The sequence below is a fragment of the Vibrio sp. 10N.261.54.E10 genome, assembly GCF_002877735.2.
Taxonomy (GTDB): Bacteria; Pseudomonadota; Gammaproteobacteria; order Enterobacterales; family Vibrionaceae; genus Vibrio; species Vibrio crassostreae_C.
Window position 1 is genome coordinate 2478415 of record NZ_MCXE02000001.1, and the last position, 57291, is coordinate 2535705.

Annotated in this window: 59 protein-coding genes, 7 tRNA genes and 1 other RNA gene (2 of these 67 cut by a window edge); 39 read left to right on the forward strand and 28 right to left on the reverse strand. The window is 44.9% G+C overall.

Features of this window, described 5'->3' with window-relative positions; genetic code table 11:
• Positions 1–4 carry the 5' portion of a 23S rRNA (uracil(1939)-C(5))-methyltransferase RlmD gene (rlmD, locus tag BCU07_RS10865; protein WP_102428521.1) on the reverse strand. The gene continues 1316 nt to the left of window position 1, outside the view, so 4 of the gene's 1320 nt are visible here — the first part of the coding sequence; its start codon is at positions 2–4; its stop codon lies beyond the left edge, outside the window.
• A gap of 165 nt (positions 5–169) precedes the next feature.
• Here rlmD and barA point away from each other — a divergent pair, with 165 nt between their 5' ends.
• Positions 170–2983 carry a two-component sensor histidine kinase BarA gene (barA, locus tag BCU07_RS10870; protein WP_017067822.1) on the forward strand — a complete coding sequence of 938 codons (2814 nt, stop codon included), beginning with the start codon at positions 170–172 and terminating at the stop codon, positions 2981–2983.
• A 129-nt stretch (positions 2984–3112) separates the two neighbouring features.
• A protein-coding gene (locus BCU07_RS10875) for an IS3 family transposase (RefSeq protein WP_102319877.1) occupies positions 3113–4350 on the forward strand; the annotation gives its coding sequence in 2 pieces (ribosomal slippage) (positions 3113–3485 and positions 3485–4350; 1239 coding nt in all).
• Between the two features lie 73 nt (positions 4351–4423).
• On the opposite strand, the gene acpS is transcribed toward BCU07_RS10875, so the two are convergent.
• From acpS to rpoE, 11 genes are all read right to left on the reverse strand, one after another.
• Positions 4424–4804: a holo-ACP synthase gene (gene acpS, locus BCU07_RS10880; protein ID WP_017059039.1), complete on the reverse strand. Its 381-nt coding sequence runs from the start codon at positions 4802–4804 to the stop codon at positions 4424–4426.
• A gap of 69 nt (positions 4805–4873) precedes the next feature.
• Positions 4874–5611, reverse strand: a complete 738-nt coding sequence (pdxJ, locus tag BCU07_RS10885) for a pyridoxine 5'-phosphate synthase (RefSeq protein WP_017059040.1) — start codon at positions 5609–5611, stop codon at positions 4874–4876.
• Positions 5608–6336, reverse strand: coding sequence for a DNA repair protein RecO (recO, locus tag BCU07_RS10890; protein ID WP_019826299.1), 729 nt, complete (start codon positions 6334–6336; stop codon positions 5608–5610). The genes pdxJ and recO overlap by 4 nt, the downstream gene beginning before the upstream one ends.
• Before the next feature lie 102 nt (positions 6337–6438).
• Positions 6439–7410, reverse strand: a complete 972-nt coding sequence (gene era / locus BCU07_RS10895; RefSeq protein ID WP_017059042.1) for a GTPase Era — start codon at positions 7408–7410, stop codon at positions 6439–6441.
• Positions 7403–8080 carry a ribonuclease III gene (rnc, locus tag BCU07_RS10900; RefSeq protein WP_017066012.1) on the reverse strand — a complete coding sequence of 226 codons (678 nt, stop codon included), beginning with the start codon at positions 8078–8080 and terminating at the stop codon, positions 7403–7405. Before rnc ends, era begins: the two co-directional genes overlap by 8 nt.
• 26 nt (positions 8081–8106) lie before the next feature.
• The gene (gene lepB, locus BCU07_RS10905; protein ID WP_017066013.1) at positions 8107–9003 is read right to left on the reverse strand and encodes a signal peptidase I; all 897 of its coding nucleotides are present in this window, start codon (positions 9001–9003) and stop codon (positions 8107–8109) included.
• A gap of 245 nt (positions 9004–9248) precedes the next feature.
• A complete protein-coding gene (gene lepA, locus BCU07_RS10910; protein WP_017059045.1) occupies positions 9249–11042 on the reverse strand; it encodes a translation elongation factor 4 in 1794 nt (597 codons plus the stop codon).
• 137 nt (positions 11043–11179) lie between these two features.
• Positions 11180–11650, reverse strand: a complete 471-nt coding sequence (locus tag BCU07_RS10915) for a SoxR reducing system RseC family protein (RefSeq protein ID WP_017059046.1) — start codon at positions 11648–11650, stop codon at positions 11180–11182.
• Positions 11647–12609: a sigma-E factor regulatory protein RseB gene (rseB, locus tag BCU07_RS10920; protein ID WP_017059047.1), complete on the reverse strand. Its 963-nt coding sequence runs from the start codon at positions 12607–12609 to the stop codon at positions 11647–11649. The genes BCU07_RS10915 and rseB overlap by 4 nt, the downstream gene beginning before the upstream one ends.
• Positions 12606–13229, reverse strand: coding sequence for a sigma-E factor negative regulatory protein (locus BCU07_RS10925; protein WP_102427893.1), 624 nt, complete (start codon positions 13227–13229; stop codon positions 12606–12608). Before BCU07_RS10925 ends, rseB begins: the two co-directional genes overlap by 4 nt.
• A gap of 26 nt (positions 13230–13255) precedes the next feature.
• Positions 13256–13834 carry an RNA polymerase sigma factor RpoE gene (gene rpoE, locus BCU07_RS10930; protein ID WP_008223963.1) on the reverse strand — a complete coding sequence of 193 codons (579 nt, stop codon included), beginning with the start codon at positions 13832–13834 and terminating at the stop codon, positions 13256–13258.
• Positions 13835–14223: 389 nt separating this feature from the next.
• Here rpoE and nadB point away from each other — a divergent pair, with 389 nt between their 5' ends.
• Positions 14224–15840 (forward strand): L-aspartate oxidase, encoded by a 1617-nt coding sequence (gene nadB / locus BCU07_RS10935; protein WP_017059049.1) that lies wholly within the window; start codon positions 14224–14226, stop codon positions 15838–15840.
• Positions 15841–15975: 135 nt separating this feature from the next.
• Here the strand turns inward: nadB and BCU07_RS10940 are convergent, their stop codons facing one another.
• The gene (locus tag BCU07_RS10940) at positions 15976–16395 is read right to left on the reverse strand and encodes a protein YgfX (RefSeq protein WP_324295273.1); all 420 of its coding nucleotides are present in this window, start codon (positions 16393–16395) and stop codon (positions 15976–15978) included.
• Positions 16343–16603, reverse strand: a complete 261-nt coding sequence (locus BCU07_RS10945; protein ID WP_004735374.1) for a succinate dehydrogenase assembly factor 2 — start codon at positions 16601–16603, stop codon at positions 16343–16345. The genes BCU07_RS10940 and BCU07_RS10945 overlap by 53 nt, the downstream gene beginning before the upstream one ends.
• A 167-nt stretch (positions 16604–16770) precedes the next feature.
• Here BCU07_RS10945 and ygfZ point away from each other — a divergent pair, with 167 nt between their 5' ends.
• The 3 genes from ygfZ (at position 16771) to BCU07_RS10960 (ending at position 18972) form a co-directional block, all read left to right on the forward strand.
• Positions 16771–17742 carry a tRNA-modifying protein YgfZ gene (ygfZ, locus tag BCU07_RS10950; protein WP_017070455.1) on the forward strand — a complete coding sequence of 324 codons (972 nt, stop codon included), beginning with the start codon at positions 16771–16773 and terminating at the stop codon, positions 17740–17742.
• Between the two features lie 4 nt (positions 17743–17746).
• Positions 17747–18208 carry an aminoacyl-tRNA deacylase gene (locus tag BCU07_RS10955; RefSeq protein ID WP_029235114.1) on the forward strand — a complete coding sequence of 154 codons (462 nt, stop codon included), beginning with the start codon at positions 17747–17749 and terminating at the stop codon, positions 18206–18208.
• A 557-nt stretch (positions 18209–18765) separates the two neighbouring features.
• The gene (locus BCU07_RS10960; protein WP_009847660.1) at positions 18766–18972 is read left to right on the forward strand and encodes a DUF1107 domain-containing protein; all 207 of its coding nucleotides are present in this window, start codon (positions 18766–18768) and stop codon (positions 18970–18972) included.
• A 111-nt stretch (positions 18973–19083) separates the two neighbouring features.
• On the opposite strand, the gene BCU07_RS10965 is transcribed toward BCU07_RS10960, so the two are convergent.
• Genes BCU07_RS10965 through BCU07_RS10975 form a run of 3 tightly spaced genes read right to left on the reverse strand, consistent with a single transcriptional unit; the run spans position 19084 to position 22097 of the window.
• Positions 19084–20307 carry an FAD-dependent 2-octaprenylphenol hydroxylase gene (locus BCU07_RS10965; protein ID WP_017063203.1) on the reverse strand — a complete coding sequence of 408 codons (1224 nt, stop codon included), beginning with the start codon at positions 20305–20307 and terminating at the stop codon, positions 19084–19086.
• A gap of 11 nt (positions 20308–20318) precedes the next feature.
• On the reverse strand, positions 20319–21497 hold the full coding sequence (ubiH, locus tag BCU07_RS10970; protein WP_102427894.1) for a 2-octaprenyl-6-methoxyphenyl hydroxylase: 1179 nt from the start codon (positions 21495–21497) through the stop codon (positions 20319–20321).
• A gap of 24 nt (positions 21498–21521) precedes the next feature.
• The gene (locus BCU07_RS10975; protein WP_010435718.1) at positions 21522–22097 is read right to left on the reverse strand and encodes a YecA family protein; all 576 of its coding nucleotides are present in this window, start codon (positions 22095–22097) and stop codon (positions 21522–21524) included.
• Positions 22098–22406: 309 nt separating this feature from the next.
• On the opposite strand from BCU07_RS10975, the gene zapA reads away from it, so the two are divergent.
• The 5 genes from zapA to serA all read left to right on the forward strand — a co-directional run bounded on the left by zapA (position 22407) and on the right by serA (position 25766).
• Entirely contained in the window at positions 22407–22715 is a 309-nt protein-coding gene (gene zapA, locus BCU07_RS10980) for a cell division protein ZapA (RefSeq protein WP_004735366.1), read from the forward strand.
• A gap of 11 nt (positions 22716–22726) precedes the next feature.
• Positions 22727–22910, forward strand: a non-coding RNA gene (ssrS, locus tag BCU07_RS10985) — 6S RNA.
• Between the two features lie 6 nt (positions 22911–22916).
• Positions 22917–23516 carry a 5-formyltetrahydrofolate cyclo-ligase gene (locus BCU07_RS10990; RefSeq protein ID WP_017059056.1) on the forward strand — a complete coding sequence of 200 codons (600 nt, stop codon included), beginning with the start codon at positions 22917–22919 and terminating at the stop codon, positions 23514–23516.
• Between the two features lie 102 nt (positions 23517–23618).
• Positions 23619–24275, forward strand: coding sequence for a ribose-5-phosphate isomerase RpiA (gene rpiA, locus BCU07_RS10995; protein WP_048605825.1), 657 nt, complete (start codon positions 23619–23621; stop codon positions 24273–24275).
• Between the two features lie 261 nt (positions 24276–24536).
• The gene (gene serA / locus BCU07_RS11000; RefSeq protein WP_017059058.1) at positions 24537–25766 is read left to right on the forward strand and encodes a phosphoglycerate dehydrogenase; all 1230 of its coding nucleotides are present in this window, start codon (positions 24537–24539) and stop codon (positions 25764–25766) included.
• Positions 25767–25878: 112 nt separating this feature from the next.
• Here the strand turns inward: serA and BCU07_RS11005 are convergent, their stop codons facing one another.
• Together BCU07_RS11005 and BCU07_RS11010 are read right to left on the reverse strand one after the other, a co-directional pair.
• Positions 25879–26592, reverse strand: a complete 714-nt coding sequence (locus tag BCU07_RS11005; RefSeq protein ID WP_017059059.1) for an oxidative stress defense protein — start codon at positions 26590–26592, stop codon at positions 25879–25881.
• Between the two features lie 111 nt (positions 26593–26703).
• On the reverse strand, positions 26704–27600 hold the full coding sequence (locus BCU07_RS11010) for a LysR family transcriptional regulator ArgP (RefSeq protein ID WP_102427895.1): 897 nt from the start codon (positions 27598–27600) through the stop codon (positions 26704–26706).
• Between the two features lie 142 nt (positions 27601–27742).
• Here BCU07_RS11010 and BCU07_RS11015 point away from each other — a divergent pair, with 142 nt between their 5' ends.
• Entirely contained in the window at positions 27743–28372 is a 630-nt protein-coding gene (locus BCU07_RS11015) for a LysE/ArgO family amino acid transporter (protein ID WP_017059061.1), read from the forward strand.
• 96 nt (positions 28373–28468) lie between these two features.
• Here the strand turns inward: BCU07_RS11015 and mscS are convergent, their stop codons facing one another.
• The 5 genes from mscS to tkt form a co-directional block, all read right to left on the reverse strand.
• On the reverse strand, positions 28469–29335 hold the full coding sequence (mscS, locus tag BCU07_RS11020) for a small-conductance mechanosensitive channel MscS (protein WP_017066019.1): 867 nt from the start codon (positions 29333–29335) through the stop codon (positions 28469–28471).
• Positions 29336–29712: 377 nt separating this feature from the next.
• On the reverse strand, positions 29713–30789 hold the full coding sequence (gene fbaA, locus BCU07_RS11025) for a class II fructose-bisphosphate aldolase (protein WP_010435694.1): 1077 nt from the start codon (positions 30787–30789) through the stop codon (positions 29713–29715).
• 155 nt (positions 30790–30944) lie between these two features.
• Entirely contained in the window at positions 30945–32108 is a 1164-nt protein-coding gene (locus BCU07_RS11030; RefSeq protein ID WP_017059064.1) for a phosphoglycerate kinase, read from the reverse strand.
• Between the two features lie 166 nt (positions 32109–32274).
• Positions 32275–33324 carry an erythrose-4-phosphate dehydrogenase gene (epd, locus tag BCU07_RS11035; RefSeq protein ID WP_017066020.1) on the reverse strand — a complete coding sequence of 350 codons (1050 nt, stop codon included), beginning with the start codon at positions 33322–33324 and terminating at the stop codon, positions 32275–32277.
• A gap of 211 nt (positions 33325–33535) precedes the next feature.
• Entirely contained in the window at positions 33536–35530 is a 1995-nt protein-coding gene (tkt, locus tag BCU07_RS11040) for a transketolase (protein WP_102427896.1), read from the reverse strand.
• A gap of 357 nt (positions 35531–35887) precedes the next feature.
• Here tkt and metK point away from each other — a divergent pair, with 357 nt between their 5' ends.
• The 9 genes from metK to BCU07_RS11085 all read left to right on the forward strand — a co-directional run bounded on the left by metK (position 35888) and on the right by BCU07_RS11085 (position 42862).
• Complete coding sequence (gene metK / locus BCU07_RS11045; RefSeq protein WP_017062234.1) at positions 35888–37042, forward strand: methionine adenosyltransferase; 1155 nt, start codon at positions 35888–35890, stop codon at positions 37040–37042.
• A 368-nt stretch (positions 37043–37410) separates the two neighbouring features.
• The gene (locus tag BCU07_RS11050) at positions 37411–38208 is read left to right on the forward strand and encodes a DUF2189 domain-containing protein (protein WP_017067802.1); all 798 of its coding nucleotides are present in this window, start codon (positions 37411–37413) and stop codon (positions 38206–38208) included.
• An 80-nt stretch (positions 38209–38288) separates the two neighbouring features.
• A complete protein-coding gene (locus BCU07_RS11055) occupies positions 38289–38789 on the forward strand; it encodes a SprT family zinc-dependent metalloprotease (RefSeq protein WP_102427897.1) in 501 nt (166 codons plus the stop codon).
• 96 nt (positions 38790–38885) lie between these two features.
• Positions 38886–39617, forward strand: a complete 732-nt coding sequence (locus tag BCU07_RS11060) for an endonuclease (protein WP_102427898.1) — start codon at positions 38886–38888, stop codon at positions 39615–39617.
• A 153-nt stretch (positions 39618–39770) separates the two neighbouring features.
• Positions 39771–40502: a 16S rRNA (uracil(1498)-N(3))-methyltransferase gene (rsmE, locus tag BCU07_RS11065; RefSeq protein ID WP_017062238.1), complete on the forward strand. Its 732-nt coding sequence runs from the start codon at positions 39771–39773 to the stop codon at positions 40500–40502.
• Between the two features lie 9 nt (positions 40503–40511).
• Positions 40512–41462 (forward strand): glutathione synthase, encoded by a 951-nt coding sequence (gene gshB, locus BCU07_RS11070; protein ID WP_004735482.1) that lies wholly within the window; start codon positions 40512–40514, stop codon positions 41460–41462.
• Positions 41463–41578: 116 nt separating this feature from the next.
• Positions 41579–42142, forward strand: coding sequence for a YqgE/AlgH family protein (locus BCU07_RS11075; protein WP_017062239.1), 564 nt, complete (start codon positions 41579–41581; stop codon positions 42140–42142).
• A 60-nt stretch (positions 42143–42202) separates the two neighbouring features.
• Entirely contained in the window at positions 42203–42625 is a 423-nt protein-coding gene (gene ruvX, locus BCU07_RS11080) for a Holliday junction resolvase RuvX (protein WP_004735480.1), read from the forward strand.
• A gap of 99 nt (positions 42626–42724) precedes the next feature.
• Entirely contained in the window at positions 42725–42862 is a 138-nt protein-coding gene (locus BCU07_RS11085) for a hypothetical protein (protein WP_170791814.1), read from the forward strand.
• A gap of 74 nt (positions 42863–42936) precedes the next feature.
• Here BCU07_RS11085 and BCU07_RS11090 read toward each other — a convergent pair whose 3' ends face one another.
• Positions 42937–44046 (reverse strand): PilT/PilU family type 4a pilus ATPase, encoded by a 1110-nt coding sequence (locus BCU07_RS11090; protein WP_017062241.1) that lies wholly within the window; start codon positions 44044–44046, stop codon positions 42937–42939.
• Positions 44047–44060: 14 nt separating this feature from the next.
• Positions 44061–45098 carry a type IV pilus twitching motility protein PilT gene (locus tag BCU07_RS11095; RefSeq protein WP_017062242.1) on the reverse strand — a complete coding sequence of 346 codons (1038 nt, stop codon included), beginning with the start codon at positions 45096–45098 and terminating at the stop codon, positions 44061–44063.
• A gap of 26 nt (positions 45099–45124) precedes the next feature.
• Here BCU07_RS11095 and BCU07_RS11100 point away from each other — a divergent pair, with 26 nt between their 5' ends.
• The 7 genes from BCU07_RS11100 (at position 45125) to hemW (ending at position 49956) form a co-directional block, all read left to right on the forward strand.
• Positions 45125–45829: a YggS family pyridoxal phosphate-dependent enzyme gene (locus BCU07_RS11100; protein ID WP_017062243.1), complete on the forward strand. Its 705-nt coding sequence runs from the start codon at positions 45125–45127 to the stop codon at positions 45827–45829.
• A gap of 78 nt (positions 45830–45907) precedes the next feature.
• Positions 45908–46726: a pyrroline-5-carboxylate reductase gene (proC, locus tag BCU07_RS11105; RefSeq protein ID WP_102427899.1), complete on the forward strand. Its 819-nt coding sequence runs from the start codon at positions 45908–45910 to the stop codon at positions 46724–46726.
• Positions 46727–46783: 57 nt separating this feature from the next.
• Complete coding sequence (locus tag BCU07_RS11110; RefSeq protein WP_017067798.1) at positions 46784–47341, forward strand: YggT family protein; 558 nt, start codon at positions 46784–46786, stop codon at positions 47339–47341.
• Positions 47342–47370: 29 nt separating this feature from the next.
• Positions 47371–47661, forward strand: a complete 291-nt coding sequence (yggU, locus tag BCU07_RS11115; protein WP_102427900.1) for a DUF167 family protein YggU — start codon at positions 47371–47373, stop codon at positions 47659–47661.
• A gap of 28 nt (positions 47662–47689) precedes the next feature.
• The gene (locus BCU07_RS11120; protein ID WP_017062246.1) at positions 47690–48121 is read left to right on the forward strand and encodes a DUF4426 domain-containing protein; all 432 of its coding nucleotides are present in this window, start codon (positions 47690–47692) and stop codon (positions 48119–48121) included.
• Positions 48122–48169: 48 nt separating this feature from the next.
• Positions 48170–48769, forward strand: a complete 600-nt coding sequence (locus tag BCU07_RS11125; RefSeq protein ID WP_102427901.1) for an XTP/dITP diphosphatase — start codon at positions 48170–48172, stop codon at positions 48767–48769.
• On the forward strand, positions 48769–49956 hold the full coding sequence (hemW, locus tag BCU07_RS11130; RefSeq protein WP_017071945.1) for a radical SAM family heme chaperone HemW: 1188 nt from the start codon (positions 48769–48771) through the stop codon (positions 49954–49956). Before BCU07_RS11125 ends, hemW begins: the two co-directional genes overlap by 1 nt.
• A gap of 138 nt (positions 49957–50094) precedes the next feature.
• Here the strand turns inward: hemW and glsB are convergent, their stop codons facing one another.
• Together glsB and trmB are read right to left on the reverse strand one after the other, a co-directional pair.
• The gene (gene glsB / locus BCU07_RS11135) at positions 50095–51015 is read right to left on the reverse strand and encodes a glutaminase B (RefSeq protein ID WP_017062249.1); all 921 of its coding nucleotides are present in this window, start codon (positions 51013–51015) and stop codon (positions 50095–50097) included.
• A gap of 349 nt (positions 51016–51364) precedes the next feature.
• The gene (trmB, locus tag BCU07_RS11140) at positions 51365–52084 is read right to left on the reverse strand and encodes a tRNA (guanosine(46)-N7)-methyltransferase TrmB (RefSeq protein ID WP_017062250.1); all 720 of its coding nucleotides are present in this window, start codon (positions 52082–52084) and stop codon (positions 51365–51367) included.
• A 165-nt stretch (positions 52085–52249) separates the two neighbouring features.
• Here trmB and mutY point away from each other — a divergent pair, with 165 nt between their 5' ends.
• The 11 genes from mutY to BCU07_RS11195 form a co-directional block, all read left to right on the forward strand.
• Positions 52250–53311, forward strand: coding sequence for an A/G-specific adenine glycosylase (gene mutY, locus BCU07_RS11145; protein ID WP_065584120.1), 1062 nt, complete (start codon positions 52250–52252; stop codon positions 53309–53311).
• 28 nt (positions 53312–53339) lie between these two features.
• Positions 53340–53612 (forward strand): oxidative damage protection protein, encoded by a 273-nt coding sequence (locus BCU07_RS11150; RefSeq protein ID WP_010435637.1) that lies wholly within the window; start codon positions 53340–53342, stop codon positions 53610–53612.
• A gap of 69 nt (positions 53613–53681) precedes the next feature.
• Complete coding sequence (mltC, locus tag BCU07_RS11155; RefSeq protein ID WP_017063191.1) at positions 53682–54815, forward strand: membrane-bound lytic murein transglycosylase MltC; 1134 nt, start codon at positions 53682–53684, stop codon at positions 54813–54815.
• Positions 54816–54918: 103 nt separating this feature from the next.
• Positions 54919–54994 (forward strand) — tRNA-Phe (locus BCU07_RS11160).
• 74 nt (positions 54995–55068) lie between these two features.
• A tRNA-Thr gene (locus tag BCU07_RS11165) sits at positions 55069–55144 on the forward strand.
• 7 nt (positions 55145–55151) lie between these two features.
• A tRNA-Phe gene (locus BCU07_RS11170) sits at positions 55152–55227 on the forward strand.
• Positions 55228–55283: 56 nt separating this feature from the next.
• Positions 55284–55359: transfer RNA gene (locus tag BCU07_RS11175), tRNA-Asn, on the forward strand.
• Positions 55360–55430: 71 nt separating this feature from the next.
• Positions 55431–55506, forward strand: a tRNA-Thr gene (locus BCU07_RS11180).
• A gap of 7 nt (positions 55507–55513) precedes the next feature.
• A tRNA-Phe gene (locus BCU07_RS11185) sits at positions 55514–55589 on the forward strand.
• Between the two features lie 56 nt (positions 55590–55645).
• Positions 55646–55721: transfer RNA gene (locus tag BCU07_RS11190), tRNA-Asn, on the forward strand.
• Between the two features lie 382 nt (positions 55722–56103).
• Positions 56104–57291 carry the 5' portion of a methyl-accepting chemotaxis protein gene (locus BCU07_RS11195; RefSeq protein ID WP_017062210.1) on the forward strand. Its footprint extends 438 nt past the window's final position, so 1188 of the gene's 1626 nt are visible here — the first part of the coding sequence; the start codon lies at positions 56104–56106; its stop codon lies off the right edge, out of view.

The following is a 57291-nucleotide window of genomic DNA, read 5'->3' on the forward strand; positions in this document are numbered from 1 at the left end:
CCATTGCTTGTGCCTAATGTATCTTTTAATAAGTAATTGGTATCCAGGACTCACTATTATGTCTTGGAATCATTGTCGAACGTCACGGCTTTGATTAAGCTTACCGTTCACTTAACCGCCATTGTGTGCGTTATTTTCCCATATCCAGACCTCGATGTAATTAAAGAACATGACCAGATATGGCTTAAGAGCCCGTGTAATTACCTTAACTCTAGCTCCAACCCTGATTATTGGGTTGCTATTGAGTGCATTTTTCTCATTTAACCGCTATCAAGACCTTGAAGGTCAAGTGGTTAACACTGGTACTAGCATCATTGAGCCACTTGCGATTGCGAGTGAATCAGGCATGAAGCTCGAAAGTCGAGAGTCTGTTCGTCAGCTTATTAGCTATGCGCATCGAAAGAATTCTAAGCTAGTGCGCAGTATCGCGGTGTTTGATGAGCGTCATGAGTTGTTTGTAACCTCAAACTTCCACCCCGATTTTGAAAGCCTGACCTACCCCAAAGATAAACCGATCCCGCATTTAAGCTCATCGAACCTTCTCGATAATACGCTGATTCTGCGGACACCTATCATCGCCGAAGGCCAGTACATCAATTCAGCCAACGGTCAGTCTCAAGCTAATCAAGCGATCGGCTACATTGCGATTGAATTAGATCTTTCATCACTTCGATTGCAGCAATATCAAGAAGTGTTCTCTGCATTCTTAGTGTTGATTCTCGGGCTTGGTTTATCGGGCGTGTTTGCGTTCCGCTTAATGCACGATGTCACTCAACCGATCACACACATGAAAAACATGGTCGACCGAATTCGTCGAGGTCACCTAGATGTGCGTATCGAAGGTAAGATGCATGGTGAGCTAGACTCGCTGAAAAACGGTATCAATGCGATGGCGGTATCGCTATCAGAGTATCACGTCGAGATGCAGCACAGTATCGACCAGGCCACATCAGATTTGCGTGAAACTCTTGAACAGCTAGAGATTCAAAACGTTGAGTTAGACATCGCGAAGAAACGCGCTCAAGAAGCGGCTCGTGTTAAGTCTGAGTTCTTAGCGAATATGTCTCACGAATTGAGAACGCCGCTGAACGGTGTGATTGGCTTTACTCGTCAAATGCTCAAGACTCACCTATCGAACAGTCAAACCGATTACCTACAAACCATTGAACGCTCGGCAAACAACCTGCTTAGCATCATCAACGATATCTTGGACTTCTCGAAACTTGAAGCCGGTAAATTAGCCCTAGAGAACATCCCATTTGAATTCCAAGCCAGCCTTGAAGAGGTAGTAAACCTTCAAGCAACCAACGCTCATGAGAAAGGCCTAGAACTGACACTGAAGATCGACCCTAAAGTACCGCCAGGTGTGGTGGGCGATCCACTGCGTATTCAGCAGATCCTAACCAACCTTGTTGGTAACTCAATCAAGTTTACCGAACGCGGCAACATTGATATCAGCGTTGAGCTTCGCTCACAAAGTGAAGACAACATCGAGCTGCAATTCATGGTTCGCGATACGGGTATTGGTATTTCTGAGCGTCAACAAGCTCAGCTTTTCCAAGCTTTCAGCCAAGCCGATGCAAGTATCTCTCGTCGTTACGGCGGTACAGGCTTAGGTCTGGTTATCACCCAAAAACTGGTCAGCCAAATGGGCGGAGAGATCAGCCTAACCAGTCGTCTTCACCAAGGCTCTACCTTCTGGTTCACCTTGAGACTATCAACGACTGATATGCCGATGACAGAGCTGATTGAGACGCAGTGTCTGCAAGACAAACAACTGCTGCTTATCGAGCCAAACATGCAAGCGGCATCGATTACTCAGCAAATCCTAACCCAAGAAGGCTTAGTGGTAACGTATCGTTCGGTGATGCCAGATGAGACGACCTCGTATGACTACGTTCTGCTTAACCTAGCCGCCAACCAAGAGTATCAATTTGATACTGTGAGTGGTTGGGCGATCGGTGCGAAGAAGATTGCTCAAAACGTGATTATTGGTACACCAAGTACCGAGCTAGCGTTGGGTGAGCAACTAATGAAAGAGGTCGATGTTCAGTGCATCACCAAGCCTCTTTCTCGTAAGAAGTTGCTGCAAACTCTGGTATCGAATCAGGCACCTACCTTGATTGCACCAGCGATTGAAACGCATTCTGAAGAGAAGTTACCGCTTACTGTGATGGCAGTAGACGACAACCCAGCCAACCTTAAGTTGATTACCGCGCTGCTTAAAGAGCGTGTAGAAACCGTCATCAGTTGTACCAGTGGTCAGCAGGCGATAGACAAAGCGACAGAGACGCCATTTGATATCATCTTCATGGATATTCAAATGCCACAGATGGACGGTGTAACCGCTTGTCAGAACATCAAAAAACTGGCGAACAATGCGAATACACCTGTAATTGCCGTGACCGCACATGCAATGATTGGCGAACGAGATCGACTGCTTGAAGCGGGCATGGATGACTACCTAACCAAACCTATTGAAGAGCATGTTTTACAGCAGGTTCTGATTCATTGGAGCTCGACCTCTGAGGTTGAGCACATCGAAAAAATAGATCCAGACCACCCAGCGGTCTCTGCTGAAGTCGACAACGGTCCGGTGTCAGAAACTGAAGCCAGCGTGCACACAAACATCATCATTGATTGGCAAGCTGCGATGAAACAAGCCGCCAATAAAGAAGACCTCGCACGCGATATGCTGCAAATGCTCGTCGACTTTATTCCAGAGGTGTATGAGGCAGCAGACAAAGCGATAGAAGACAGTGACTATCCAGTTGAAGAGCTGATACACATCATTCACAAGATGCATGGCAGCAGCTCGTACAGCGGCGTACCAAGGCTAAAATCGGTATGTGCGACAATAGAGAAAGAGCTGCGTTCAGGTACTTCTGTTGAAGACATTGAACCTGAGCTTTTCGAGCTTCAGGATGAATTAGATAAGGTTCAAGCAACCGCGATTCACTACTTGAAACAGGCGAAGGCCTAGCGGGTACTTGTTACTCACTAGTATTCTTTAGAGGGTTTACCCGCCAATAAAAAAGCAGAGCTCATGAGCTCTGCTTTTTTCTGTCTAGATGTCCCGTCCTGAAATGTGTTTACACATTGAGGACGAATTATGGCTACTTCAAATAATACCTACGTTAAGCGCACTCAGCGTGATTACACACTAGGCTTTAAATTACAGGTCGTCGCCGCTGTAGAAAGAGGCGATATGACATATAAACAAGCCCAAACCATTTATGGTATCCAAGGCCGTTCAACTGTTTTAACTTGGCTTCGAAAGCACGGTAAGATGAATTGGGCGCAAACTCCAAGGATGAATACCATGCACCAATCAACTAAGCCTAAAGAGTCACCAGCACAGAAAATAAAGCGTCTTGAGAAAGAGCTGGAAGACGAAAAAATCAAGAATCTCTTTTTAAATAGAGTGGTTGATATTCTTGATGCTGAACACGGAACTAGCCTCAGAAAAAAGTATCTCACCAAGGAGCAAGAAGCCTTCAAGAACAAGAAGGAATAAGTTTAGTTCGAGTATGTAAGCTATGCGGGATAACGAGACAAAGCGTTTATCAACGAGAAAAGCGAGCTGTTCATCGCCAGTTGGAACTTAAACCCATCAAACAAATGGTGTTGGATATTAGACGTTATATGCCTCGGGTTGGCACTAGAAAGCTCTACTTTTTACTTAAGCCAAAGTTGCAAGAACAAGGTATCAAGTTAGGTCGGGATGCTCTTTTCAACTACTTACGTGATGAACGGTTATTGGTAAGACCTAAACGTAGTTTTACGAAAACGACAAACAGTAAGCATTGGATGAAAAAACATCCGAACTTATTAAAGAACTACAAACCATGCACTCCAGAGGGTGTGTTAGTAAGTGATATTACCTATATCCAATCAGATGAAGGCATTCACTATCTCTCATTGGTAACTGATGCGTTTAGTCGGAAAATTATGGGCTACGAGCTGAGCAACGAAATGAAGGCGACGGATGTTGTGAAAGCGCTAGATATGGCTATTAAGGGGCGTCAATATCATCGTTCGTGTATCCATCACTCTGATCGTGGTCTCCAGTATTGCTCCGGTGTTTATCAAGATAAGTTGAAAAGTAGCGGCATAAGCCCCTCGATGACAGACGGTTATGACTGCTATCAAAATGCATTAGCAGAGAGAGTAAATGGAATACTGAAACAAGAGTTCTTACTTAATAAGTGTAAAAACCTCGGAGAGCTTAAACAACTAGTAAAAGAGTCTATAAGTACCTATAACAATATGAGGCCGCACCTTAGTCTCAGGATGAAAACTCCAAATGAGGTGCATGAAAAAAGCCAACAGCTGATGCTGTTGGCTTAGTAGAAATACTGTCAACGTATTTTAGGACGAGACAAGAGCCAAGAGCACTAGATATAAAGTCGCGATAATCTGTTTACGATTCGAGTAACACCGTTGCCACAGCGTAGTGACGCTCATCCGAGATAGTCAGATGAATCGATGTTGTGCCATTCGCCTCTGCGATTTCACGCGCTTTCTTGTGTAAGCTCAATACTGGCTTACCATGCTCATCGTTTGAAATCTCAAAGTCGTGGAAGGTAACACCCAGCGCAATCCCCGTACCTAACGCCTTAGATGCAGCTTCTTTAGCAGCAAAACGTTTTGCAAGGTAACGGCCTTTTTGCTTCAACTGTTGGAATACTTCAAACTCAGAATCCGTCAAAATACGCTGAGCAAAAGCGTCGCCACTTCGCGACAGCGCCTTCTCGACACGTTCGATTTCTGCGATATCTGTACCTAATCCAACAACTGCCATGTTTCCTCTACTACTTAACTTCTGTCTAATGATTAACTGTACATCGCTTAGTGCCGACGACTTGCCGAACTAAGCGTTGTTACGTGCTGTTTCCATGATTGCTTTCATGTCTGCAACGGCTTTGTTTAAGCCATCAAACACTGCACGTCCCATGATCGAGTGACCGATGTTCAGCTCGTAGATCTCTGGAAGTGCCGCAATCGGTGCTACGTTGTGGTAAGTCAGACCATGACCCGCATTGACTGTGATACCTAAGTCATCTGCATAGCTTGCGCCTGCTGCGATCTTCTTAAGCTCGTCTTGTTGATCTTCTTCTGTCTTAGCATCAGCATAGTGACCCGTGTGCAGTTCAATGAACGGTGCGCCACACGCTTTTGCAGCATCGATTTGCTCACGGTCAGCATCGATAAACAGAGATACCTTGATACCTGCTGCAGACAGTTTTTGTGTCGCCGCTTTGATCTTCTCTAGTTGACCAACTACGTCCAAGCCACCTTCAGTGGTTAGCTCTTCACGTTTTTCAGGAACCAGACAAACAAACTCAGGATTAGTATCGAGTGCAATTTGAACCATCTCGTCCGTTACGGCCATCTCCAAGTTCATGCGAGTTTGAAGTGTTTCAGCCAGAATACGCACATCGCGATCAACGATGTGACGACGGTCTTCACGCAGGTGAATAGTAATGCCATCTGCACCAGCACGTTCAGCGATTTCAGCTGCGTGTACTGGATCTGGGTATTTAGTACCACGTGCATTACGTAGTGTTGCAATATGGTCGATATTAACGCCTAAAAGGATTGAGCTCATTTTCCAATACTCCGTGCTCTGGAGAGGGCTATTGTTGGCATAAATAGCTCTCTACTTTTTAATGGTTTGCCGCCAAGATACGGCTTTAAGGCTATGCGTGTAAAGCGTTTTGCCGCTTTTAACTGCTCTTTAGTGATAAACCTACGTTCGCTGATTGCAATAAGTTCATCGCCCATAAAAGTCAGGTTATCTCGACGTACTGAAGCGATGAAACCTTTCTGCTCTCGATAGCGATAAGTCATGCTCGGATCAATCGCTTCGCCAGTGCCCGCGCAGTGTAAAAAGTCGACGCCGTAACCCATAGCAGATAATAGAGCCAGCTCAAAGCGACGCAGTGCTGGCTCAGGATTATCATTATGCGCCAGCTCTGTTAAAGCATGAAGATAGTCGTGAAAAAGTGCAGGCATCGGTACTTCCGCCATCAATACCCGACCGATAAGCTCGTTCACGTACATGCCTGAATACAGATTAATACCGGCGAGAGGGAGCCCCAAGCTGATGGGTTCAGCTTGGCGTAAGGTTTTCATCGAACCATTACCAGACCACTTAAGCAATAGCGGCGTAAAAGGTTGTAATGCACCTTTCAAATTGGAACGCTTGCTGCGAGCGCCTTTAGACATCAACGTCACCCGACCGAACTCTTCGCTGAAGACGTCCAAGATCAGGCTCGACTCACTGTATGGTCGACGGTGCAACACAAAGCATCGCTGTAACCCTTCGCTCAATCACTTACCCTTATTACAGATACAAAAAGAGAGAGTTCGCACTCTCTCTTGGATTTATCTTCAGTTCAACTTTCTTAATCTCAGAAAGTGACGTTCAATATATTATAGATCGTCGATGTAGCCTAACGAGCGAAGTGCACGCTCATCATCAGCCCAGCCAGATTTAACCTTGACCCAAGTCTCTAGGTAAACCTTACGGCCGAATAGCTCTTCCATATCGATACGCGCTTCACGACCAATCGTTTTGATCTTCTCGCCCGCTTTACCAATCACCATTTTCTTCTGGCCTGTACGCTCAACAAGAATCAGTGCATTGATGTGGAAGCCATCGTTATCTGGGTTGTAATCGAAACGTTCGATTTCAACCGTTACCGAGTAAGGTAGCTCGTCACCCGTAAAGCGCATCAGCTTTTCACGGATAATTTCAGAGGCCATAAAACGTTGCGAGCGATCAGTCACGTATTCTTCAGGGAAGTGGTGTGTCGCTTTAGGTAAATGTTCACGTACGTGCTTACGCAGTACATCAATATTTTTACCTTGCTTCGCTGAGATTGGCACTACATCAATGAAGTCCATCTTCTTAGAGACTTCCATCATGTGCTGCATCACGTTAGTACGGTCTTGAACGTTATCTACTTTGTTGATGCAAAGTACAACTGGGAAGTCAGTCTTCTTCAGTTTGTTCAGAACCATCTCATCGTCGTCAGTCCAGTGAGTACCATCGACAAGGAAGAATACTAGGTTTACATCACTCAATGAGCTGTTCGCCGCACGGTTCATCAAGCGGTTGATGGCACGCTTTTCTTCAATATGAAGTCCAGGAGTATCAACAAAGATCGCTTGGTAATCACCCTCAGTTTCAACGCCCATAATACGGTGACGTGTCGTCTGTGGTTTACGTGATGTAATAGAAATCTTCTGACCCAGAATATGGTTCAGAAGCGTCGACTTACCTACATTTGGGCGACCGACAATAGCGATGAAGCCACAGTGTTGGTTTTCCGGTAGGCCTGTTTTTTTGCTATCAGATGAAAAGAATGCATCGATATCGAAATCTTGGTTGTTATCAGACATTGCTTAGTTGCTCTAATGCTGTTTCAGCAGCCGCTTGTTCTGCCTTGCGGCGGCTAGTGCCTTTACCGATAACAGGTTTATCCACACCTGCCACTTCACACTCAACCGTAAACTCTTGGTTGTGTGCTTCGCCTTTAATATTAGTCACTGTGTAGACAGGTAGAGGATTTCTTCGACCTTGCAAAAACTCTTGTAGGCGAGTTTTCGGATCTTTTTGAGATACTCCAGGCTGAATAGCATCTAGGCGAGATTGGTACCAGCTTAAAATAATGCCGCGAACCGTCTCGGTATCACTATCTAAATAGACAGCGCCGATGACCGCTTCAACCGCATCCGCTAGAATAGAATCACGACGGAAACCGCCACTCTTCAACTCACCTGGACCTAATTTTAAGTAATCTCCTAGTTCGAATTCACGACCTAGTTCTGCCAATGTATGACCACGTACTAATGTTGCGCGCATGCGGCTCATATCACCTTCGTTTACCTTAGGAAAACGGTGGTAAAGATCATCAGCGATAACAAAACTTAAAATTGAATCGCCCAGAAACTCAAGACGTTCGTTATGTTTACCTGCGGCGCTGCGGTGAGTCAGCGCCAAGTGGATAAGATCGGCATCATTAAACTGATAGCCAATCTTTCTCTCTAGTTTATCAATTGGAGAATTCATGCTCTCTCGATGTGTTATGTGATCGATTAATGAATCCCACCGATGCGATTAAAACGCACACCAGTAGGAATCCATGTTGGAAGTACACTGTCTGAACCGCGTTCGAATTCGAAGCTGATCCAAATAGCAACGGCCTTACCAACAAGGTTTGCTTCAGGGACAAAGCCCCAGTAACGGCTATCGGCACTGTTGTCACGGTTATCACCCATCACAAAGTACTGGCCTTCTGGAACGACCCATTCGTTAACACCATTGCGAGGCTGATATGCTTGCACACGATCGCGGCGCAATGGGTTAACTAAAATCTGGTGTTCTACGTCTCCAAGCTGTTCGTTCAGCTGAATCAGAGGCACACCATCTTGAATAAATTGGCTCTCTTCAACATTACTTAGTTTCACTGGTTCACAGCTACTTGTACCCTTCGCCTGAATGCAGATCTCTTTACGACTGCTGTAGCGAATCGTGTCACCTGGCATACCAACAACACGCTTAATGTAGTCGATGTTTGGCTGAGGTGGGTACTTAAATACGATTGAGTCACCGCGTTCTGGCTTGCCTGTTTCTACCAATTGAGTGCGCCATACTGGGTCTTTTAGACCGTACGCGTACTTCTCTACCAAGATGAAATCACCAACCAAAAGGGTTGGCATCATCGAGCCAGAAGGGATTTGAAACGGTTCATAGATGAATGAACGCAAGATCAAAACAAATGCAATTACCGGGAAAATGGACACACTGTTCTCAACCCACCAAGGTTGAGCCGTAACTTTTGCGCTAGTTTCAGCGTCTAGGCCATTCGATTGTGCTTCAACGTCAGCAAGCTTTTGCTGGCGCTTCTTCGCCCACACAAACTTTTCCAACGCCCATACAATGCCGGTCACTAGAGTTACGATCACTAAGATAAGCGAAAATGTATTAGCCATTGATATCCCTTAAATTTCATTTCTTTAAAAATAACGAAAGTGAAAGAGTATAACCCTTTCACTCTGCTTAATATTTCTAATCTGTATCAATCATGCTGACTAAATGCTGGGGAGATTACGCAGGAAAAATCGTTTAGTTCGAGGCGCAAAGTGCAGTGACTAGCGGGCCTAATTGCAATCTTTGCAACAAAGAAATAAACGATTTTAACCAGTAATGTTCAGCAGATAGTTAGTGCGATTGATACCTAGTCTTTGCCAACATGAAGGATTGCAAGGAAAGCTTCTTGAGGCAGTTCAACGTTACCGATCTGCTTCATACGCTTCTTACCTTCTTTTTGTTTCTTAAGAAGTTTCTTCTTACGACTGATATCACCACCGTAACATTTTGCGATTACGTTCTTACGCAGTTGTTTCACTGTAGAACGAGCAATGATGTGGTTACCAATCGCTGCTTGAATCGCGATATCGAACATCTGACGAGGGATGAATTCTTTCATCTTCTCTACCAGTAGACGACCACGAGACTGAGCAATATCTTTGTGCGTAATGATAGCTAGTGCATCAACTGTTTCGCCATTCAGCAGTACGTCTACACGTACCATGTTTGATGGCTCGTAACGTTGGAAGTTGTAATCCAATGATGCATAGCCGCGAGACGTTGACTTCAGACGGTCGAAGAAGTCTAGAACTACTTCTGCCATAGGAAGATCGTACGTCACAGCAACTTGGTTACCGTGGTAGACCATGTCTACTTGTACGCCACGCTTCTCAACACACAGTGTGATTACGTTACCTAGGTAATCCGAAGGTACCAGAATATTACAGCGTGCAATTGGCTCACGAATTTCTTCTAGGTCATTAACCGCTGGCAGTTTAGCCGGGCTATCAACGTAAAGAACCGTTTTATCTGTTTTTACAACTTCATACACTACTGTTGGAGCAGTTGTGATTAGGTCTAGGTCGTATTCACGCTCTAGACGCTCTTGGATGATCTCCATGTGAAGCATTCCTAAGAAGCCACAACGGAAACCAAAACCAAGTGCTGCTGAACTTTCTGGTTCAAAGAACAGTGATGCATCGTTCAGGCTTAATTTGCCTAACGCGTCACGGAAGTTTTCGTAGTCATCAGATGATACAGGGAATAGACCAGCGTATACCTGAGGCTTCACTTTTTGGAAACCAGGTAGACGTTCAGTGCTGCCGCCTTTTGCAAGCGTCAACGTATCACCAACCGGTGCACCTAGGATGTCTTTAATACCACAAACAACCCAACCTACTTCGCCAGTATTTAGCTCTGTAGTATCGATTTGCTTAGGCGTGAAGATACCTAGACGGTCAACACCCCATACTTGGTCTGTCGACATTACTTTGATCTTATCGTTCTTCTTCAGCTTACCGTTTTTGATACGAACCAAAGAAACTACGCCAAGGTAGTTATCGAACCAAGAGTCAATGATCAACGCTTGTAGAGGCGCTTCAGGATCACCTTCCGGTGGCGGGATTGCCGTCACGATGTTTTCTAGAACATCATCAACACCCAAACCTGTTTTCGCAGAACAGCGAGTCGCTTCCATCGCATCGATGCCAACGATCTCTTCGATTTCTTCAGCAACACGTTCTGGTTCAGCAGCTGGTAGGTCAATCTTGTTCAAGATTGGCACTACTTCCAGTTCCATTTCGATTGCTGTGTAACAGTTTGCTAGAGTTTGTGCTTCAACACCTTGGCCAGCATCCACTACAAGTAGTGCGCCTTCACAAGCCGCTAGAGAACGAGATACTTCGTAAGAGAAGTCTACGTGTCCAGGAGTGTCGATAAAGTTAAGTTGGTAAGTTTCACCATCTTTAGCTTTGTAATCTAAAGTCACACTCTGCGCTTTAATTGTAATACCACGCTCGCGTTCTATATCCATAGAATCGAGGACTTGAGCTGCCATCTCACGTTCACTTAATCCTCCACAAACTTGGATTAAGCGGTCAGAAAGGGTCGACTTACCGTGGTCGATGTGGGCGATAATCGAAAAATTACGAATGTGCTTCATAGGCTTGGTGTGACTAAACTCTTTGAATAGGGATAATAAGAAAGCCGCGACGCGTCCAATCTACAGTCAGCATTGGTGGCGGCATTTCAATCAAGTTGGCAGATTCTACCCAATTTAAGGGCAAGAAGCATCATAAATTAGACGAGAGACTCACCTAGGATTCGAATCAAGACGACTTCTTGCTTGGATTTGTCTTCCATGGGTTTGGCTAACCGCTTCGCTAAGGCAATCCCACCAGCAGTAAACAGTGCTGCACTTAAGATAACAATGCCCTCGCCCCCCTGGAGTAAGGGTTGTAACAAGAGTTGCCCAAAACCAGCACCAATCATCAACATGAAAAGTGGGATGAGATAAACAATCGCCGCCGACTGAAGTAGGCTTTTTTCTGGAAAGCCAATTTCTACGATTTGTCCAGCTTTGACTAAGCTTTTGGTTTTAAGCTGCCAAAACAAAGATTTATTGCCAACAGCCTTGGTCACAATACCCGTACCGCAGTTTTTTTGAGAAGAACAGCTGCTACAACTGGTTTGTTGTTCGCAGCTCAATTGAACAAAGTATTGCTTACCTTTTTGTTCAACCGAGCTAACGGTCGCCAGCGCGGTCATCATTGCGCTTGTACCGATTTATTAAATGTAACTGACTGAGCAATACGTTTTGCAGTTGCCGGCGGAATGTCACCAACCACAGAGATCTCTTTATCGCCAATCACTAAGCTGTGCAAGGTTCTACGCCCTTGACGCACCAGCTGCCCTTTCAATGAATGCTCATCTTTTTCCGCGATATAAACCGAAAAGTTAAACAGTCCATCACTGAAAAGCTGACTTTCAACCATTTTATCGGTCGCAGCCATTTGATAGCGGCTAAGCTCTTTTGATTTAAACCCTTCAGGAATCCACGACGCTTGCCAGTTAGTTTCACTCACTAAGCCTTCCGGTAATGATAAAACTTTCGGCAATTGAGCTTGGCTCAAGCCACCCATAGCCTCAGCAATCTTATCGTTCACCACGTAAGAGATAGTGCGGTACTGTTCAAGCACTTCGCCATCACGATCCAAAAGGTCGGCACGCAAAGGAAGATTCGTTTTTTCGTCTACCCAAACCACGTAAGAGTAGCGAAGGCCATCTTTCGGCACGACACGCAGCACTTGAGTGGTGCTACCTGCTTCACGAGAGCGACCAACTTTCACAAAGTCGTAGTACTGATTCAGAGATTCGATATCTCGATTAATCATCGGAATAACAGGCGCAACCATGCTGCCTGACTGAATCGTAAATGGCTCTGTACCCGGCTCGATGTAGCTAACTTCGTTGCCACGTCGAATGACTTCACGAACAGGGCCGCTTAGATAAACAAGGTGTGCAAGTTGTTGGTCGTCGTTAACCGCATGGCGATAAACAAGAGGCTCAATACTGCTCTTCTTTATCAAAATGTAGGAGAGTTCGTAATTTAGATGCTGACTGGCCTCGTTCATTTGATGCAACAAGGCCTTTGCAGTGGTTTCCTCTGCAAAGGCTGTTGGAGACATCAAGCTGAACAGTGTCAGTGCACTGACCAGGATTTTCTTCATTCAATGTCCGATTCTAGATGTGCATCTTGCATTGGCGATGCATCACTGTTTAATCTTAGCTGCAGCTCATAATCTTCTAACAATGCATGAACGCGTTTGCGCTGCTCTTGCAAGTTAGCTTCAGATGTTGGTTTCTCAACAGAGTCACGCGTTAAACTTACTGGTTCCGCAGAACCGGCAAATGGAATCGTCTGGAGTACAGGCAACTGCTCTGGTGCTGCAGGGTCGCTACCACCATATTGTTGAACACCTAATACAACGGCTAATGAAACACACGCTGCCACGGCAACTTGTCCAAACTGTTGTAACCACGCCGGAAGCTGACGCTTCGCTTGCTGAGGTTTAGGTTGCTCTTCAATTGGAGCAACAGTAGGTTCAACATTCACTTGGTGCAGGTTCGACATTGAACCATGTGCAGGCTCGTTCTCAAGCGCTGCCGCTACACTATTGGCAATGTTCCACTCTGGAGTTTCTGGCGAATCCCCACGCATAACATCACCAATTAAATGGTAACTCTGCCAAGTATCCATGCTTTCTTGATCAGATTCTAGATCTACAATGAGAGCTTTATCGATCGTTTCACCATCCATGAGTGCCGAAAGCTTTTCTTTATCAGCCATTATTTTCACCATAATTATTACAAGTTCTAGCGTTGCAAAAGAGGTTTGATTTTCTTTTCCACCGCTTCACGAGCTCGGAAAATACGCGAACGTACGGTTCCTACAGGGCAATCCATTACTTCTGCAATCTCTTCGTAGCTCAAACCTTCGAGCTCTCGCAACGTCATTGCAGTTTTTAAGTCTTCTGGTAGCGCTTCAATCGCTCCAAAAACAACTTGTTTCAATTCTTTAGACAGCGTTAAGTTCTCAGGGTTCGATATTTCTTTTAACGCGCTGCCTGTTTCGTAATATTCTGCATCTTCTGCATCTACATCGGTTGCTGGCGGCCTACGGCTTTGGGCAACGATATGATTTTTAGCGGTGTTCACGGCAATTCGGTATAACCATGTATAGAAGGCACTCTCGCCACGAAAGTTAGGTATCGCGCGGTAAGCTTTAATAAAAGCTTCTTGTGCTACATCAGGTACATCACCGGAATTATTCACGTATCGAGAGATAAGATTACAAACTTTGTTTTGATACTTAACCACTAGTAAGTTAAATGCCTGCTTATCTCCACTCTGAACTCGCTCAATCAACACTTGATCGGTTAGCTGCTCGTTCATTCGAGCGGGTACTCCTATTGTTATAACCCTCACCTTCACAGATATGGGGACTAATTATGCGAAATGTAGTATTGACACCACCGTCTACAAGAGCACTATTGTGACTAAGCCAAATACCGAAAGTTCCAACTTTCTTAAAATTATTTGCCATTATTGTTTCACAATGTGATGTAATAAAAATAGCTATCCCTATCAATTTGGGGAAACTTGAGCAAAAGCAATGGTATTGAGCAATTAAATATTTCTAGATAGCTGTCTATATATTGATTTTGCATAGCGTTTAAGGATGACTCTGGAGAGATTATAACAGTCTTAGCCAAACTCCTAAAACAAGACAAAGTCAATTGAGAGTGGACAACTCGACTATAGCCCGGGATTTAATAAGTTTTATGAACGCAAACCGTGAACATCAGTGTGATGTATTAGTGGTAGGAAGTGGTGCGGCAGGCTTGTCATTAGCCTTACGCGTAGCAGAACATGCAAAAGTAATTGTATTAAGCAAAGGACCACGCAGCGAAGGATCGACGTATTACGCACAAGGTGGTATCGCCGCGGTGTTCGATGAGTCGGACAGTATTGAGTCTCATGTAGAGGATACTCAAATCGCTGGGGCTGGGTTATGCGAAGAAGATACAGTTCAATTCATTGCTGAAAATGCGAAAGAGTGTGTGCAATGGCTGATTGATGGTGGTGTTCCATTTGATAAAGATGAGAACAGCACAGAAGGCCAACCAAAATATCACCTCACTCGTGAGGGTGGCCACAGTCACCGCAGAATTCTGCACGCTGCCGATGCAACTGGCATGGCGATGCAAACCTCACTACAAGATAACGTCAACAACCACCCAAATATCGAGATCTTCGAGCGCCACAATGCGCTGGATTTGATCACGGAAGATAAGATTGGTGGTTCAAAAGACAAGGTGATCGGTGCCTACATTTGGAACCGTAACCAAGAACATGTTGAAACCGTGCGCGCTAAGTTTGTTGTATTAGCAACAGGCGGCGCTTCAAAGGTTTACCAATACACCTCTAACCCAGATGTTTCTTCAGGTGATGGTATTGCTATCGCTTGGCGTGCGGGTTGTCGTGTGGCAAACCTTGAGTTCAACCAGTTCCACCCAACTTGTTTATTCCACCCAGAAGCGCGTAACTTCCTACTAACGGAAGCACTGCGTGGTGAAGGTGCTTACTTGCGTCGTCCAGATGGTTCTCGCTTTATGAAGGACTTCGATGAGCGCGGTGAACTGGCGCCACGTGATGTGGTTGCTCGTGCAATTGACTTCGAAATGAAGCGCTTGGGTGCCGACTGTATGTATGTTGATATCAGCCACAAGCCTGAAGAATTCATCACAGCGCACTTCCCGATGATCCATACTCGCTTGATGGACTTGGGCATCGATATGACCAAAGAGCCGATCCCTATCGTACCAGCCGCTCACTACACGTGTGGTGGTGTCATGGTTAATAAGCAGGGTCAAACCGACCTAACGAACTTGTATGCGATTGGCGAAGTGAGCTACACCGGCTTACACGGTGCAAACCGTATGGCTTCTAACTCACTGCTTGAGTGTGTGGTTTACGCATGGGCAGCAGCAAAAGATATCGTTGAGAACATCGACCAATCTCAACTGTGTGCAGAACTGCCAGCATGGGATGAAAGCCAGGTCACCAACAGTGATGAAGAAGTTATCATTCAACACAACTGGCACGAACTGCGCCTATTCATGTGGGATTACATGGGCATTGTTCGAACGGATAAACGACTAGAGCGAGCATTGCGTCGCATTCAGATGCTGCAACAAGAAACTCATGAGTACTACAGCTACTTCAAGGTTTCGAATAACCTATTAGAACTGCGTAACTTGCTACAAGTGGCAGAGCTAATGGTTCGTTGTGCAATGCAACGTAAAGAGAGCCGCGGCCTCCACTACACGTTGGATTACCCTGAACTTGCAGAAGACAGTGGCCCAACGATTCTGACGCCAGAGAAACGCCAATCATAATAATTGGTTAAACGTGCTTAGCGAATTAGCCGTCAGCGGAAAATGATTAAACGAAAGGGAGCCGAGTGCTCCCTTTTCTTTTGTCTAACGCTTTCTTTTATCTAATACTTTCTTTCATCGAATAGTTTGGCTTCTCTAGCGCGCTCGTTGTAAGTTCGCCAGAAAATGGCGATATTCTCGCTCGCAACAGCTGTCCCGCCAAAGCAGTACCGAGTGCCCACATTCAAACTGCAATTTAACGAAGAACTGCGCCCAGATCTTATCAACGGACTTGAGTCGGTAAGTTCGGTCATTGAGTCGAATATCACCATCCTCTCTGTAATCAAAACGCCCATAGACACTATTTAGAATCACATGATTGTTTCTGAACAAGCGGATCATTAAAGCTAAGCAATAAAGGCTGGCGGCAAGTGGAATAGAAGACAGGACGATGAAAAACAAAAGGCACCCAAAAATAGTGCCTTTTGCAAATAATGCGGAATACGAAGGGTTAAGCTGAAGCTTAACGAACCTTGCTGAGGTTGTGTGCGACAATTTTATCAACCATTGATGCATGGCCTAGGTTTTCACTGCGTCCGTGGCCCATTACCCAAGTAAACAAATCTGGATCATCACACTCTAATAGAGAAACAAACTCGCGCTGTTCCTGCTCTTGCAATGAATCAAAACACTCTTCGAAAAATGGCATGATGACTACATCAAGTTCTAACATGCCGCGACGGCAACCCCATTTAATTCGTGCTTTCTGCTCTGCAGTGTACATTGGCTATCCTCACCTATAATTTTTCTTTCTCGGAGTGTAACAAGTCATACGCCCTGCAACTACTATGTGAGTCACAGTCCCTATCTAAGCTCACAAAAAAACCTAGGCTGACAAAGAAACAGAACCGGATTAACATAGAGCCAAATAAAATTCTTAGGAAAGATAAAATGGATTGGAAAAACATATTTCAGCCACTCGCTCATACGCAAAATGAATCGCTTCCAGAACTGATGATGACACACGTATCAGACTGGAGTGCAATTACCATGATAGGCGATGACAAAAAGTCGTACCTACAGGGTCAAGTAACGTGCGATGTCGTCACTCTTCCTAATGATGAATCCACATTAGGCGCGCACTGTGATGCAAAAGGAAAGGTATGGAGTATCTTTCGTTTGTTCCACCACAACGGTGGCTACGCACTCATGCAACCTAAATCAGCGATTGAAGTCGAGCTCGTTGAAATCAAGAAGTACGCGGTGTTCTCTAAGGTCGATATCGAGCAAACGTCTGACGTTGTTATCGGTGTGATGGGTTCGTCAGCTAATCAATACATTGATTCTATTTCAGAAAGCCAAGGTAATGTGCGTGCTATCTCTGGTGGTACAGCGGTTCAAGTTGCAGATAACCGCTGGGCTCTACTTGTGACAGAAGAAGCCGCTGAAGCCTTGGTATCAAACAGCGCTGCGGAGAAAGTATCAGAAACACTTTGGCAATATCATGAAATTCTTGATGCTCAGCCTAACCTATCGAAAGCAGAGCAAAACGAGCACATCCCTCAAGCGCTTAACCTGCAAGCGATTGGCGGTATCAGCTTTTCAAAAGGCTGTTACACAGGTCAAGAAACGGTTGCTCGTGCTAAGTACCGTGGCATGAACAAGCGTGAGATGCGCATTGTTTCAGGAACGACAGCAGAAGTATTGTCTCTAGAGAACCCAATTGAACTAGAGCGTAGCGTGGGTGAGAACTGGCGTGGCGCAGGCCGACTATTAAACGTCTATCAATTTGCTGATAACCGAGCGATTGGTTTGATGGTACTGCCAAACAACCTTGATGACGATGTTCAGCTGCGACTGACCGCGCAGCCTGATCAAACATGGAATATCCTGCCACTGCCGTACAGCCTTGACGACGAGTAACCACGTGGAAACGCAGATTACACAATGGCTGGATCAACAGCAGGTGAATTATCGCCTGCTGATGCAAAGCAAGCCAACCACCAGCATTGAAGAAACTGCACAAGAGCGAGGCATCGACGCCTCTCAAATGGTGAAGTGCATCCTGCTCAAGGATATGGGCAACCAGTATGCGTTAGCCTGTACTGCTGGCGATCGCTCTGTCGACCCCAAGAAAGTACGCTCGGTACTGAATTGCCGTCGAATGACCTGCGTGTCGCTCGCTGATGTTGAAGCGATCACCGGTTTTAAAGTGGGTTGTGTTGGTCCGCTCGCTCTCAAGAGACACATGCCGATCATTTTTGATCCTTCCATTCAAAACAACTCGACCGTAACCATTAGCTCCGGCGACCGAATGGCTGGCGTTGCGCTGGATCTCAATGATCTTATGGCGCTATGTGCACCGACCGTCGCGGACATCAGTCGATGATCGTTTAGATCATGCTTCGCAAACTTCATTTTAATATTTCATTGAGTACATTTTTAGTGTGAACCTCGTCATAAGAAGAACACACCATTAATAAATAGTTACTCAAAATAAAAGCATAAGTAGTCACAAGGTTAAATTTGCGTTATTGTAAATTTACTGACTAGCTATTAAGCAAATCAGTGCAAGTGAATCCACTGAGTAACATCAGTATCCACTTTTGTGTAATGCATCTGTGACTATTCGCCCGTTTTAGACGGGCTTTTTTTTGTCCGAAATTTACAATTTGATTACACAAACAAAAAAATCCCGCCTATTCTTATACTTGTAACATTATCACTGCTTAATACTGAACAGAAAAGTTCACGGCAGTTCACTACTCAGTATTATTTTGGGGAGGAGCTCACGTAAAAATAGATATTTACTGAAGAAAGTGCTTAGAACAGCACAAATATCTAATTAACGTCAACGCTACTGCATATAACTCCATGCTTATCACAATTATTATCTCGGAGTTTTTCTATAATATGCAGGCTAGGTAAATATAAGGATAATTAAGAATGAGACTGTTTAAGCGCTATACACCGAGTATGATTGCTAAACATGTAAGTCGACTTTTCAAAGGACGAATCTACATTTACGGCGTAGGAAAATTTGAGTTTGATAACGGTAAGCTAGTGCTACCAGACCGAGCAGAAAAACGTCACTTTCAAACAGTGAAAGAAATAAATAGTGAAATCATGAAACTGCGCTGCGCGTACGCATGACCTGATTATCTACAGAATTAAAAACAAAAAGGGTTGGCATTATGCCAACCCTTTTTTCGTACCAATTTTCGTATCAATGATGATTCGATATACCACCAGAACACTATGTCATTATCGATGAGTCACTGGACGCTTAGCTAAGTCAGGAAGATTGCCAGACAAACCCAGTGCGCGCTTCATGATCTCATCTTTCGCACCCGGTAATTGGCCCGCAAGCTTCATACCGATGCCACGAATCAGCTTCTTAGCTGGGTTATCGCCTTCAAACAGATCTTTAAAGCCCTGCATTGAAGCAATCATTTTCGCCGCCTCTGCTTTTCTCCAGCGCTCGTAGCCGCGAAGATTACGCTTGGTGCCAATGTCTTCACCCGCAGACCATAGCTTTAACAGCTCTTGCGCTAGGCTTGCTGCGTCTAATAGGCCAAGGTTCACGCCCTGCCCTGCTAATGGGTGAATGGTATGAGCAGCATCACCAACCAAAGCCACACGCTCTACCGCAAAGTCACGCGCATAACGCATGCGCAGTGGGAAGGCAAAACGGTCACCAACCACTTCACATAAGCCCAGCTTTGCATCGAACTCAGCTGTTAACTGCTTGTTGAATTCAGCATCCGACATTGATACGAGGTTCTCGGCACGATTTGGTTCCGTAGACCAAACAATCGAGCTCATGTTGCTTGGTTGCATTGGTAGGAATGCCAATGGGCCTTGAGGCGTGAAGATTTGACGAGCAACGCTGTGGTGCGGCTCTGTGGTTTTGATGTTCGCGACAATCGCACTGTGTCCGTAATCCCAATGTGTTAATGGGATATCTTGCTGCTTACGAACCCAAGAGTTTGCGCCGTCTGCTCCAACAACTAACTTAGCTGTCAGTGCTTGACCATTGTCCAATGTTAACCAAGCTTCACTTTCACCAATCGCCATCGTTTTACACGTTGCGGGCATATACAGGCTGACGTTGTCTTGTTTCTTAACCTGATCAAGCAGCGCTAATTGAATCACACGGTTTTCAACGATATGACCAAGATTAGGCTGAGCCAAGCGTGTCGAGTCAAACTCAATACGAGCGAAACTGTCTTGTTCCCACACTTCCATCGCTTGATACGGTGCAGCGCGTCTTTGTTCGATACCTTGCCATGCACCTAGATTACGAAGAATCACTTCACTAGAACGACTCAACGCGGATACACGCACATCAGGCAGCTCACTCAGCCCTTCACTAGGCGCTCTGCCTTCAATGACAGCGATTCTTAGGTCACTGTCTTTTAGGGCAGCAGCAAGCGCTAGGCCAACCATGCCACCACCAACAATCGCGATATCAACACTTTGCATCATTATTTATTACCTTATCTTTCTACTAGGCCAAGCGTATGACGCAAAAGTGGACCTTTAAGTGGTGGAAGGTTATCTATTACGGCTAACCCAAGATCACGCCCAATGCGAGCGGTCATATAATCGTTTGAGAACAGGTGAACTAGGCTTGAAGTCAACGTGATCGTTGCGTCTCGGTCTTGTTCTCTACGCTTTCTAAAGTTAACAAGACCACGGTAACGACCTACATCATCTAACTGGGTACACAACTCTTCTGCCAAGGAAGCCACATCTCGGATGCCTAGGTTAAAGCCTTGCCCCGCAATTGGGTGAAGCGTTTGAGCAGCATTACCAACAATGGCAAATCGATGAGAGATATTTTGCTGTCGGTGACGAAGAATCAGAGGGTAACTCGCGCGCTTGCCGACCTTCTCTAATCGGCCAAGTCGCCAACCAAAGTCATTCTGCAACTGCTCAAGAAATTCGTCATCGTTTAAAGCCATAACTTGATGTGCTTGTTCCGGTGACAAACACCAAACCAGCGACAAACGGTTGTCATTCATCGGTAATAGAGCGACGGGCCCATGATGAGTAAAACGCTCAAATGCTCGACCTTGATGGGGTTCACTCGCCACAATATTAGCAATCACAGCGACTTGCTCAAAGTCATGTTCACTCAATGGTATATTCAGTTGCTGGCAACAGGTTGAGATAGCACCATCAGCAGCAACCAATAATTTGGTTGTGACTGTCTTTCCACTTGTCAGTTCAATGGTAGTTAGTGCTTCATCACGTACCACGTTACTGACAGACTCAGGGCAAAGCATCGTAATTGTGGCTTCTGATTCAAGCTTTTGCTGATAGATTCGCCCCACATCCGCCAATTCAACCACATAGCCAAGTGCATCTACCGCAAGCTCTTCACTGTAGATATCTGTCATTCCGGCATGCCCGCGATCCGAAACATGGATATCTTTAATCGGGGTCGCGACCGGAGCGATAGATTGCCATAAGCGCAAAGAATCCAGGATCTGCACTGTGCCATAGGACAAAGCAATCGAACGAGAATCAAACCCTGGATGAGCTTGATGGTTAACCTGATAAGGCTCCACTACCGCAATCGACAAGGAACCTTGACTTAATTGGTTCAGAGCAAGAGCTAACGTAGCCCCTGCCATTGCACCACCAGCAATTACAACATCATACTGAGCCATCATAACCTCAAACCGACAAACGGATTAATGAATGGTTGGAGCCACATCTTCAGATGGGCGAGCACCGAATTCAGCATGAATTGTCAATGCACACGCTTTTACGTGCTCAATAACATGCTCTAGCAACTGTGCTTGCTCTTCTAGATCATCTTCTTCGTCGATACCGAGCTTTGCCATCTCTTCAAGATCAGCTAATGCTTCTTTAGTACCGTCAGACGCTTTGTTTAATTGAGCGCCAACCAGACCTAAACCAGAAATAAAGTGGTTAATCCAGTCAGAAACGCCATCCGCCAAATCAAACAAGCTTGCACTTGCATCTTCATCAGGCAGCAACATAGATAGTTCCATACCTGAACCTGTGATTTCACTGGTCGTTACTTTTAGTGTCGCTTCCGCTAATGTCAAAGCACGATCTGGCCATCCCATACCTTCGTTGGTGTAATCAAAGATAAGTGGTTGCCAGCTTTTATCTGTTAGGTTTAAGCCTCCGCTCAACATACCCGTTAATAAACCATGCATCTCAGCAGGGGTTACGGCTAGACTTGCCGATTGAAGTTCAGTCGCAACCGTTAGGTAGTCAGGTAAAGTAGTTTCGCTCATCAGATAGCTCGCTCAGTTATTCTTTATATCGATAGTTTAATCGTACCACTTCACCCCAATTCTGGTAAGCATCGATCCTGAGCAATTGAAGGATGACTGACTACCAATTGTTCAATTTGCTGAATTACTGTGTGCTCAAGCTCTCATTTACAAACAGTCACTCTGAAAAGCTTGAATCTTAATAGCGGTTTACCTATAGTTTCTCCCTCAGAGGAGATTGCTTCCTCATCGGTACTTGCACTTTTTCTTTTAAAAAAAATGATAAAGAGCAGCAGCCTTAAAAATAGCGCGTTAAAGAGTTCATCCATCATGAGTAATCAAGCGGTAGACGTTGAAATATTAGGAAAACTGACTCGAGTGAATTGTCCCCCAGGGCAAGAAGAGTCATTGATTGCAGCGGCGGCCGATCTTGATAATCGATTGAAAGAGATGGCTGAACGTACTAAGGTAACCAATGAAGTGAAGCTGCTGACTATCGCAGCTCTGAATATTTGCTACGAATTACAAACCAAGAAGTTTGAAGCAAATGATGAACAAAACGCACTGACCGAGCGAATGGAACAGCTCACGACATCACTTTCAGATGTCCTCAGTAAAGTTAAGCACGGACAGCAATAGCGTACACAAAATTTACCCTGGAGTGTTTGTCAGAGGATTCACGTCCCCGAGCCGATAAGCAATCCCTAAGGGTTAGTACTTGAGTGCTATTGAGCATGCTCGGCCCGACCGAGAAGCCTACGGTAATCATTGCTGATCCGCCTTGAACTCGCTGGTTCAAGGGCCATCTATTCTCAACGGCACTTTGGGGTATCCCTTCTTATGAAGACGCTCACACGCAGCGAATTTCGCAAACAGATCCGTATCAAACGCAATGCCTTATCTGGCGACCAACAAACTCAATCCGGTATCGACTTAGTTAAGCAGTGCATGCAGCTTGATGAAATTCAGTCTGCTCAGCATATTGCCCTCTATATCTCTATCGATGGCGAACTCGATACTCAGCCTTTAATCGAATGGTTATGGGCGCAAGGTAAGCAAACTTATTTACCAGTATTGCACCCCTTCTCTGCCGGGCACCTGCTGTTTTTACACTACTCGCCAACCACACCGACGGTCTTGAATAAGTACGGTATTGTCGAACCTCAGCTCAATCAAATGCTGGTTAAACCTTGTCAGCAACTCGACCTTATTCTTACGCCCCTTGTAGGCTTTGACTCCCATGGCCATCGTTTAGGTATGGGCGGCGGATATTACGATCGCACCTTGGCAAAGTGGTTCGAGACGGGCGAAGGTGCAGCTCCTATTGGTTTGGCTCATGATTGCCAACATGTTGATACGCTACCGATTGAAGAATGGGACATTCCGTTACCTAAAATCGTGACTCCGAGTAAAACTTGGCAATGGGAAAACAACCATTAAAGCGCTATAATCGCGCCGCAAACGTTAACCTCGATATATAAACGTTAACTTCAATACGCGAACGATTAATTCAAAGCGCAAGACCTTATTCAGGAGAATGGCATGACTCAAGATGAAATGAAAAAAGCAGCTGGCTGGGCAGCACTTCAATATGTTGAAGAAGGCAGCATTGTAGGTGTAGGTACTGGCTCTACAGTAAATCACTTCATCGACGCACTTGGCACAATGAAAGACAAAATCAAAGGTGCGGTTTCAAGCTCTGTAGCCTCTACTGAAAAACTAGAAGCACTAGAAATCAAAGTATTTGAGTGCAACGACGTATTCAAACTAGACATCTATGTTGATGGCGCAGACGAGATTAACGCTTCACGCGATATGATCAAAGGCGGCGGCGCTGCTTTGACTCGTGAAAAAATCGTAGCGGCTATCTCTGATAAGTTTGTGTGTATTGTTGACGGCACTAAAGCAGTTGATGTGTTGGGTAAATTCCCACTGCCTGTTGAAGTAATCCCAATGGCACGTTCATACGTGGCACGTGAGTTAGTTAAGCTTGGTGGTGACCCAGTTTACCGCGAAGGCTGCACAACCGATAACGGCAACGTGATCCTAGATGTGTACGGCATGGCGATCGAAAACCCGAAACAACTAGAAGATATCATCAATGGTATAGCTGGTGTGGTGACGGTTGGTCTGTTCGCTCACCGTGGTGCTGATGTGGTTATCACCGGCACGCCTGAAGGTGCAAAAATCGAAGAATAAATAATAGAAGATTGAGTTTTTCTGTTACTTCATTACATACGGTGCCCTAGGGCGCCGTTTTTTTTGCTTTATTGCTGTAAAATTATGTCTTATTCCGTAATTTTCTTACCCAAAACATTTTTTTTTTGTTACTTTATTGTTCAGAAGACGCACAGGGAAAACGTTTGTCTCCTAACAAAGTGGTGAATTTGTTCCCCTTTCAGCCATTTTGTAGCACGTGCGCCGCATTTGCCCAACCTTTCCATTTTAAGGACGAGAACAATGGCCAAAGTTTCACTGGAAAAAGAAAAAATTAAAATTCTACTTCTAGAAGGTCTTCACCCTTCTTCTGTAGAAGTACTGCAAGCCGCTGGTTACACAAACATTGAGTACCACAAAGGCTCGCTACCGGAAGATGAACTTCTTGAAGCAGTAAAAGATGCTCATTTCATTGGTATTCGTTCTCGCACTAATATCTCCCAAGAAGTTATTGATGCAGCTGAAAAGCTGGTTGCCGTCGGTTGTTTCTGTATTGGTACTAACCAAGTCAACCTTCAAGCAGCAGCAAAACGCGGTATCCCTGTGTTCAACGCACCGTTCTCAAACACTCGAAGCGTTGCTGAGCTCGTTCTTGGTCAGGTTCTATTGCTACTACGTGGCATTCCAGAAAAGAACGCGCTTGCACACCGTGGCATCTGGAAAAAGAGTGCCGACAACTCTTACGAAGCCCGTGGTAAGCGTTTAGGTATTATTGGCTACGGTCACATCGGTACTCAACTGGGTATTATTGCTGAAAACCTTGGCATGCGTGTTTACTTCTACGACATTGAAAACAAACTGTCTCTGGGTAACGCAACGCAAGTTCATACCATGACGGAATTACTGAACAAGTGTGACGTAATCTCTTTGCATGTACCTGAAACCAACGAAACAAAAGACATGATGGGTAAAGAAGAGTTCGAGCGCATGAAGCCTGGTTCTATCTTTATCAACGCAGCTCGTGGCACGGTAGTCGATATTCCTGCTCTGTGTGGCGCTCTGGAGTCTGGACACCTTGCAGGTGCGGCTATTGATGTTTTCCCAACAGAACCAAAAACCAATGCAGACCCGTTTGAGTCTCCATTAATGCAGTTCGATAACGTGATCCTAACGCCTCACGTGGGTGGTTCAACTCAAGAAGCACAAGAGAACATTGGTGTTGAAGTTGCTGGTAAGCTAGCGAAATACTCTGATAACGGCTCTACGCTATCAAGTGTTAACTTCCCTGAGGTATCACTACCACTGCATACTGGAACGTCTCGTTTATTACACATTCACGAAAACCGCCCAGGCATCCTAACTCAGATCAACACCATCTTCGCTGAGGAAGGGATCAATATCGCGGGTCAATACCTACAGACTGCGGCTGATATGGGTTATGTCGTTATCGATGTAGAAGCCGATCGCTCTGAAGAAGCACTGCTTAAACTGAAAGAGATCGAAGGCACAATCCGTGCTCGTCTTCTTCACTAATCATCGCACTCAAAATGCATAAAAAAGGCTCTCATCATGAGAGCCTTTTTAGCATTTGGCCTATCGTAGGTAATTAGGTCGTCATGATCCAAAACCTTCTATAGCACTGTCATTACTCTTCGATCTGGTAGATCACATTCACGCGATCACGAATGGTGATTGTTGAGTCTTCATAAGAGTTCGATTCTGTTCTTGCATCCATCGCCATTGAACGCATGAGTACTGGCTGAGAAGATTGGGCGTTGTAATCCACGCGCCATACATCACCTAACTCGCGCTCAAAACCACTCGCCAATGATTTAGCTTTTGATGTCGCATCTTTAATGGCTTCTAAGCGCGCTTGCTCTTGATACTTAGCTTGGTCGCGAACTTGCAGTTGGATGTTGTCGATCTGATTAATGCCTTCTCCAATCGCAATATCCATGTACTCATTAAGATTAGCTAGCTCAGTCACTTGAACGGTCACATTACGTGAGGCGCGGTAGCCAACCAGTTCCGGTTTGCCATCTTTCGGGTAATGATATTGAGGAGATAAATACAGGTTAGAGCTGTGTACACTCGCCTCATCAACACCAGCTTGATGTAGCTTGTTTAGAAAGCCTGTCACGACTTTATCAACGGTATTTTTAGCCTGTTCAGCAGTCATCGTCGATTCCACGACTCTCACAGAGAATGTCGCCATATCAGGTGTAGCGATCACTTCACCATAGCCTGTCGTTGAAATATGAGGAAAGGATGGAGAGTCAGCCAATGATGGAAAACTCACAGCACTCAACGCCGCAGTAAGAGTAAGAGACGTTGCTAACATCTTTGGTACAAGCTTCATTAGGTATGACCTATGCTAAACAAATGTCCTTTCATCATAGAGCAATTTATCGTTTAGCCAATCCAGAGCACACACTTCTAACAGAACTTTGACGCTGAAAAAACCAACAGTTTACTGAGGTAAGTGATTGTGAGCAAAACTCAATATTGCTTGGGATACCTCTTTTAATACTCCGCTCTCAAGCTGCCAATGGTGCCAATAGATGCGATAAGAGAGCAGAGAGCCAGGGGTAATATCAATCAGAGCACCAGACTCGAGCTCATCGATAATCTGTAATCGGGGGATCAAGCAATAGGCTACACCCGATAATGCCAAGCGCACAAATGCTTCTGAACTGCCGACTGTATGATTGATCACACTGTCTCTCGGGACGTTAAAATGATCATGCAGAAACTTCTTATGCAGATCATCGTATTGATCATAGGAAACCGCAGGTGCGTTGCTTAAGGTGGCGTAGTTTACGCCCTCTGCAAAGTAACGCTGATGAAAGTCAGGGCTAGCCACGCACACATAATCCATCCTACCGAGATAGTCAGCACTGCAGCCAGGAATCGCTTGAGACTCCAAACTGATTGCACCGGCCACCTCGCCACTTTTAATCTTTTCAATGGTTCTCGACTCACCATGAATCGCGAGGTTCAACTCGACTTGGCGAGACTTAATCACATCCGACAAAGCTGGTAGCAACCATGTCGCCAAACTATCAGCGTTGGTGGCTATGGATATCGATAGTGGTTGATTACCCTCTTCATTCATCAACTCAGGCACAAGCTCGTGCTCTAACAAACGAACACGGCGATATAAGCCCAGTAGTTTTTTACCCGCAGGCGTTGGCCTAGGCGGGCTTTCTCTCACCAAGGCTGGCTGAGCCAACCACTTTTCCAGCTGTTTGATGCGTTGAGATACCGCCGACTGGGAGATATATAACTGCTCAGCAGCCCTTTCGAAACTACGTTGTTTTACTACAGCATCCAGTGCTTCAATCCATTTATAATCCAATCCGCGCATCAATTTGCTTCCTTTTTAAGCTAACTCATCACCACATTAGCAACTCTAATAATGGATTAAAATCATTAATTATACTTATTTAAAGGGTCAGAGTATCTTCGCCATATAGCACGTAAATATCGTTAAATAAGTGGAGGTTAAAATGAGTTTTTGGGTTTTATTACAAGGTTTTGGTCTAGGGGCAAGTATGATTATCCCTATTGGCGCTCAGAATGCGTACGTCCTAAATCAAGGGATAAAACGCAATCATCATTTAACGACAGCAACGATTTGTAGCCTGCTCGATACTCTGTTTATCTCATTAGGCATTTTTGGCGGCGGAGCGATCTTGTCGCAAAATGAATTACTGCTTACCTCAGTGACACTAGGTGGCATCGCTTTTCTGACTGTGTATGGTTTGCTCTCACTACGCAGTGCATTCAAAGTGCGCACCAGTGATGAGTCGAAAGGTGAGATATTAGCGCGTGGCAAGCGCACCGTTATTTTAGGGGCATTGGCAGTAACAGTATTAAACCCACATCTCTATTTGGATACCGTGGTAATTCTTGGATCCATTGGTGGGCAATTTGAAGGCAACGACAGAATTGCATTTGCTATGGGGACTATATTGGCTTCGTTCGTCTGGTTCTATTCTTTGTCATTAGGCGCTGCAAAACTAGGCCCGACGCTATCTAAACCTAAGGTTAAGAAAGGCATTGATATCGCAGTCGCAACCATGATGTTCGCCATAGCAACGGTGCTTACCGATGGACTTATTGAGCAATACTGGTAAATCTATTTAGCTTCATGAAACCAACAAAAAAGGCGGATAACCTAAGTTATCCGCCTTTCCTTATAAAAGCTTATAGTTATAAAAACTAACTAGGAATTAAGCTTCTACTTTATTCATGTGTACATCCATTTGCGGGAATGGAATTTCGATACCCTCGTTATCCAAGCCTTCTTTGATTGCTTGCATCAGGTCGAAATAAACATTCCAGTAGTCAGCAGTGCTAACCCATGGACGAACAACGAAGTTAACTGAAGAATCAGCAAGCGTATGAACACCAACTTGAACGCCAGGTTCTTTCAGTACACGCTCATCAGATTCACAGATCTTAGTCAGTAGCGCTTTTGCCTTCTGAAGATCAGCGTTGTAAGAAACACCAATCATTAGATCAATACGACGCGTCGCATGACGAGAATAGTTTGTGATTGGGCTGCCGATAACGCTACCGTTAGGTACTACAACCATTTTGTTGTCTGGCGTTGTTAGAACCGTTTGGAAGATTTGAATAGAATCAACTGAACCTGCCACACCACCAATTTCCACATAGTCACCAGACTTAAATGGACGGAATGCAACGATAAGTACACCAGCAGCAAAGTTAGATAGTGAGCCTTGTAGTGCAAGACCAACGGCTAAACCAGCCGCACCAATAACAGCAACTACAGATGCCGTTTGAACACCTAAACGACCAAGTGCAGCAATTAAAACAATCACAAACAACAAGTAACGAACTAAACCATGGACGAACTCCACAACTGCTTGGTCCATTTTCTTCTTCTGAAGAACCTTAGACACGCTATTCGCTACTGCTTTAACAATAAGGTTACCAATAAATAGAATTATCAGTGCTGAAATGATATTTACGCCATATTGGATAAATAAATCTGAATTATTTGTTAACCACTGCTCTGCTTGAGACAAACCATCCACAAGTGGAGTCTCAATCGCTGTCGAACTATCAGCCATAATGTGCATCCTCTATATAATATGCTATGGGCTAAACTGCCTTAAGCCTCATTTACTCTGCAATATAATAAACAGTGTAATTACCGTTAAGTCATTGTGTTAAAAGTAAATTAAAGCCAAGTCCTTTTTATAAACTGAACCAAGTTCAGTTTTTCGGCACGATATCCTATCTTTGACAGATTGCAAAGTCATATTTATGTAAGCTTTTGAATTATTAAAACTTACCGATAAACACAAATACCGATAACTAAAAGACTACGAAATTTATTCACCGCACGCTAGGTTTTTCACATATTTAGTACAAGTTTTTATCAGATATAAAAAAACCCGCTCAATGAGCGGGTTTTTAAAACTTAAAGAGTACTTAATTCAAAGAATTATAGTACGTCTACAGCGTTAAGGTCAGCAAATGCTTTCTCTAGACGAGCAACCATTGAAGCTTGACCAGCACGTAGCCATACGCGTGGATCGTAGTACTTCTTGTTTGGAGCAGCTTCGCCAGTTGGGTTACCGATTTGACCTTGTAGGAAATCGAAGTTGTCAGCAGAGTACTGACGGATACCGTCCCAAGTTGCCCACTGTGTATCAGTATCGATGTTCATTTTGATAACACCGTAGCCGATAGACTCTTGGATTTCTGCTTCAGAAGAACCAGAACCACCGTGGAATACGAAGTTTAGAGCGTTAGGTGCGATACCGAACTTCTCTGCACAGTATGCTTGAGAGTCACGTAGGATAGTTGGAGTAAGTACAACGTTACCAGCTTGGTAAACACCGTGTACGTTACCGAAAGATGCAGCGATAGTGAAACGTGGGCTAACAGCCATTAGTTTCTCGTAAGCGTATGCTACGTCTTCTGGAGAAGTGTAAAGCTCAGATGCGTCCATATCAGAGTTATCAACGCCGTCTTCTTCACCACCAGTACAACCAAGTTCGATCTCGATTGTCATGTTCATTTTAGCCATGCGCTCTAGGTACTTAGCACATGTTTCGATGTTCTCTTCTAGAGACTCTTCAGAAAGGTCTAGCATGTGAGAAGAGAATAGAGGCTTACCAGTTTGTGCGAAGAACTCTTCACCAGCGTCTAGTAGACCGTCGATCCATGGAAGAAGTTTCTTAGCAGCGTGGTCAGTGTGCAGGATAACTGGAACACCGTAAGCTTCAGCTACAGCGTGTACGTATTTTGCACCAGCTACAGCGCCAAGAACTTGTGCGCCTTGACCTTCAAGTTTAACGCCTTTACCTGCGAAGAATGCAGCGCCGCCGTTAGAGAACTGAACAACTACTGGAGCTTTAACTTTAGCAGCTGCTTCTAGTACTGCGTTTACAGAGTCAGTACCAACAACGTTTACAGCAGGAAGAGCAAATTTGTTTTCTTTTGCTACTTCAAATACTTTCTGTACGTCATCGCCAGAAATCACACCAGGTTTTACAAAATCGAAGATCTTAGACATGGAAATAGTCCTATTTATTCTATCGTTTTAAGATTAAAAAACTTAAGTTTAAAAACTTGCAATCGTTTGCTCACAACTTATGCCATTCTAGCAAAAAAGTGTGATATGCAGCAAACGTTAAAAGGCGAGATTCACATCTCGCCTTTCTAAATCAATTATGCTTTAGCACGCTCTTCAAGCATTGCTACTGCAGGAAGTACTTTACCTTCAACGAATTCAAGGAAAGCGCCACCGCCAGTAGAGATGTAAGAAACGTCAGCTTTGATACCGAACTTATCGATAGCTGCTAGCGTGTCACCACCACCTGCTACAGAGAAACCTGCAGACTCAGCGATTGCTTTAGAGATACCAGCTGTACCCGCTTCGAAGTTCTTGAATTCGAATACGCCTACAGGGCCGTTCCAAAGGATTGTTTTCGCGTTGCCGATGATTTCAGCTAGTGCCGCAGTTGAATCTGGACCAAGGTCGAAGATCATGTCGTCGTCTTGAACTTCAGAAACGTGCTTGATTTCAGCTTCTGCGTTTTCGTCGAATGCTTTAGCACATGCAACGTCAGTTGCTACTGGGATAGCACACTCTTTCATTAGCTTTTGAGCCGTTTCAACTAGGTCAGCTTCGTATAGAGACTTACCTACGTTGTGGCCTTCAGCAGCGATGAATGTGTTCGCGATACCACCACCAACAACAAGCTGGTCAGCAATTTTAGAAAGAGATTCTAGAACGGTTAGTTTAGTAGAAACTTTAGAACCACCAACGATAGCCACTAGTGGGCGAGCTGGGTTGTCCATTGCTTTACCAAGCGCTTCAAGCTCAGCAGCTAGAAGAGGGCCAGCACATGCTACAGGAGCGTAAGTACCAACGCCGTGTGTAGAAGCTTGAGCACGGTGAGCTGTACCGAATGCATCCATTACAAAGATGTCACATAGTGCAGCGTATTGCTTAGAAAGTGCTTCTTCGTTCTTCTTCTCGCCTTTGTTGAAACGAACGTTTTCAAGAACAACAAGTTCACCAGCGTTTAGCTCTAGGCCGTTTACGTAATCTTTAGCTAGTTTAACTTCGCAGTCTAGTGCGTCGTTTAGGTAGTTAACTACAGGAGCTAGAGAGAACTCTTCGTTGTATTCGCCTTCAGTAGGACGACCAAGGTGAGAAGTAACCATTACCTTTGCGCCAGCTTCTAGGCAAAGTTTGATAGTTGGTAGAGATGCAAGGATACGTGCATCTGAAGTTACTTTACCGTCTTTTACTGGTACGTTTAGGTCAGCACGGATAAATACGCGTTTACCTGCAAGTTCCAGGTCAGTCATCTTGATCACAGACATGATTTGTCCTCTCAAATTTAAATAAATATAAAGTTTTGGAAACTCAGCAACCCTGCTAAGCCTATAAATTATTCAACTGGTAATTCTTTCACTACTAATAATATGTGGACTCTTAGTATTTATTTCAAGCTAAAAAATAAATAATCCGCACATTTGCTTCTAGGTCTTACTTCTTGCCTTCAGAAGCTTGCATTGCAAGAACCGTATCCAGCATTCGGTTCGCAAAGCCCCATTCATTATCACACCACACTAGCATTTTAACTAAGTGGCCGTTGCTCACTCGCGTTTGTGAACCATCAACGATTGCGCTATGGGGATCGTGATTAAAGTCGATGGAAACGAGCGGCGCTTCAGTATAGTCAACTATATTGTGTAATGTACACTGGGATGCATTAACAATGGTTTGATTTACGTCATTAACTTTCACATTTGCATTAATTGTGACACTTAAATCCATCGCTGTTACGTTTACCGTCGGCACACGCACAGATATAGCTTCAAATTTGTTGGAAAATTTCGGGAAGATTCTTTCAATACCTTTATGCAACTTGGTATCGACAGGAATGATCGATTGGCTTGCTGCTCGAGTACGACGCAAATCGCTGTGGTACGCATCGATAACTTGTTGATCATTCATTGAAGAATGAATAGTCGTAATCGTACCGGACTCGATACCAAAGGCGTCATCAAGAACCTTAATGATAGGGACAATACAGTTGGTGGTGCACGAACCATTGGAAACGATTCGGTGGCCCGCTTCAATGGTATCGTGATTCACACCATAGATAATGGTGTTATCGAGGTCATTGGCACCAGGGTGAGAAAACAGTACCTTTTTTGCCCCAGCAGCAATGTGCGCTAGGCCGTCATCTCGGCAACCATAAACACCGGTACAGTCGAGAACAATATCCACTTCTAGGTCACGCCAAGGCAACAGCTCAATATCAGCAAGATGTAAGATACGAATGGTATCGAACTCACCTTTATCTTCCGCACCAATGCCGTGATGGACATAGATGTGCTCTTGATCGTTGGAGATTTTCTTGCCGAAGCGGCCGTGACTAGTGTCGTACTGCAATAGATGAGCCATAGCGTCAGGCTGAGCAAGCTCATTAACAGCTACTACTTTGATTTGTTGGCTTTTGCCACTTTCATAGACAGCGCGTAATACATTACGCCCTATTCTTCCAAATCCGTTTATCGCGACTTTTAGCATATTTCCGTACATCTAACCAAAATTTCGTGCAACAGATGATAACTGAATCCTACCCAAAAGGCATTACTTGAATAACCCCGTTTAGTTAGGACAGGTTAATCTGTTGCTTGTAGAGATAAGCCTAGAAGAAACAAATCCCAGATACAAAAAACCGAGCTCAGCGCTCGGTTTTTCCTTCATTTAACTGTTAGCACAGGCCATCAGTCAATGATTAAGCAAGAAGCTCTTTCGCTGTGTTTACTACGTTTTCAGTAGTGAAACCAAACATCTTGAATAGCTCACCTGCTGGTGCAGATTCGCCGAACGTTGTCATACCGATGATCTTGCCACCGAAGCCAACGTATTTGTACCAGAAGTCAGCGATGCCAGCTTCTACTGCGATACGCGCTGTAACATCAGATGGAAGTACAGACTCACGGTATTCAGCGTCTTGCTTGTCGAATGCGTCAGTTGCAGGCATAGATACTACGCGTACAGCTTTACCTTCAGCGGTTAGTTGTGCAGCAGCTTCAACTGCAAGCTCAACTTCAGAACCAGTTGCAATGATGATTAGCTCTGGCTTGCCTTCACAATCTTTCAGGATGTAACCACCCTTAGCGATGTTAGCAACTTGCTCAGCATTACGATCTTGTTGTGCAAGGTTTTGACGAGAGAAGATTAGAGATGAAGGACCATCTTTACGCTCAATAGCCAGTTTCCAAGCCACTGCAGATTCAACTTGGTCACATGGACGCCATGTGCTCATGTTTGGAGTCAGACGTAGAGAAGCGATCTGCTCAACCGGTTGGTGAGTAGGGCCATCTTCGCCTAAGCCGATAGAATCGTGCGTGTAAACTTGGATGTTCTGAACTTTCATCAGAGCAGCCATACGCATTGCGTTACGCGCGTATTCCATGAACATTAGGAACGTTGCGCCGTATGGCACGAAACCACCGTGCAGAGCGATACCGTTCATGATAGCCGTCATACCGAATTCACGTACACCGTAATGGATGTAGTTACCAGAAAAGTCAGTTGCTTCAAGAGACTTAGAACCAGACCACATAGTCAGGTTAGAAGGCGCAAGGTCAGCAGAGCCGCCCATGAATTCTGGAAGCATTTGACCAAACGCTTCTAGTGCGTTTTGAGATGCTTTACGTGAAGCGATGTTTGCTGGGTTAGCTTGAAGATCAGCAATGATTGCGTTTGCTTTCTCTTCCCACTCAGCGGGTAGCTCGCCGTTAGTACGACGTTTGAATTCAGCTGCTAGCTCTGGGTAAGCCGCTGCGTATGCGTCAAACTTCGCATTCCACGCTGCTTCTTTCGCTGCGCCTGCTTCTTTCGCATTCCACTCAGCTGCGATATCTGCTGGGATTTCGAAAGGACCGTGTTCCCAACCCAATGCTGCTTTAGTTGCTGTGATTTCATCAGCGCCTAATGGTGCACCGTGACAGTCGTGCGTACCTGCTTTGTTTGGAGAACCAAAGCCGATTACAGTTTTAGTACAGATTAGAGTCGGACGAGGATCCGCTTTAGCTGCTTCGATAGCCGCGTTGATAGCGTCAGCATCGTGACCATCAACTGCTGGGATTACGTGCCAGCCGTAAGCTTCAAAACGCTTAGGAGTATCGTCAGAGAACCAACCTTCCACTTCGCCATCGATAGAGATGCCGTTGTCATCCCAGAAAGCAACCAACTTACCAAGACCTAGCGTACCCGCTAGAGAACATGCTTCGTGAGAAATACCTTCCATCAGACAGCCATCACCCATGAATGCATAAGTGTAGTGGTCTACGATGTCGTGGCCTTCTTTGTTGAACTGTGCCGCAAGAGCTTTTTCAGCCATCGCCATACCAACAGCGTTGGTGATGCCTTGACCTAGAGGACCAGTCGTTGTTTCGATACCTGGTGCGTAGCCGTACTCTGGGTGACCTGGAGTCTTAGAGTGCAGTTGACGGAAGTTCTTAAGGTCTTCAATTGAAAGCTCGTAACCTGCTAGATGAAGCAGAGAGTAAATCAGCATAGAGCCGTGGCCGTTAGACAGGATAAAACGGTCGCGGTCAGCCCACTCTGGGTTTGACGGGTTGTGGTTTAGGTGGCCACGCCAAAGAACCTCAGCGATGTCAGCCATGCCCATAGGTGCGCCTGGGTGGCCTGAATTTGCTTGTTGAACACCGTCCATGCTAAGTGCGCGGATTGCATTGGCTAGATCTTTACGAGAAGGCATGTCTGCTCCTGGATACATAAGCGATTTAAAAAAGAGATAATTGCTAAAGTTTTCATTTTTATTAGCGCGGGTATTCTCTCAAACGACTATTGCGACTGCAAACGTTTTACTGGCATTTTAACGGTCATTTTTCGCAATTTTCGAACATTTACATCACTTGGCAGTGGCTTATCTCGATCGATACGCAAACGATTAGTTATGACATATCATAAAAAAGAGCTTGTAATTCGACCGCTGGAATTTAGAATAGCCGTCTAGATGTAGAAACACCTACAAAATATACTGTATTTAATGGCGGCGCTTCCTAGCTTGCGACGCCATAAACTATTTACACCAAAAACTAAAAGTGGAGCTCTCATGGCTAAGCACCTATTCACTTCTGAATCTGTTTCAGAAGGCCATCCAGATAAAATTGCAGACCAAATCTCTGATGCTGTTCTTGATGCCATCTTGGAACAAGATCCAAAAGCACGTGTTGCTTGTGAGACTTACGTTAAAACCGGCATGGTTATGGTTGGCGGTGAAGTAACAACGTCTGCATGGGTTGATATCGAAGAAATCACTCGTGAAACAGTACGTGAAATTGGTTACGTTCATTCTGACATGGGCTTTGACGCTGACTCTTGTGCTGTTTTAAACACAATTGGTAAGCAGTCTCCAGACATCAACCAAGGTGTTGATAAAGAAGACCCTAAAGAGCAAGGCGCAGGCGACCAAGGCATCATGTTTGGTTACGCGACTAACGAAACTCCTATCCTAATGCCAGCTCCAATTACTTACTCTCACCTTCTTGTTAAGAAGCAAGCTGAAGTACGTAAGAGCGGTAAGCTTGACTTCCTTCGCCCAGATGCGAAATCTCAAGTTACTTTCCAATACGACCAAGGTAAGATCGTTGGTATCGATGCTGTTGTTCTTTCTACTCAACACTGTGATTCAGTAACAACGCCTGACCTACGCGAAGCAGTAATGGAAGAAATCATCAAGCCAGTACTTCCTGCTGAGTGGATCAACAAAGATACTAACTTCTTCATCAACCCAACAGGCCGTTTCGTAATCGGTGGCCCAATGGGTGACTGTGGTTTAACTGGTCGTAAGATCATCGTTGATACCTACGGCGGCGCAGCTCGTCACGGTGGCGGTGCATTCTCAGGTAAAGATCCATCAAAAGTTGACCGTTCTGCAGCTTACGCAGCACGTTACGTTGCGAAAAACATCGTTGCTGCTGGTATGGCTGACCGTTGTGAGATTCAACTGTCTTACGCTATCGGTGTTGCTGATCCAACATCTATCATGGTTGAAACGTTCGGTACTGAGAAAGTAGCACACGAAATCATCATTGAAGCTGTTCGTCAAAACTTCGACCTACGTCCATACGGCCTTCAAGAGATGCTGAACCTTCTTCAGCCTATCTACAAGCAAACTGCTGCATACGGTCACTTCGGTCGTGAAGAGTTCCCTTGGGAAGCGACTGACAAAGCAGCAATCCTTGCGGACTTCGCTGGCCTAAAATAATTTAGCCACTGCGATGTGTTCCTTTAAAGCCCTTACTGCTTAGTAAGGGCTTTATTTTTATGTACTTACCGAACTTTCACTCACAATACCCTTCCCTAACGCCCTTCTTTACCGTTAACCACTTAGTATAAAAAGCCGCTGATAATTTGTGTTTTCTAGCACTACTGACAATAGTTAAGGTAACTCCTAGGCGATCAAGCTCACATTTAACTTAAATTAATTCAGTCTGATAACGCTCGTTAAATGCACGCTAGAACAATAACTGGGATGACAAAGAGCAATTTAGCTCAACACCATAACTCTCACACAAGCCACATCGATGAGCCTTATGGAATTATAACTAGGACGTTATTTAACTAGGGGGATCTATGCCTCGTACCGCGCACCCATCCGAACTGAACGATAAAAAACACAAGGTCAGCGATAAGGATTACGCTCGCACCATTCCTTGCAACCAAATCAGTATTTCCGCACCCTTTCATTGGTTGTCGCTTGCTCTGCATGACTTAGTAAGAATGCCATTAATCAGCGCATTTTACGGATTGTGCTTTATGGGAGCGGCAATTGCGATTGTTCAACTTGTCCAATGGCAAGGAACACACTTAGTCGTGATGCCAAGCCTGATCGTGTACATGCTGATAGGGCCGTTTCTTGCCCTAGGCTTGTATGACGCAGCTTGGGAAAGAGAAAAAGGCCATAACGCCAGCCTACTGCACTCAATGAAAGCCATCACTCGCAACTCGACCCACCAATGGGCCTTTGCGATTGTGTTGATGGTTGCGATGATATTCTGGATGCGTATCGCTGCGTTATTGCACGCGCTCTACCCTTCAGTGCAAGGCGCACCATTGGCTGAGTTCGCTCCCTTCTTAATTACGGGTTCTGTGATTGGTTTTGTCATCGCAAGCCTCATATTTAGCATCTCAGCATTTTCAATTCCGTTAATGATGGAGAGACGCGTTGATGTGATGAGTGCAATTTTCACTAGCTTTAATGCCGTGAAATCGAACATTCCTGCAATGGTGGTTTGGGCAAGTATTATTTGTGCCGGTATTCTGGTGGGTTTTGCCACCTACGGCATCGGAATGATCGTCACCATGCCGCTACTTGGTTATGGTACATGGCACGCTTATCACGAGATCATTAAGAAAAAACATCACGTGTAAAGCATCGCTAGATCAAAAAGCAATGTTATGATGAGGCCTTGGCTTAAACGCTGAGGTCTTTTATTTGGAGTTAACAACGTTTGTCTTACACCCCGCAACAACATCGAGCAAATAAGAAATTGGCCGAGTGCCTAGCTATCGCAAATCAACATTTCTCTCGTGAATTTCCACACCCAACTATCACCTTCAAGTTAAGAGGTAAAGCAGCGGGAAAGGCCTACCTTCAGCTCAACGAAATTAAGCTCAACCACGTACTATTTTCTGAAAATGAAGACGCCTTCATCAACGAAGTTGTGCCGCATGAGCTCGCACACCTAATCACGCATCAGGTTTTCGGACGTGTTAGGCCTCACGGAAACGAGTGGAAATACGTGATGGAAAAGGTATTCAACGTTCCAGCCAAAACAACTCACAGCTTTGAAATAGCTTCAGTTCAAGGGAAAACCTTTGAATATCGATGTGAGTGCACCACTTACCCATTATCAATCAGACGACACAATAAAGTGCTTCGAAATCAATCGACCTATCGCTGCCAGCTGTGCCAGCAAACCTTAGCTTTCACGGGAACTCAACTAAGCTAGTGACAGGTTGATTTACTCGGTAGAACAAATCTAATAGAGAGATCTAACATTTGAGTGCTAGACTGATGTTTATCATACTTTTATCAGTCTTTTTCTATGCAAAAACTCACCTTCAAAGCATTTGGCCTACCTGTATCTTTTTACTTAACAATAGTATTTGGCCTACTGGTAACCCAAAGCGTTCTCGCCGCACCACCGAGCTCATTTTCCAAAGCAAAAAGAGAAGCGGTGAAGATTTACCTCGACCATCCGACTTCATTTTATTGCGGCTGTGACATTACATGGAAGGACAAAAAGAAAGGCATTCCCGACCTTGATGGCTGTGGCTATCAAGTCCGAAAACAACAAAAGCGGGCGAGTCGAATTGAGTGGGAACACGTGGTTCCAGCTTGGCAATTTGGCCACCAGCGTCAGTGTTGGCAAGATGGTGGGCGCAAGAACTGCACTCGCAATGACAAAATATTCAAATCCATGGAAGCCGACCTTCACAACCTAACTCCGGCCATTGGCGAGGTTAACGGTGATCGCTCCAACTACAACTTCAGTCAGTGGAATGGCATGGATGGTGTGAGCTATGGTCAGTGTGAAATGCAGGTCAACTTCAAGCAGCGTAAAGTTATGCCGCCAGACAGAGCAAAAGGCTCTATCGCGCGTACTTACCTTTACATGAGCCAAGAGTATGGTTTCAAACTATCTAAGCAACAAACCAACCTAATGATGGCGTGGAGCAAGCAATTTCCTGTCGACAAGTGGGAATGTACTCGTGATGAGCGAATCTATGCCATCCAAGGTAATCACAACCCATTTGTTTACCCTGCTTGTAAATAACGTCGCTCGTACAATCAACATTCCTAACTATCTCAAACAAGAGTTTCAGAATTGCCCCTGAAACTCTTGCTCTACCCTTGTTTTTTCAACTAAAAGCATCCATGTTAGGCAGAGACAAAATACCCAAATGAACATATTTATAGGTTTACCAGCATGAGAATCCCTCGTATTCATCACCCAGAACGCATTCATCAGTTAGGTTCACTCGCTTTAGGCGAAGATGCCGCGGGTCATGTTGGTCGTGTCCTTCGCATGAAAGAAGGCCAAGAAGTCCTTCTATTTGATGGCAGTGGCGCTGAATTCCCTGCGACGATAGCCGAAGTATCAAAGAAAAATGTCACCGTTAATGTTTCTGAACGCATCGAACGCAGCAGCGAATCTCCGTTAGACTTACATTTAGGCCAAGTGATTTCACGTGGCGACAAAATGGAGTTCACGATTCAGAAATCGGTTGAGCTTGGTGTGAACACCATTACCCCTTTAATTTCAGAGCGCTGTGGCGTTAAGCTTGATACAAAACGCTTCGAGAAAAAACTCGCACAGTGGCAAAAGATTGCTATCGCGGCGTGTGAACAGTGTGGCCGCAATACGGTTCCAGTCATTCGCCCTATCATGCAACTTGAAGAGTGGTGTAGCGAACCGAGTGAAGCATTAAAGCTGAACTTACATCCTCGTGCAAAATACTCAATTAACACCCTTCCAGAACCCATCAGTAAGGTGCGCCTATTGATCGGTCCTGAAGGCGGACTGTCAGCTGAAGAAATCGGTATGACAGAACAATACAAATTTGAAGAGACGCTACTCGGCCCACGTGTACTTCGTACCGAGACAGCAGCTCTAACCGCAATTACTGCCTTACAAGTCCGTTTTGGCGATCTAGGCTAGGAGAAAAAAATGATCAAACTTGGCATCGTAATGGATCCAATTTCATCCATTAACATCAAAAAAGACTCTAGCTTTGCCATGATGCTTGAAGCTCAGCGTCGTGGTTACGAAATCCATTACATGGAAATGGATGATCTACATTTAGATCAAGGCGTAGCCATTGCTGACACTAAGGTTGTTGAACTAAAAGAAGATCCAAACGGTTGGTACGAGTTCAAATCAGAACAGACTATCGCGCTATCCGATTTAGATGCGGTACTGATGCGTAAAGATCCTCCGTTTGATACTGAGTACATCTACGCAACTTACATTCTTGAGCGTGCTGAAGAGAACGGTGCACTGATCGTCAACAAGCCACAAAGCTTACGTGACTGTAACGAGAAACTATTCACGGCTTGGTTCCCTGAACTGACACCAACCACCATCGTGACTCGTAAAGCTGAAAAGATTAAAGCGTTCCGAGAAGAGCACGGTGACGTGATCCTAAAACCACTTGATGGCATGGGCGGCGCGTCTATCTTCCGAGTAAAAGAAGGCGATCCAAACGTATCAGTGATCATTGAGACATTGACTAACCATGGTCAAAACTACGCAATGGCACAAACTTTTGTTCCAGACATCAGCAATGGTGATAAGCGTATTCTTGTGGTTGACGGTGAGCCAATGCCTTACTGTCTAGCGCGTATTCCTGCAAAAGGGGAAACTCGAGGTAACCTTGCTGCTGGCGGTACAGGTGAAGCTCGTCCTCTAAGTGAAACAGACTGGGCTATCGCAAGAGCAGTTGCTCCAGCACTGAAAGAGAAAGGCTTAATCTTTGTTGGGCTTGATGTTATCGGCGACAAGCTGACTGAAATTAACGTGACTAGCCCTACTTGTATCCGTGAAATTGAAGCCGCTTTTGATATTTCAGTTACAGGTAAATTAATGGATGCAATTGAGCGTCGCGTTAACGCTAAATAGCCTAAACTAAAGAAAGCCTTAGCTATTCGAAAACACAGAAATATCTAGGCAAAGAACAATGAGCGGCTTTACGCCGCTCTTTTTCCTTTACTGGGAACACACTGGCAGGAGGCTCTATGAATTTAACGAACCACTTTCTGGTTGCTATGCCCGGAATGAAAGACCCATACTTTCAAAATTCGGTGATTTACCTTTGTGAGCACAATGACGAAGGCGCGATGGGTTTGATGATCAACGCCCCTATTGATGTCACTGTCGGTAGCATGCTTAAGCAAGTTGAGGTTGATTCTGATCAGCCAAAACCCAACCAAGCAAGTCTTGATAAGCCTGTATTGAATGGTGGACCGGTCGCAGAAGACCGTGGGTTTATTTTACACAAACCTAAAGGCAACTATCAATCCAGTATCAGCATGACGGATCAAATCTCAGTGACAACCTCAAAAGATATCTTGATGGTGTTGGGCACAGAAGATGAGCCGATGAATTATTTAGTCGCACTTGGGTATGCAGGATGGGAACCCGGACAACTGGAAACAGAACTGACCGAGAACTCATGGTTAACCGTTGAAGCCGATCCGAAGGTCATCTTCGATACACCGATTTCTGACCGCTGGAAAGTCGCTGTACAGATGTTAGGCATTAATGCAGCTCAGCTTTCAGCAGACGCTGGTCACGCCTAGCTCAAATCAACTAAGTAAAATAAACAGACACTCTCAAACACAGATAAATTTGGAAACCCCATGTCACGAACAATTATGGCATTTGACTACGGTACAAAAAGTATCGGTAGTGCGATAGGACAAGAAATCACGGGCACCGCAAGCCCTCTAAAAGCTTTTAAAGCCAAAGATGGCATCCCAAATTGGGACGATATCGAAAAGCAAATTAAGGAGTGGCAGCCGAATCTTATCGTGGTTGGTCTTCCTACCGATCTTCATGGTAAAGATCTAGCCGCGATTACACCAAGGGCGAAGAAGTTTGCCAATCGCCTAAAAGGGCGCTTTGGTGTCGATGTTGAACTGCATGATGAAAGACTTTCTACGACAGAAGCAAGGGCCGACCTTTTTGAAATGGGCGGCTACAAAGCACTAAGTAAAGGTAATGTCGATAACCAGTCTGCAGTCGTCATTTTAGAGAGCTGGTTTGAAGCACAATATTCATAACGAAAATTAAGAGCTCAAAGATTAAACTCCTTTGTGATCCTATAATGATATTACGGCGTAATGTCGAAGCAATTCATTATTAGGTAAGTGGGAGTTCACATGAAAATTTTTCTAGCAATCTTCGTAGCTCTAGCAATATCAGCATGCAGTTCGACAAGCTCCAATAATGCAGGTTATATGAATCATACTTCGACTGACGCAGACGTAATCAGCGAGCCTAAGAACAAGAAGCGTTGATAATACAGACACAGTCGAACGATGAATATGATGAACGCCTGATTTTAACCTAGAATCAAATCAGGCGTTTTTTATCACCCCATATCTATCTTCACACCAGCCAACGCCCCAGTTCCGTAGTCGTCATCACCACGTCTAGTTTTGAGCATTAAGCGCAAGTCATTAGCAGAATCGGCACTGTGGAACGCATCCTCTTCGCTGATCTTGCCTGCTATCACTAAATCATACAAAGCTTGGTCAAAGGTCTGCATACCTATCTCTTTCGATTTAGCCATGGTTGCTTTCAGTTCGTGTAGTTCACCACGACGAATCAAGTCAGAAACACGAGGGCTATTCAGCAGAATCTCGAATACACCATGACGCCCGCTGCCATTCTTGTCGCGAATGAGTTGCTGAGCGACGACACCACGCAGGTTCATCGATAGGTCAAACAAGAACTGTTCTTTCTGCTCTTTCGGCACCAAATGAAGAATACGCTCTAGCGCTTGGTTAGCGTTATTGGCGTGCAAGGTTGCCATACACAAGTGACCCGTTTCAGCAAAGGTCATCGCGTATTCCATGGTCTCACGGCTACGGATTTCGCCAATCAAGATCATGTCTGGTGCTTGGCGTAGCGAGTTCTTAAGCGCGACTTCGTAACTCTCGGTGTCGAGCCCGACCTCACGCTGCGTCACGATGCACTTTTTATGTTCGTGCACAAATTCAATAGGGTCTTCAACCGTCAAGATATGTCCCGAGCGATTGGTGTTGCGATAGCCTGTCATTGCAGCCATTGAGGTCGATTTACCAGAGCCTGTCGCACCAACCACCAGCACAAGTCCGCGCTTAGCTATTGATAGGTCCTGTAGTACATCAGGAAGCTTTAGTTGCTCAAAGGTTGGGATGTTAGTCTCGATACGTCGAATGACCGCTCCAGGTAGCTCTCGCTGAAAGAATGCACTGACACGAAAACGACCAAAGTCACGCACAATCGCAAAATTAGCCTCACGCGTTTGCTGATATTCATCACGTCGGTCTTGTTCCATCATCGCATCAAGTAATTGAGCAACTTGAGCCGCATTCAGCTTCTCTCCTTGGGGGCGTAATTCACCATCCACACGAAAAAGGATTGGCGCATCAACCGTGATATAAAGATCCGATGCCTTTTGAGAAAGCATTCCCTCAAGGATTTGATTCAATTCCATTGTGTCCACCTTGATTAAAACATTGAGGTTTCAATTTCGATCTTTTTCTCGACCTCTTCCGAATCAACCAAGCCCTGCGCCATCAGCTGCTTCGCATTTTGTTCCATGGTCTGCATGCCGTGCGCTGCGCCCGTTTGAATGATCGAGTACATCTGAGCGACCTTATCTTCACGAATCAAGTTTCTGATCGCCGGTGTTGCCATCATGATTTCATGACACGCCACACGACCACCACCAACACGCTTTAGCAGCTTCTGGGCTATCACCGAGCGCAGTGATTCAGACAACATCGAACGAACCATATCTTTATCGCTACCTGGGAACACATCGATAATACGGTCGATCGTTTTAGCCGCAGAACTGGTGTGCAGAGTACCAAAGACCAAGTGACCCGTTTCTGCTGCGGTTAACGCTAAGCTAATCGTCTCTTGGTCACGAAGTTCACCAACCAGAATCACGTCTGGGTCTTCACGTAAGGCACTGCGCAGTGCCGCTTTAAAACTGTGAGTATCACGGTGAACTTCACGCTGGTTGACTAGGCATTTATTATTGGTGTGAACGAATTCAATCGGGTCTTCAATCGTCAGAATATGCTTATTGTGGTTGCGATTTACGTAATCAACCATCGCCGCAAGAGTCGTTGATTTACCAGAGCCAGTTGGACCAGTGACGAGCACTAACCCTTTTTCGTAGTTAGCAATCCTTTCGAAGATCTCAGGTGCACCTAACTGATCTAAAGTCGGGATTTCGACAGGGATAGTTCGAAAGACAGCTGAGCAGCCACGGGCTTGGTTAAACGCATTAACACGAAAGCGACCAACATTGGGTAATTCAAAAGAGAAGTCGACTTCCAGTTTTTCTTCAAACTCGCCGCGTTGTGAATCGCTCATGATCTCAAAAACCAAACGATGCACATCAGCATGACTCAAAGCTGGGATTCCAAGCTTCCTTACTTCACCATCTATACGTACCATTGGAGATACACCCGCAGAAAGATGTAGATCTGACGCGTTATGCTTTACACTAAAATCTAGTAACTCAGTGATATCCATTTATTTTCCCTTAAGTAAAGTCAGCTATGAGTAGTATTCAACAAAATATCGAACAAATCACCTCACAGATTCGTAGTGCTGAGCAAAAGTGCGGACGAGCTCCAGAGTCCGTGCAACTTTTAGCCGTCAGCAAAACTAAACCTATTGATGCGATTCTAGAAGCCGCACTCGGAGGCCAAGTTGCCTTTGGTGAAAACTATGTTCAAGAAGGTGTAGATAAAGTAAAACACTTTTCAGAACAACATTCTAACCTAAATTTAGAGTGGCATTTTATTGGTCCAATTCAATCCAATAAAACCCGCCCAATCGCGGAAAGCTTTCAATGGGTGCATTCCGTCGATCGCGATAAGATCGCACAAAGGCTTAATGATCAACGACCAAGCGAACTTCCACCTTTGCAAGTGTTGATTCAGGTAAACACCAGTGGTGAAGAGTCCAAATCTGGAACCTCAGAAGAGACAGTTTTTGCACTCGCGGAGTTGATTTCATCGCTCCCCAACCTCACCTTAAGAGGATTGATGTCGATTCCTGCAAACGTATCTGACTATCAATCTCAGCTTAATGCATTTTCTCAACTGGCAGAGCTTAAAGACAAGCTAGCCGCGAAGTATTCAGACATTGATACCCTTTCGATGGGGATGAGTGGTGATATGGATGCAGCAGTTGAGGCTGGCAGCACAATGGTTCGTATTGGAACAGCTATTTTCGGCGCTCGTGATTACGCGAAATAGCCGTAGTAAGTAACGACAAGTACAAGTATTGATACCGCTTCGCCTTATCCGCGCAGCGACACGCTCAGGATTTTATATATGGTACATAAGAACATCGCCTTTATTGGGGCGGGAAACATGGTTCGCTCAATTGTAGCTGGCTTAGTTGCTAGTGGTTACCCAGCGCAAAAGATTACTGCGACAGCACCTTCAGAAACCAGAAGGCTGCCGTTAGAACAAGAATACGGCATCAATACCACCAGCGATAATATTGCAGCAACTGAAAAAGCAGACGTTGTTGTGTTATCCGTGAAGCCACAAATGATGGCTGATGTATGTAAACCCTTACAAGATATCGACTTCAGCAACAAACTGGTTATCTCAATTGCCGCGGGTATTAATGCGAATCGACTTAATGAGATGTTAAACTGCCAACTGAACCTTGTTCGTGTGATGCCAAACACGCCATCACTGCTTGGTAAAGGGATGAGTGGTCTTTATGCCGATGCAACTGTCAGCCAAGATGATAAAGACTTTGCTTCTCAGCTGATGCAAGCTGTTGGTGAAGTAAGTTGGGTTGAACAAGAGTCTGGAATCAACAACATCATTGCGGCGGCGGGTAGCGCTCCGGCTTACTTCTTCCTGTTTATGGAAGCGATGCAAGCTGAAGCAATCAAGCAAGGTTTTGACCAAGAAACCGCTCGTAAGCTAGTGCAGCAGTCTGCATTAGGCGCGGCAGAGATGGTGGTAGCAAACCAAGATACTGAATTATCAACACTGCGTGAACAAGTGACATCCAAAGGCGGCACGACCGCAGAAGCACTACGCACGTTTAACGAACATCAACTATCAGACATCGTAGCAAAAGCCATGCAAGCGGCGGTTGCTCGAGCTGAAGAGATGGAAAAACTGTTTTAAGCATTTTGTCGCTCGGGTTATATCTAAGCGGCAAGTAAATCCGAAAAAGGAAACAATATGAACTCGATGAGCTTTCTGATCTCGACCGTTTTTGATCTTTACATCATGGTTGTGATCTTGCGTATCTGGCTACAAGCATCACGTGCAGATTTCTACAACCCATTCTCACAATTCATCGTAAAAGCGACACAACCAGTTGTTGCCCCACTGCGCCGAGTTATTCCATCAATCGGCAGCCTTGATCTAGCGACCGTTGTTTTCGCTTATGTGCTGTGTGTACTTAAGTTCGTTGCTCTAAACCTGATTATCTCTGGCGGCGCTGCCGTTTTCGATATTAGCTTCCTTATCTTTGGTGCACTGTCTCTGCTCAAAGCGGCTGGTGGTTTGATCTTCTGGGTTCTACTTATCCGTGCAATCCTAAGCTGGGTAAGCCAAGGTCGTAGTCCAATCGAGTACGTATTCCATCAACTGACTGAACCAATGCTAGTGCCTATCCGCCGTATCCTTCCGGACATGGGTGGTTTCGACCTAAGCGTACTGGTTCTGTTCATTGTTCTGCAATTTGCGAACTTCCTAATGGGCGACATGATTGGCCCTATTTGGTATCAGCTATAATTCAAGTACAAACATCAGGTACTTTGACGATGCCAAAAGCGGTTTGGGCCGAGGAAGACGATATTCTTCTTAGGCTCTATATCCAACCCAAAGCAAGCCGAGACAAGATTGTTGGCTTGCATGGTGAGGAACTCAAAATTGCCATAACTGCTCCACCAGTAGATGGCAAAGCCAACGCCCACTTAGCGAAATACCTTGCGAAACAGTTTAAGGTCGCAAAAGGGCAAATTAAGATAGAAAAGGGAGATCTCGGTAGGCACAAGCAAGTTCGAATATGCTCGCCAAGCCAAATCCCAACTGAAGTCAAAGCCATCCTATGATGGCTTTTTGCTATTTATTGGAGTCATTATGCGTTTATGGATAACAGCACTACTCACCGCTCTTGTTGCCTTACCAAGCTCAGCAGGGCAATTTAAGAACATTAAGGATGTCGAGGTTCATTACTCGGCTTTTAATTCCACGTTCTTAACTTCGCAAGTCGCTAAGCAATACAAACTTAAGCGAAATGGATACTCAGCAATCCTCAACATCAGCGTGTTAGACAAGGCTTCTCTAGGCAAGCCTGCGACAACGGCTAAAATTACGGGAACAGCGAAGAACCTCGTTGGAAACACCCGTACTTTGAAGTTTCGAGAAATCAAAGAAGGCGATGCGATTTATTACCTTGCTGAGTTCCCCGTAACTCACGAAGAAAACATCACCTTCGACATCGATGTGAACGCAGGCCTAAAAGGCACTGGTCCACTGCGTTTCACACAGAAATTCTATATAGAAGAGTAAGCTCAAACCTTACTTTTCATTTATTAACTTATTTAGAGCTACATTCCCATGAGTAAGATTGTTTTAGCAACAGGCAACCAAGGTAAAGTTCGCGAGATGGCAGATATTCTGTCTGAGTTTGGTTTTGACGTTGTCGCGCAAAGTGAATTTAACGTTTCAGAAGTCGCTGAAACAGGAACGACTTTCATTGAAAATGCCATCATCAAAGCTCGCCACGCAGCGAAAGAGACAGGGCTGCCAGCAATTGCGGATGACTCTGGTTTAGAGGTTGATTACTTAAATGGCGCGCCAGGAATCTACTCAGCTCGTTATTCAGGAGAAGGCGCTACTGATAAGCAGAACATCGAAAAACTGCTTGATGCTATGCAAGGTGTGGAAACTGAAAAGCGTACTGCGCGTTTCCACTGTGTGTTGGTGCTAATGCGTCACGAGAATGATCCAACACCTCTAGTGTGTCACGGTAAATGGGAAGGTCGTATTCTTACTGAAGAACACGGTGAGAATGGCTTTGGCTACGATCCTGTGTTCTTTGTACCAGAAGATAACTGCGCCTCAGCAGAGCTTGAATCTTCGCGTAAGAAGCAACTATCACACCGTGGTAAAGCGCTTGCGTCACTATTCAAGACTCTCAAGGAGCAAGCTCTGTAATGCACAATGCAGCGCTAATACCACCCGCACTTAGCCTCTATGTACACATCCCATGGTGTGTACAAAAGTGTCCGTATTGTGATTTTAACTCTCACGCTCTGAAAGCCGAGATCCCTGAAAAAGAGTACATCGATGCACTGCTTGAGGATCTCGATACTGATATCGAAAAATATCAGCTCAATGGTATGCCTCGCCCACTGCATTCGATCTTTATTGGTGGCGGTACCCCAAGCCTGTTTTCTCCTGAAGGAATTGGCCGATTGTTACAAGGCATTGAACAGCGCATCCCGTTCAAACCTGAAATAGAAATCACCATGGAAGCCAACCCGGGAACTATCGAAGCTGAGCGTTTTGCAGGTTACCAAAAGGCAGGCATTACTCGAATCTCGGTGGGTGTGCAAAGTTTTGAGCAAGAGAAACTGGAAAGACTTGGGCGTATTCATGGTCAAGATGAAGCGGTAAATGCTGCTCATTTAGCGCATAAGATTGGATTGAATAGTTTCAATTTAGACTTAATGCACGGCTTACCCGAACAGAGTATTGAACAAGCGTTGGCTGATTTGGATAAAGCGATAGAACTCGACCCTCCGCACTTATCTTGGTATCAGCTAACAATAGAACCTAACACCATGTTCTATTACAAAACACCAACGCTGCCTGATGATGATGACCTTTGGGATATCTTCGACCTAGGCCATAAGAAGCTCGCAGACGCAGGGTATGTGCAGTACGAAATTTCAGGCTACAGCAAGCCGGGATATCAGTGCCAACATAACCTCAACTACTGGCGCTTTGGTGACTATCTAGGTATTGGCTGTGGCTCTCATGGCAAGCTGAGCTTTACAGATGGACGCATTGTTCGTACCACTAAGGTTAAGCACCCTAGAGGCTATTTGGCGGCTTACCAGAATATGGTGAAGCCTTATATTTCGGATGAATTTGAAGTAGCAAACGAAGATCGCCCTTTCGAGTTTTTCATGAACCGTTTCAGGCTGATGGAAGCATGCCCTAAGCAAGATTTCATTGATACGACAGGACTTGGTTTTGACGCTGTTCAGCCAACAATTGAGTGGGCAAAAGAGCTAGGCTACTTGAACGAAACCGACACTCACTGGCAGATAACTGAAAAAGGAAAGCTGTTCCTGAATGACCTGCTGGAAGCCTTTATGGCAGAAGAAGACGAGTAGTTCGAGATTCGAGATTCGAGATTCGAGATTCGAGAAGCATTGCGTAAGGGTTGGCTTTAGGGTCAACCCTTTTTGTTTTATAGCCCTCTCTCGGTGCGAAGCGTTCTATAGGACAACGTCCGTGCTCGAATCTTTCTCTTAGAAAATAGAACGACCAATTCGCTCTGAAAGCAACTCTAGAGCCTTAGTACCTGCGAGCGAGTTGCCAGAAGGATCAAGCTCTGGAGACCACACCGCAATCGTCATTTCGCCAGGAACGATAGCAATAATACCGCCACCAACGCCCGATTTTCCTGGCATACCAACACGGTAGGCAAACTCACCAGCCCCATCGTACAAGCCACACGTCGCAAGCAAAGCATTCAACTGCTTGGTTTGAACTGGCGTGATGATCTCTTTCTTGGTTTGAACCGACACGCCTTTGTTTGCTAAATAGCTAAAGGTTTTTGCCAAATCCACACACGTCATTTTAAGCGCACAAGCGTGGAAGTAGTTATTCAGAACTGGGATAACATCATTCTCAAAATTACCAAATGAACGCATCAAATAAGCAATGGCAGCATTACGATCGCTGTGCATCATTTCTGAAGCCGCTACCACCTTGTCATACACAATATGAGTATCACCCGATAACTGACGCACAAACTCTAACAAGCGGTGCCTAGGCGCAGACAAGCGGCTTTGTAGTAGGTCTGCAACGACAATTGCCCCCGCATTGATGAACGGGTTGCGGGGAATACCATACTCCATCTCAAGCTGAATCATCGAGTTAAAGGCTTGACCAGAAGGCTCTTTGCCTACTCTTTGCCAAATCTCTTCAGGCTTATATAGCACCATAGCTAGCGTCAGGCTCAAGGCTTTAGAAATAGATTGCACAGAAAATGCTTCTTCAGCATCGCCTGCTTTAATCACCTCACCTTCATTGGTGTATACCGCGATCGCCAGTTTCTGGTTCGATACGCGAGCCAGTGCAGGGATATAATCAGCGACCTTTCCCTGTCCAATTAAAGGACGAACTTCGTCTAAGATCTCGGCCAAAATAGCTTGAGTTGGTTTCATGTGCGCTTACTTCTATATTGTTATTTTTGTAGGGGTGTAACATATACCAATCGTAGTAAATAACTGCTCACTCTAGCTTGTTAAAATGCTCGATAACTGCGTTAGAATTTTTGATTGTAGAGTAACTACTTATCGAAAAATGCTGCCTTGTTCTCAAGCCTTTTTCCTACGCTATTTCTGATCACTTACTTACTGTGATTGGTATTACTTTCTGTCGTTAAGCCTTTACTGAAATAAAAGCCTAAGGACAAAAAAGCCAACATTACAATAATGTTGGCTTTAATCAATCCCATAAAGTGTAGGGGTTAAACCCTAAGTCGGATTACCCTTCACTTAATTTGATTCGAAGTTACTTAGTACGCTTGAACTTAATGTCCCAAACACCATGACCTAAACGGTGGCCACGCGCTTCAAACTTAGTTAGCGGGCGCTCATCCGGACGAGGGATGTAATCACCATCTTCAGCGATGTTTTCGAAGCCTGGAGCTACGTTCATCACTTCAATCATATGTTCTGCGTAGTTTTCCCAGTCTGTTGCCATGTGGAAAACACCAGTATCAAGTTGAAGCTTGCCGCGAACCATCTCTGCAAACTCAGCCTTAACGATACGACGTTTATGGTGACGAGCTTTGTGCCATGGGTCAGGGAAGAACAGTTGCAGAGTATGCAGGCTGCTATCTGGGATCATGTGTTCAAATACTTCTACAGCATCGTGACACATTACACGCAGGTTAGTTACGCCAGCATCGCGAGCTGTACCTAAACACGCACCAACACCCGGGCTATGAACTTCAATACCTAAGAAGTTTTTCTCAGGTGCGTTCTTTGCCATTTCAACCAGTGATGCACCCATACCGAAGCCAATCTCTAGTACAACCGGGTTATCGTTGCCAAATACTTCTTTCCAGTTAAGAAGCTCTGGGTTGTAGTCGATACCCATTGTTGGCCAACATTCATTCATCGCGTTCTCTTGGCCTTTTGTTAAGCGGCCTTCGCGGCGAACAAAGCTACGGATCTTACGAACCAGTTTGCCGTCTTCAGTATATTCGTTAGTGGTCACTTCACTCATTGATTTTTGCCTGCACATTGATTAATCAAAGCGGGGATTATCCAAAGAATTGCCTCCGGTGCAAGTCTTTCCGTGGATAAATTCCCACACAATTTGTCTGTTTTACATCCAACGTTAAGTGTGGTGCAATTTCGCTTCTAATAATAGCAAAGCATAGAGCATGTCGTGACTCCTTTCGCAACCGCCATATTAAAGTGGTATGACGCCTACGGGCGTAAAGAATTGCCTTGGCAACAAAACAAAACCGCCTACACCGTTTGGCTATCTGAAATCATGCTTCAGCAGACTCAGGTTGCTACGGTGATTCCATACTACCAACGCTTCTTAGAACGCTTTCCAACGGTTATCGACCTAGCGAACGCCGAACAAGATGAGGTACTCCACTTATGGACAGGGCTTGGTTATTACGCACGAGCTCGCAATCTACATAAAGCAGCCAAGATCGTTGCTGAGCAATATGGTGGTGAATTTCCGCTGTCTATCGAAGAGATGAACGCGCTACCGGGGATTGGTCGCTCAACAGCAGCAGCCGTCTTATCATCGGTTCATAAACTTCCTCATGCGATTCTTGATGGCAATGTAAAACGAACGCTTGCGAGAAGTTTTGCCGTTGAAGGTTGGCCGGGGCAAAAGAAAGTCGAAAACCAGCTTTGGGAACACGCCGAAGCACATACTCCGAACAAAGATGTCGATAAGTACAACCAAGCAATGATGGACATGGGTGCCATGGTTTGTACCCGTAGCAAGCCTAAGTGCACCTTGTGCCCGATTGAAAGCATGTGTGAGGCCAAGAAGCTCGATAGACAGCTCGACTTCCCTGGCAAAAAGCCTAAGAAAGAAAAGCCAGTAAAAGACACATGGTTTGTGATTCTGTATCACGACAACCAAGTGTGGCTCGAACAGCGCCCTCAATCTGGTATCTGGGGCGGATTGTTTTGTTTCCCTCAAAATGAAAACGCAGAGATCGAACATCAACTAGATCTTCGTTCGATCAAAGACACTCAAACCAATTCGATCAAGACCATGATTGCGTTTAGACACACTTTCAGCCACTACCACTTAGATATCACGCCAGTATTAGTGAAATTAGATAAACAACCAGATTTGATAATGGAAGGGGCTAAAGGTCTCTGGTATAACTTATCAAAACCGGAAGAAATTGGCCTAGCCGCTCCTGTAAAGCAGCTTATTGAGAGCCTACCCTTTGAACTGAACGACGACGTTTGAATCAACGAACGCGATAAGAGGAACCACTATGAGCCGCACTGTATTTTGTGCTCGCCTTCAAAAAGATGCTGAAGGCCTAGATTTTCAACTTTACCCAGGTGACTTAGGTAAGCGTATCTTTGACAACGTGTCTAAAGAAGCTTGGGGACAATGGCAAAGCAAGCAAACTATGCTTATCAATGAAAAGAAGCTAAACATGATGGATCCTGAGCATCGTAAACTTCTTGAAACTGAGATGGTTAACTTCCTTTTTGAAGGTAAAGATGTCGTAATTGATGGCTATACTCCACCAAGCGAATAAGACATTTATTTAAGCAATTTTTAATGACATCATGGTTAACGCTGCGATGTCATTTTTGTATGAGGAACTATGAAAAAGCTAAGTTACTTCCTAACAGCCATGTTATTAACTGGCTGCAGCCGTGAATTTGTCGAAAGCATTTATGATGTCAATTACGAGCCAACCAACCGGTTTGTGAAGAATTTAGCTGAGCTACCCGGACAATTTGAAAAAGATACCGGGGCGCTAGATTCATTAATAGATAGCTTTTCAGGCAACATTCAAAAACGTTGGGGTAGCAGTGAAATCAAGATAGCAGGTAAGAGTAACTATGTGAAATACATAGATAATTACTTAAGTCGTTCAGAAGTGAATTTTAGCCAAGGCCTGATAACGGTGGAAACGGTTTCCTCTACCGAACCGAAAAAACACCTCAAAAATGCGATCATGACGACCCTTTTGACGCCAGATGATCCGGCGCATGTCGATCTATTCTCTTCTAAAAGCATCAAGCTAGAAGGCAAACCTTTCCTCTATAATCAGGTCGTAGACCAAGAAAAAAAGCCCATTCAATGGACTTGGCGAGCGAACCAGTTTGCGGATTACCTGATCGCGAATAACCTAAAAACCAAAGAAGTCGACTTTAAAAAAGCCTACTACGTTGAAATCCCAATGGTGGCCGACCACGCTAGCCAGCGTAGTTATCAATATGCCGACATCGTTCGACGAGCGTCTCAGCGTTATGACATCCCTGAAGATTTAATCTACGCTATCATCAAGACAGAGAGTAGCTTCAACCCGTACGCCGTAAGCTGGGCTAATGCTTATGGTCTTATGCAGGTGGTACCTAAAACCGCTGGTCGAGATGTATTTGAACACGTCAAAAAGAAACCTGGTGAACCAAGCCCTGAGTACTTATTCAATCCAGAAAACAACATTGATGCTGGCACCGCATACTTTTACATCCTTAAAAATCGTTATTTGAAAGACGTAAAAAACCCATTAACGCTTGAATACAGTATGATTTCAGCCTATAACGGCGGTACTGGTGGCGTACTCAATACCTTCAGTAAGGACAGAAAGCGAGCAATGCAAGACTTAAACTCGCTGCAACCGAGCCAAGCCTACTGGGCGCTTACCAAGAAGCATCCAAATAAAGAGTCGCGCCGATACCTCGAAAAAGTAACGCAATTCAAAAAAGAATTTAACCAAGGTAAAACATAACCCTCACTTTTGAATAAAAAAACAACGAACGAACGGTTTTTTTAGTTATTTTCAAAAAAGGAGTTGACGGTTATGCAGAAAATCCGTTTAATAGCGCTCCGTTGCCCGGATAGCTCAGTCGGTAGAGCAGAGGATTGAAAATCCTCGTGTCGGTGGTTCGATTCCGCCTCCGGGCACCACAATTTGATTTGTTGGTGTCAACACTCTTTAACAGGGAGTAACAACACGGACAAAAGCATAAAGAATTTAGTGTGCCGACTTAGCTCAGTAGGTAGAGCAACTGACTTGTAATCAGTAGGTCACCAGTTCGACTCCGGTAGTCGGCACCATTCTTTTGCCTCGATAGCTCAGTCGGTAGAGCAGCGGATTGAAAATCCGCGTGTCGGTGGTTCGATTCCGCCTCGAGGCACCATTATTTGGTACTTAACAAATAATGGTCTTTATAGACCTGATGTTGAGACAAGTAATTCCCCTTTAGTTCAGTTGGTAGAACGGCGGACTGTTAATCCGTATGTCGCAAGTTCAAGTCTTGCAAGGGGAGCCATTTTTAAAGGACTTCATTTTATATGAGGTTTTAATTGAAGAGTTTAACTCTTTAAGCAAAGAATTTAGTGTGCCGACTTAGCTCAGTAGGTAGAGCAACTGACTTGTAATCAGTAGGTCACCAGTTCGACTCCGGTAGTCGGCACCATTCTTTTGCCTCGATAGCTCAGTCGGTAGAGCAGCGGATTGAAAATCCGCGTGTCGGTGGTTCGATTCCGCCTCGAGGCACCATTATTTGGTGCTTAACAAATAATGGTCTTTATAGACCTGATGTTGACACAAATAATTCCCCTTTAGTTCAGTTGGTAGAACGGCGGACTGTTAATCCGTATGTCGCAAGTTCAAGTCTTGCAAGGGGAGCCACATTCAAGAAAGCCAAGTCGAAAGACTTGGCTTTTTTTCGTGTGAACAAAAACAAACTCTATTCAATATACACATCAGCTCCTCACTAACTCTTAATCAGTCTCGATAAATTGAGTTATCTCCTTTTAGTACTCTTACTACAGCAGTTGATTCTAAGTTCTATAAAGCATATCCACTACAACAGAACCAACGCCTTATAAAGTTCATGACCCGCTAATATTCACATTAAAACAAATAGAACCAAGTCCTGTTACTTTTTTTTCTTCGAAAATTTAATCCCTATCATACTTTGATGTCTTTCTAATATCTGCCTTACACCACTTAGATTAAGATTCGATGAATTATACCTAATACTAATTATTGAATCGCTGCGCGGGGAAATATGAAACTAAAAACGCAAGCTTACTTATTATCGGGCATCATCTTGATCGCCCTGCTAGCACTGACGGCTACAGGCTTATGGACCTTAAGAGTTGCTAGCAACATGGACAACAAAGCTCGCGTAACAGAGCTGTTTAAGAGCGCATACAGCATTCTTACTGAAGTCGAAAAAATGGCGATTGATGGCACACTAGAAGAAGAGCAAGCCAAGCAACTAGCTACTCGCCTTCTACGCAACAACATCTATAAAGATAATGAATATGTTTACGTAGCCGATGAGAACATGACGTTTATCGCGACACCATTAGATCCTCAACTGCACGGAACCAGTTTTAACGACTTTAAAGATGGCGACGGTAATAGTGTTGGGCAGCTAATCCAAAGAGTACTTGGTAATCGTACTGGCGAGATCATTGAGTACACCTGGACACAAAAACTGCCAGATGGAACGATTGAAGAAAAACTGTCTATTGCAGAGAAAACGCCACATTGGGGTTGGGTTGTCGGCACTGGTATCGGGTTCAATGAAGTTAACGCTCGTTTTTGGTCTACTGCTCAATGGCAGCTATTCCTTTGTGTCGTGATTGCTGGTCTTATTCTGGCGAGCCTAATTGTATCCATTAAACGCATGCTAGCGCTTCTTGGCGGCGAACCTAAAGACGTACGAGAAGCAGTACAAGCCGTAGCACAAGGTCGAATTCAAACCTCTTTCGAAACTCAGGCAATTGACGGCAGTATCTATCACGCCGTACAACAAATGAGTAAGTCATTGGCTGAGCTAGTATCAAACCTTGACGCTTCAATGCTGGCATTAAGAGGCGAACTGCAGCGCGTAGAAGATCGCGCTGGGTCAATTGGTCAACTGACAGACACCCAACAGCAATCAACAGAGATGATCGCGACAGCAATGACCGAGATGGCCTCTTCAGCCAATAACGTAGCTGCTTCAGCTAGCGATACCGCGCGCAACACCGACGAGGCCGACAAACAGAGCCAGCATACCCAACAACTCATTCACAACACAGTAGATAACATTCAAGGCTTAGCAGGCCAACTAGGCACAGCAAGCGAAGCTGTCGCTAACCTAGATAACGATGTAAACAACATTGCAAAAGTATTGGATGTGATTGGTGATATAGCGGAGCAAACTAACTTATTGGCACTAAATGCAGCCATTGAAGCAGCTCGA

Excerpts from the sequence above, each read along its gene's own strand:
- barA (WP_017067822.1), top strand. The coding sequence starts at position 170 with ATGACCAGATATGGCTTAAGAGCCCGTGTAATTACCTTAACTCTAGCT.
- acpS (WP_017059039.1), bottom strand. The coding sequence starts at position 4,804 with ATGGCAGTTGTTGGATTAGGTACAGATATCGCAGAAATCGAACGTGTC.
- pdxJ (WP_017059040.1), bottom strand. The coding sequence starts at position 5,611 with ATGAGCTCAATCCTTTTAGGCGTTAATATCGACCATATTGCAACACTA.
- era (WP_017059042.1), bottom strand. The coding sequence starts at position 7,410 with ATGTCTGATAACAACCAAGATTTCGATATCGATGCATTCTTTTCATCT.
- rnc (WP_017066012.1), bottom strand. The coding sequence starts at position 8,080 with ATGAATTCTCCAATTGATAAACTAGAGAGAAAGATTGGCTATCAGTTT.
- lepB (WP_017066013.1), bottom strand. The coding sequence starts at position 9,003 with ATGGCTAATACATTTTCGCTTATCTTAGTGATCGTAACTCTAGTGACC.
- lepA (WP_017059045.1), bottom strand. The coding sequence starts at position 11,042 with ATGAAGCACATTCGTAATTTTTCGATTATCGCCCACATCGACCACGGT.
- BCU07_RS10915 (WP_017059046.1), bottom strand. The coding sequence starts at position 11,650 with ATGATGACCGCGCTGGCGACCGTTAGCTCGGTTGAACAAAAAGGTAAG.
- rseB (WP_017059047.1), bottom strand. The coding sequence starts at position 12,609 with ATGAAGAAAATCCTGGTCAGTGCACTGACACTGTTCAGCTTGATGTCT.
- BCU07_RS10925 (WP_102427893.1), bottom strand. The coding sequence starts at position 13,229 with ATGGCTGATAAAGAAAAGCTTTCGGCACTCATGGATGGTGAAACGATC.
- rpoE (WP_008223963.1), bottom strand. The coding sequence starts at position 13,834 with ATGAACGAGCAGCTAACCGATCAAGTGTTGATTGAGCGAGTTCAGAGT.
- nadB (WP_017059049.1), top strand. The coding sequence starts at position 14,224 with ATGAACGCAAACCGTGAACATCAGTGTGATGTATTAGTGGTAGGAAGT.
- BCU07_RS10940 (WP_324295273.1), bottom strand. The coding sequence starts at position 16,395 with ATGCATCAATGGTTGATAAAATTGTCGCACACAACCTCAGCAAGGTTC.
- BCU07_RS10945 (WP_004735374.1), bottom strand. The coding sequence starts at position 16,603 with ATGTACACTGCAGAGCAGAAAGCACGAATTAAATGGGGTTGCCGTCGC.
- ygfZ (WP_017070455.1), top strand. The coding sequence starts at position 16,771 with ATGGATTGGAAAAACATATTTCAGCCACTCGCTCATACGCAAAATGAA.
- BCU07_RS10960 (WP_009847660.1), top strand. The coding sequence starts at position 18,766 with ATGAGACTGTTTAAGCGCTATACACCGAGTATGATTGCTAAACATGTA.
- BCU07_RS10965 (WP_017063203.1), bottom strand. The coding sequence starts at position 20,307 with ATGATGCAAAGTGTTGATATCGCGATTGTTGGTGGTGGCATGGTTGGC.
- ubiH (WP_102427894.1), bottom strand. The coding sequence starts at position 21,497 with ATGGCTCAGTATGATGTTGTAATTGCTGGTGGTGCAATGGCAGGGGCT.
- BCU07_RS10975 (WP_010435718.1), bottom strand. The coding sequence starts at position 22,097 with ATGAGCGAAACTACTTTACCTGACTACCTAACGGTTGCGACTGAACTT.
- zapA (WP_004735366.1), top strand. The coding sequence starts at position 22,407 with ATGAGTAATCAAGCGGTAGACGTTGAAATATTAGGAAAACTGACTCGA.
- BCU07_RS10990 (WP_017059056.1), top strand. The coding sequence starts at position 22,917 with ATGAAGACGCTCACACGCAGCGAATTTCGCAAACAGATCCGTATCAAA.
- rpiA (WP_048605825.1), top strand. The coding sequence starts at position 23,619 with ATGACTCAAGATGAAATGAAAAAAGCAGCTGGCTGGGCAGCACTTCAA.
- serA (WP_017059058.1), top strand. The coding sequence starts at position 24,537 with ATGGCCAAAGTTTCACTGGAAAAAGAAAAAATTAAAATTCTACTTCTA.
- BCU07_RS11005 (WP_017059059.1), bottom strand. The coding sequence starts at position 26,592 with ATGAAGCTTGTACCAAAGATGTTAGCAACGTCTCTTACTCTTACTGCG.
- BCU07_RS11010 (WP_102427895.1), bottom strand. The coding sequence starts at position 27,600 with ATGCGCGGATTGGATTATAAATGGATTGAAGCACTGGATGCTGTAGTA.
- BCU07_RS11015 (WP_017059061.1), top strand. The coding sequence starts at position 27,743 with ATGAGTTTTTGGGTTTTATTACAAGGTTTTGGTCTAGGGGCAAGTATG.
- mscS (WP_017066019.1), bottom strand. The coding sequence starts at position 29,335 with ATGGCTGATAGTTCGACAGCGATTGAGACTCCACTTGTGGATGGTTTG.
- fbaA (WP_010435694.1), bottom strand. The coding sequence starts at position 30,789 with ATGTCTAAGATCTTCGATTTTGTAAAACCTGGTGTGATTTCTGGCGAT.
- BCU07_RS11030 (WP_017059064.1), bottom strand. The coding sequence starts at position 32,108 with ATGTCTGTGATCAAGATGACTGACCTGGAACTTGCAGGTAAACGCGTA.
- epd (WP_017066020.1), bottom strand. The coding sequence starts at position 33,324 with ATGCTAAAAGTCGCGATAAACGGATTTGGAAGAATAGGGCGTAATGTA.
- tkt (WP_102427896.1), bottom strand. The coding sequence starts at position 35,530 with ATGCCTTCTCGTAAAGATCTAGCCAATGCAATCCGCGCACTTAGCATG.
- metK (WP_017062234.1), top strand. The coding sequence starts at position 35,888 with ATGGCTAAGCACCTATTCACTTCTGAATCTGTTTCAGAAGGCCATCCA.
- BCU07_RS11050 (WP_017067802.1), top strand. The coding sequence starts at position 37,411 with ATGCCTCGTACCGCGCACCCATCCGAACTGAACGATAAAAAACACAAG.
- BCU07_RS11060 (WP_102427898.1), top strand. The coding sequence starts at position 38,886 with ATGCAAAAACTCACCTTCAAAGCATTTGGCCTACCTGTATCTTTTTAC.
- rsmE (WP_017062238.1), top strand. The coding sequence starts at position 39,771 with ATGAGAATCCCTCGTATTCATCACCCAGAACGCATTCATCAGTTAGGT.
- gshB (WP_004735482.1), top strand. The coding sequence starts at position 40,512 with ATGATCAAACTTGGCATCGTAATGGATCCAATTTCATCCATTAACATC.
- BCU07_RS11075 (WP_017062239.1), top strand. The coding sequence starts at position 41,579 with ATGAATTTAACGAACCACTTTCTGGTTGCTATGCCCGGAATGAAAGAC.
- ruvX (WP_004735480.1), top strand. The coding sequence starts at position 42,203 with ATGTCACGAACAATTATGGCATTTGACTACGGTACAAAAAGTATCGGT.
- BCU07_RS11085 (WP_170791814.1), top strand. The coding sequence starts at position 42,725 with ATGAAAATTTTTCTAGCAATCTTCGTAGCTCTAGCAATATCAGCATGC.
- BCU07_RS11090 (WP_017062241.1), bottom strand. The coding sequence starts at position 44,046 with ATGGAATTGAATCAAATCCTTGAGGGAATGCTTTCTCAAAAGGCATCG.
- BCU07_RS11095 (WP_017062242.1), bottom strand. The coding sequence starts at position 45,098 with ATGGATATCACTGAGTTACTAGATTTTAGTGTAAAGCATAACGCGTCA.
- BCU07_RS11100 (WP_017062243.1), top strand. The coding sequence starts at position 45,125 with ATGAGTAGTATTCAACAAAATATCGAACAAATCACCTCACAGATTCGT.
- proC (WP_102427899.1), top strand. The coding sequence starts at position 45,908 with ATGGTACATAAGAACATCGCCTTTATTGGGGCGGGAAACATGGTTCGC.
- BCU07_RS11110 (WP_017067798.1), top strand. The coding sequence starts at position 46,784 with ATGAACTCGATGAGCTTTCTGATCTCGACCGTTTTTGATCTTTACATC.
- yggU (WP_102427900.1), top strand. The coding sequence starts at position 47,371 with ATGCCAAAAGCGGTTTGGGCCGAGGAAGACGATATTCTTCTTAGGCTC.
- BCU07_RS11120 (WP_017062246.1), top strand. The coding sequence starts at position 47,690 with ATGCGTTTATGGATAACAGCACTACTCACCGCTCTTGTTGCCTTACCA.
- BCU07_RS11125 (WP_102427901.1), top strand. The coding sequence starts at position 48,170 with ATGAGTAAGATTGTTTTAGCAACAGGCAACCAAGGTAAAGTTCGCGAG.
- hemW (WP_017071945.1), top strand. The coding sequence starts at position 48,769 with ATGCACAATGCAGCGCTAATACCACCCGCACTTAGCCTCTATGTACAC.
- glsB (WP_017062249.1), bottom strand. The coding sequence starts at position 51,015 with ATGAAACCAACTCAAGCTATTTTGGCCGAGATCTTAGACGAAGTTCGT.
- trmB (WP_017062250.1), bottom strand. The coding sequence starts at position 52,084 with ATGAGTGAAGTGACCACTAACGAATATACTGAAGACGGCAAACTGGTT.
- BCU07_RS11150 (WP_010435637.1), top strand. The coding sequence starts at position 53,340 with ATGAGCCGCACTGTATTTTGTGCTCGCCTTCAAAAAGATGCTGAAGGC.
- mltC (WP_017063191.1), top strand. The coding sequence starts at position 53,682 with ATGAAAAAGCTAAGTTACTTCCTAACAGCCATGTTATTAACTGGCTGC.